This window comes from Actinomycetospora corticicola (genome assembly GCF_013409505.1).
Classification (GTDB): Bacteria; Actinomycetota; Actinomycetes; order Mycobacteriales; family Pseudonocardiaceae; genus Actinomycetospora; species Actinomycetospora corticicola.
The window spans coordinates 6,114,646-6,166,488 of record NZ_JACCBN010000001.1; the positions used below are offsets into that span (position 1 = coordinate 6,114,646).

The 51,843-nt window shown below is 74.9% G+C and carries 49 protein-coding genes and 3 tRNA genes (1 of these 52 only partly in view); 19 read left to right on the plus strand and 33 right to left on the minus strand.

What is annotated here, in order from left to right; translation table 11 throughout:
- From BJ983_RS29800 to BJ983_RS29840, 9 genes are all read right to left on the minus strand, one after another.
- Positions 1-460 carry the 5' portion of a phage integrase central domain-containing protein gene (locus BJ983_RS29800; protein WP_179797132.1) on the minus strand. Its footprint begins 701 nt before the window's first position, so the window shows 460 of its 1,161 coding nt (coding positions 1-460); the start codon lies at positions 458-460; its stop codon lies beyond the left edge, outside the window.
- Positions 461-620: 160 nt separating this feature from the next.
- A tRNA-Lys gene (locus BJ983_RS29805) sits at positions 621-693 on the minus strand.
- A 62-nt stretch (positions 694-755) separates the two neighbouring features.
- Positions 756-828 (minus strand) — tRNA-His (locus BJ983_RS29810).
- A gap of 70 nt (positions 829-898) precedes the next feature.
- The gene (locus BJ983_RS29815; RefSeq protein ID WP_179797133.1) at positions 899-1,285 is read right to left on the minus strand and encodes a cupin domain-containing protein; all 387 of its coding nucleotides are present in this window, start codon (positions 1,283-1,285) and stop codon (positions 899-901) included.
- Positions 1,286-1,439: 154 nt separating this feature from the next.
- Entirely contained in the window at positions 1,440-2,048 is a 609-nt protein-coding gene (gene orn, locus BJ983_RS29820; protein ID WP_179797134.1) for an oligoribonuclease, read from the minus strand.
- A gap of 126 nt (positions 2,049-2,174) precedes the next feature.
- Entirely contained in the window at positions 2,175-3,263 is a 1,089-nt protein-coding gene (locus BJ983_RS29825; RefSeq protein ID WP_179797135.1) for an acyl-CoA dehydrogenase family protein, read from the minus strand.
- A 69-nt stretch (positions 3,264-3,332) separates the two neighbouring features.
- Entirely contained in the window at positions 3,333-4,961 is a 1,629-nt protein-coding gene (locus BJ983_RS29830; RefSeq protein ID WP_179797136.1) for an AMP-binding protein, read from the minus strand.
- Entirely contained in the window at positions 4,958-6,973 is a 2,016-nt protein-coding gene (locus BJ983_RS29835; protein WP_179797137.1) for an SDR family oxidoreductase, read from the minus strand. The genes BJ983_RS29830 and BJ983_RS29835 overlap by 4 nt, the downstream gene beginning before the upstream one ends.
- A gap of 145 nt (positions 6,974-7,118) precedes the next feature.
- Positions 7,119-8,030, minus strand: a complete 912-nt coding sequence (locus tag BJ983_RS29840; RefSeq protein WP_179797138.1) for an AraC-like ligand-binding domain-containing protein — start codon at positions 8,028-8,030, stop codon at positions 7,119-7,121.
- A gap of 83 nt (positions 8,031-8,113) precedes the next feature.
- On the opposite strand from BJ983_RS29840, the gene BJ983_RS29845 reads away from it, so the two are divergent.
- On the plus strand, positions 8,114-9,295 hold the full coding sequence (locus BJ983_RS29845; RefSeq protein ID WP_179797139.1) for an acyl-CoA dehydrogenase family protein: 1,182 nt from the start codon (positions 8,114-8,116) through the stop codon (positions 9,293-9,295).
- Here the strand turns inward: BJ983_RS29845 and BJ983_RS29850 are convergent, their stop codons facing one another.
- Complete coding sequence (locus BJ983_RS29850) at positions 9,296-9,490, minus strand: hypothetical protein (RefSeq protein ID WP_179797140.1); 195 nt, start codon at positions 9,488-9,490, stop codon at positions 9,296-9,298.
- Positions 9,491-9,732: 242 nt separating this feature from the next.
- Here BJ983_RS29850 and ligD point away from each other — a divergent pair, with 242 nt between their 5' ends.
- Entirely contained in the window at positions 9,733-10,749 is a 1,017-nt protein-coding gene (gene ligD, locus BJ983_RS29855) for a non-homologous end-joining DNA ligase (protein ID WP_179797141.1), read from the plus strand.
- A gap of 44 nt (positions 10,750-10,793) precedes the next feature.
- On the opposite strand, the gene BJ983_RS29860 is transcribed toward ligD, so the two are convergent.
- The 4 genes from BJ983_RS29860 to BJ983_RS29875 all read right to left on the minus strand — a co-directional run bounded on the left by BJ983_RS29860 (position 10,794) and on the right by BJ983_RS29875 (position 14,153).
- A complete protein-coding gene (locus tag BJ983_RS29860) occupies positions 10,794-11,666 on the minus strand; it encodes a DUF1206 domain-containing protein (RefSeq protein ID WP_179797142.1) in 873 nt (290 codons plus the stop codon).
- Positions 11,663-12,421: a glycosyltransferase family 9 protein gene (locus BJ983_RS29865; protein WP_343054426.1), complete on the minus strand. Its 759-nt coding sequence runs from the start codon at positions 12,419-12,421 to the stop codon at positions 11,663-11,665. Before BJ983_RS29865 ends, BJ983_RS29860 begins: the two co-directional genes overlap by 4 nt.
- A 392-nt stretch (positions 12,422-12,813) precedes the next feature.
- A complete protein-coding gene (locus BJ983_RS29870; RefSeq protein ID WP_218891733.1) occupies positions 12,814-13,554 on the minus strand; it encodes an RNA polymerase sigma factor SigF in 741 nt (246 codons plus the stop codon).
- A 131-nt stretch (positions 13,555-13,685) separates the two neighbouring features.
- A complete protein-coding gene (locus BJ983_RS29875; protein WP_343054427.1) occupies positions 13,686-14,153 on the minus strand; it encodes an ATP-binding protein in 468 nt (155 codons plus the stop codon).
- Positions 14,154-14,313: 160 nt separating this feature from the next.
- Here BJ983_RS29875 and BJ983_RS29880 point away from each other — a divergent pair, with 160 nt between their 5' ends.
- The 7 genes from BJ983_RS29880 to BJ983_RS29910 all read left to right on the plus strand — a co-directional run bounded on the left by BJ983_RS29880 (position 14,314) and on the right by BJ983_RS29910 (position 21,234).
- Complete coding sequence (locus tag BJ983_RS29880) at positions 14,314-14,832, plus strand: HAD-IIIA family hydrolase (protein ID WP_179797144.1); 519 nt, start codon at positions 14,314-14,316, stop codon at positions 14,830-14,832.
- Positions 14,829-15,875 (plus strand): glycosyltransferase family 9 protein, encoded by a 1,047-nt coding sequence (locus tag BJ983_RS29885; protein WP_179797145.1) that lies wholly within the window; start codon positions 14,829-14,831, stop codon positions 15,873-15,875. The genes BJ983_RS29880 and BJ983_RS29885 overlap by 4 nt, the downstream gene beginning before the upstream one ends.
- Before the next feature lie 51 nt (positions 15,876-15,926).
- Positions 15,927-16,967 carry a glycosyltransferase gene (locus tag BJ983_RS29890; protein ID WP_343054428.1) on the plus strand — a complete coding sequence of 347 codons (1,041 nt, stop codon included), beginning with the start codon at positions 15,927-15,929 and terminating at the stop codon, positions 16,965-16,967.
- A 175-nt stretch (positions 16,968-17,142) separates the two neighbouring features.
- Positions 17,143-18,414 (plus strand): glycosyltransferase, encoded by a 1,272-nt coding sequence (locus BJ983_RS29895; protein ID WP_179798445.1) that lies wholly within the window; start codon positions 17,143-17,145, stop codon positions 18,412-18,414.
- Positions 18,411-19,034 carry a D-sedoheptulose-7-phosphate isomerase gene (locus tag BJ983_RS29900; RefSeq protein ID WP_179797146.1) on the plus strand — a complete coding sequence of 208 codons (624 nt, stop codon included), beginning with the start codon at positions 18,411-18,413 and terminating at the stop codon, positions 19,032-19,034. The genes BJ983_RS29895 and BJ983_RS29900 overlap by 4 nt, the downstream gene beginning before the upstream one ends.
- A complete protein-coding gene (rfaE2, locus tag BJ983_RS29905; RefSeq protein ID WP_179797147.1) occupies positions 19,031-20,551 on the plus strand; it encodes a D-glycero-beta-D-manno-heptose 1-phosphate adenylyltransferase in 1,521 nt (506 codons plus the stop codon). The genes BJ983_RS29900 and rfaE2 (BJ983_RS29905) overlap by 4 nt, the downstream gene beginning before the upstream one ends.
- Positions 20,548-21,234, plus strand: coding sequence for an SDR family oxidoreductase (locus BJ983_RS29910; RefSeq protein WP_179797148.1), 687 nt, complete (start codon positions 20,548-20,550; stop codon positions 21,232-21,234). Before rfaE2 (BJ983_RS29905) ends, BJ983_RS29910 begins: the two co-directional genes overlap by 4 nt.
- Before the next feature lie 35 nt (positions 21,235-21,269).
- Here BJ983_RS29910 and BJ983_RS29915 read toward each other — a convergent pair whose 3' ends face one another.
- Positions 21,270-21,650: an anti-sigma factor antagonist gene (locus BJ983_RS29915; RefSeq protein ID WP_179797149.1), complete on the minus strand. Its 381-nt coding sequence runs from the start codon at positions 21,648-21,650 to the stop codon at positions 21,270-21,272.
- A 182-nt stretch (positions 21,651-21,832) separates the two neighbouring features.
- Between BJ983_RS29915 and rfaE2 (BJ983_RS29920) the strand changes: the two genes are divergently transcribed.
- Complete coding sequence (gene rfaE2 / locus BJ983_RS29920; RefSeq protein WP_343054429.1) at positions 21,833-23,305, plus strand: D-glycero-beta-D-manno-heptose 1-phosphate adenylyltransferase; 1,473 nt, start codon at positions 21,833-21,835, stop codon at positions 23,303-23,305.
- Positions 23,298-24,158 (plus strand): glycosyltransferase, encoded by an 861-nt coding sequence (locus tag BJ983_RS29925; RefSeq protein ID WP_179797150.1) that lies wholly within the window; start codon positions 23,298-23,300, stop codon positions 24,156-24,158. Before rfaE2 (BJ983_RS29920) ends, BJ983_RS29925 begins: the two co-directional genes overlap by 8 nt.
- Before the next feature lie 64 nt (positions 24,159-24,222).
- Here the strand turns inward: BJ983_RS29925 and malQ are convergent, their stop codons facing one another.
- The 3 genes from malQ to BJ983_RS29940 form a co-directional block, all read right to left on the minus strand.
- A complete protein-coding gene (gene malQ / locus BJ983_RS29930) occupies positions 24,223-26,262 on the minus strand; it encodes a 4-alpha-glucanotransferase (RefSeq protein WP_179797151.1) in 2,040 nt (679 codons plus the stop codon).
- Positions 26,263-26,426: 164 nt separating this feature from the next.
- On the minus strand, positions 26,427-26,798 hold the full coding sequence (locus BJ983_RS29935) for a hypothetical protein (protein WP_179797152.1): 372 nt from the start codon (positions 26,796-26,798) through the stop codon (positions 26,427-26,429).
- An 81-nt stretch (positions 26,799-26,879) separates the two neighbouring features.
- Positions 26,880-28,472, minus strand: coding sequence for a RecQ family ATP-dependent DNA helicase (locus BJ983_RS29940; protein ID WP_179797153.1), 1,593 nt, complete (start codon positions 28,470-28,472; stop codon positions 26,880-26,882).
- Positions 28,473-28,634: 162 nt separating this feature from the next.
- Between BJ983_RS29940 and BJ983_RS29945 the strand changes: the two genes are divergently transcribed.
- Positions 28,635-29,684 (plus strand): DNA topoisomerase IB, encoded by a 1,050-nt coding sequence (locus BJ983_RS29945; protein WP_179797154.1) that lies wholly within the window; start codon positions 28,635-28,637, stop codon positions 29,682-29,684.
- A gap of 40 nt (positions 29,685-29,724) precedes the next feature.
- Here the strand turns inward: BJ983_RS29945 and BJ983_RS32625 are convergent, their stop codons facing one another.
- Complete coding sequence (locus tag BJ983_RS32625) at positions 29,725-30,489, minus strand: ATP-binding protein (protein WP_179797155.1); 765 nt, start codon at positions 30,487-30,489, stop codon at positions 29,725-29,727.
- A gap of 118 nt (positions 30,490-30,607) precedes the next feature.
- Here BJ983_RS32625 and BJ983_RS29955 point away from each other — a divergent pair, with 118 nt between their 5' ends.
- Positions 30,608-31,144: a proteasome activator gene (locus tag BJ983_RS29955; RefSeq protein WP_281376310.1), complete on the plus strand. Its 537-nt coding sequence runs from the start codon at positions 30,608-30,610 to the stop codon at positions 31,142-31,144.
- 19 nt (positions 31,145-31,163) lie between these two features.
- Here BJ983_RS29955 and BJ983_RS29960 read toward each other — a convergent pair whose 3' ends face one another.
- Positions 31,164-31,475 carry a WhiB family transcriptional regulator gene (locus BJ983_RS29960; protein WP_179797157.1) on the minus strand — a complete coding sequence of 104 codons (312 nt, stop codon included), beginning with the start codon at positions 31,473-31,475 and terminating at the stop codon, positions 31,164-31,166.
- A 286-nt stretch (positions 31,476-31,761) separates the two neighbouring features.
- Between BJ983_RS29960 and BJ983_RS29965 the strand changes: the two genes are divergently transcribed.
- The 3 genes from BJ983_RS29965 to BJ983_RS29975 all read left to right on the plus strand — a co-directional run bounded on the left by BJ983_RS29965 (position 31,762) and on the right by BJ983_RS29975 (position 33,621).
- A complete protein-coding gene (locus tag BJ983_RS29965) occupies positions 31,762-32,163 on the plus strand; it encodes an STAS domain-containing protein (protein WP_179797158.1) in 402 nt (133 codons plus the stop codon).
- A gap of 187 nt (positions 32,164-32,350) precedes the next feature.
- Positions 32,351-32,818, plus strand: a complete 468-nt coding sequence (locus tag BJ983_RS29970) for an ATP-binding protein (RefSeq protein ID WP_218891740.1) — start codon at positions 32,351-32,353, stop codon at positions 32,816-32,818.
- Positions 32,815-33,621 carry a SigB/SigF/SigG family RNA polymerase sigma factor gene (locus tag BJ983_RS29975; protein ID WP_179797160.1) on the plus strand — a complete coding sequence of 269 codons (807 nt, stop codon included), beginning with the start codon at positions 32,815-32,817 and terminating at the stop codon, positions 33,619-33,621. Before BJ983_RS29970 ends, BJ983_RS29975 begins: the two co-directional genes overlap by 4 nt.
- A 3-nt stretch (positions 33,622-33,624) precedes the next feature.
- Here BJ983_RS29975 and selB read toward each other — a convergent pair whose 3' ends face one another.
- The 7 genes from selB to BJ983_RS30010 all read right to left on the minus strand — a co-directional run bounded on the left by selB (position 33,625) and on the right by BJ983_RS30010 (position 43,579).
- Positions 33,625-35,418, minus strand: coding sequence for a selenocysteine-specific translation elongation factor (gene selB / locus BJ983_RS29980; RefSeq protein ID WP_179797161.1), 1,794 nt, complete (start codon positions 35,416-35,418; stop codon positions 33,625-33,627).
- Positions 35,415-36,758, minus strand: coding sequence for an L-seryl-tRNA(Sec) selenium transferase (gene selA, locus BJ983_RS29985; protein ID WP_179797163.1), 1,344 nt, complete (start codon positions 36,756-36,758; stop codon positions 35,415-35,417). The genes selB and selA overlap by 4 nt, the downstream gene beginning before the upstream one ends.
- Entirely contained in the window at positions 36,755-37,801 is a 1,047-nt protein-coding gene (locus BJ983_RS29990) for a permease (RefSeq protein ID WP_179797165.1), read from the minus strand. The genes selA and BJ983_RS29990 overlap by 4 nt, the downstream gene beginning before the upstream one ends.
- Positions 37,802-37,924: 123 nt before the next feature.
- The gene (gene nrfD, locus BJ983_RS29995; protein ID WP_179797167.1) at positions 37,925-39,019 is read right to left on the minus strand and encodes an NrfD/PsrC family molybdoenzyme membrane anchor subunit; all 1,095 of its coding nucleotides are present in this window, start codon (positions 39,017-39,019) and stop codon (positions 37,925-37,927) included.
- A 31-nt stretch (positions 39,020-39,050) separates the two neighbouring features.
- Entirely contained in the window at positions 39,051-40,151 is a 1,101-nt protein-coding gene (locus BJ983_RS30000; protein WP_179797169.1) for a 4Fe-4S dicluster domain-containing protein, read from the minus strand.
- Positions 40,152-40,185: 34 nt separating this feature from the next.
- A complete protein-coding gene (fdh, locus tag BJ983_RS30005; RefSeq protein ID WP_179797179.1) occupies positions 40,186-43,422 on the minus strand; it encodes a formate dehydrogenase in 3,237 nt (1,078 codons plus the stop codon).
- Positions 43,423-43,483: 61 nt separating this feature from the next.
- A tRNA-Sec gene (locus tag BJ983_RS30010) sits at positions 43,484-43,579 on the minus strand.
- A gap of 143 nt (positions 43,580-43,722) precedes the next feature.
- Between BJ983_RS30010 and BJ983_RS30015 the strand changes: the two genes are divergently transcribed.
- Both BJ983_RS30015 and BJ983_RS30020 read left to right on the plus strand, forming a co-directional pair.
- Positions 43,723-45,231: a GntT/GntP/DsdX family permease gene (locus BJ983_RS30015; protein ID WP_343054431.1), complete on the plus strand. Its 1,509-nt coding sequence runs from the start codon at positions 43,723-43,725 to the stop codon at positions 45,229-45,231.
- A complete protein-coding gene (locus tag BJ983_RS30020) occupies positions 45,224-46,711 on the plus strand; it encodes a gluconokinase (RefSeq protein WP_179797183.1) in 1,488 nt (495 codons plus the stop codon). Before BJ983_RS30015 ends, BJ983_RS30020 begins: the two co-directional genes overlap by 8 nt.
- On the opposite strand, the gene BJ983_RS30025 is transcribed toward BJ983_RS30020, so the two are convergent.
- Positions 46,708-48,138 carry a WS/DGAT/MGAT family O-acyltransferase gene (locus BJ983_RS30025; protein WP_179797185.1) on the minus strand — a complete coding sequence of 477 codons (1,431 nt, stop codon included), beginning with the start codon at positions 48,136-48,138 and terminating at the stop codon, positions 46,708-46,710. The genes BJ983_RS30020 and BJ983_RS30025 overlap by 4 nt on opposite strands.
- A gap of 98 nt (positions 48,139-48,236) precedes the next feature.
- On the minus strand, positions 48,237-48,665 hold the full coding sequence (locus tag BJ983_RS30030) for a nucleoside 2-deoxyribosyltransferase (protein WP_179797187.1): 429 nt from the start codon (positions 48,663-48,665) through the stop codon (positions 48,237-48,239).
- A 73-nt stretch (positions 48,666-48,738) separates the two neighbouring features.
- On the opposite strand from BJ983_RS30030, the gene BJ983_RS30035 reads away from it, so the two are divergent.
- A complete protein-coding gene (locus BJ983_RS30035) occupies positions 48,739-49,605 on the plus strand; it encodes an NAD-dependent epimerase/dehydratase family protein (protein WP_179797189.1) in 867 nt (288 codons plus the stop codon).
- A gap of 4 nt (positions 49,606-49,609) precedes the next feature.
- On the opposite strand, the gene BJ983_RS30040 is transcribed toward BJ983_RS30035, so the two are convergent.
- The 4 genes from BJ983_RS30040 to BJ983_RS30055 form a co-directional block, all read right to left on the minus strand.
- Positions 49,610-50,245, minus strand: a complete 636-nt coding sequence (locus tag BJ983_RS30040; protein WP_179797191.1) for a hypothetical protein — start codon at positions 50,243-50,245, stop codon at positions 49,610-49,612.
- A complete protein-coding gene (locus BJ983_RS30045) occupies positions 50,242-51,342 on the minus strand; it encodes a hypothetical protein (RefSeq protein ID WP_179797193.1) in 1,101 nt (366 codons plus the stop codon). The genes BJ983_RS30040 and BJ983_RS30045 overlap by 4 nt, the downstream gene beginning before the upstream one ends.
- Before the next feature lie 3 nt (positions 51,343-51,345).
- The gene (locus BJ983_RS30050; RefSeq protein ID WP_179797195.1) at positions 51,346-51,630 is read right to left on the minus strand and encodes a hypothetical protein; all 285 of its coding nucleotides are present in this window, start codon (positions 51,628-51,630) and stop codon (positions 51,346-51,348) included.
- On the minus strand, positions 51,627-51,843 hold a 217-nt coding region (locus tag BJ983_RS30055; protein WP_343054432.1), incomplete at its 5' end, for an SAV_915 family protein. The genes BJ983_RS30050 and BJ983_RS30055, both read right to left, overlap by 4 nt.

Genomic DNA, 51,843 nt, shown 5'->3' on the forward strand with positions numbered 1-51,843 from the left:
GCTCGATGCGGTCGAGCTCGCGGACGGGGTTGCTCGCGACGGCTTCGTTGAGCACCGCGACCTGGAGCACGCCGCTGACAATCGACCGGAGCTTGCGGCGCGTGTTGGCGGCATAGCGAGGCTCCAACGCCTCGAGGAAGGCGTCGAGGCGGGCCACCGTGCACTCGCGAAGCCTGAGGGCGCCGAGCGCCGGCAGGATTGTGCTCCCGAGGTGGAAGGCGTAGAGAGCGTGCGTCGAGTCCTCACGGCGCCGCTCGACCTTGGTGAGGTAGAGCGTCGCAGCCTCGGCGAACGTCGAGGCCGGCGTGAGCTCGCCGGTCCGCGCCACCCCGCTGCCGCGCTGGCGGTCCCGAATGGTGGCGTGGAGCGCTGTGGTCGCCGCCGTCTTGGTCGGCCCGTGGGCCTTCAGCTGGCGGGTGACGCCGTCGTGATCACGGAATCGGCACCGCGCGACCCACACCCTGGGGCGGTCCTCGATGACTCTGATCTGCCCTGGCGTGCCGAGAGGGAGAGGAGGTCGAGCCACGCCGTGCCTCCCGAAGGTTGGAGTAAGCGCGCCGTAGACGCGCCGCTACTCCCTGGGAGAAAACCACGGCAGACTGCTGACCTGCAACGAAGGGTGCGCCGTCAGGGACTCGAACCCCGAACCCAGTGATTAAGAGTCACTTGCTCTGCCCATTGAGCTAACGGCGCGTGACCAGAAGACTAGCACTGCTGATCTTCCGGTCCGGCAGCAGGGGTACCGCTGCCGTCCGGGTGAGTGACGGGACTTGAACCCGCGACACCTGGGATCACAACCCAGTGCTCTGCCAACTGAGCTACACCCACCATTGGCTGCCCCCGGCGTCCCGGCGACCGCATCAGACTACAAGCCGCCGTCGAGCCGGTTCCCACCGGGTCAGGCCGTCGGATCGTCGCGGAAGCGGTAGACGACGTCCGCGAAGGCCGTCGTCGGGAAGGAGAACAACACGCGTGCCGGACCGTCGCCGGCGGACAGGCCGTGCTCGATGCCGCCGGGCAGACGGACGTGCGTCCCGGCGTGCACCGTCGTCTCCTCGCCCGCCAGCGCGACGTGCGCGGTGCCGGACACCACGAAGTACAGCTCCGTCGCGGCGTGGCGGTGGCGGCCGAGCCAGTCGCCGAGCTCGAGGTCGATCACACCGGTGGTGATGGCGTGCGGGGCCGGGTCGGTCCCGTCGTCGAGCAGGCACCAGCGCAGGCGGCCGCGGACGGGGTCGTCCCAGGTCTCCCACGACTGGTCGACGGCGGCGGTGAGGAGCGACATCGGGCCTCCCGGGGTAGGAGGGGACCCCAGGACTCGAGGCGGACCTTCACGGGTCGACCGAGGGACGGAGGCCGGAAACCCCGCCGTGGCGCGCTGCTGACGACCAGGGTCAGCCGTGTGCCACCGCTGACACCGGAGCGGGAGCGACCCGTCGTCAGGAACGCTCGGCGTCGACCACGTCGGCGGCGGCGGCGCGGGCCTCGTCCGTCGTCGGGCCCGGGAGGGGCACGAACGCGGTGCGGCGGTAGTACTCGAGCTCGCGGATCGACTCGCGGGCGTCGGCGAGCGCGCGGTGGGCGAGCCCCTTCTCGGGCTGCGCGTAGTAGATGCGCGGGTACCAGCGCCGGCACAGCTCCTTGATCGAGCTGACGTCGATCATGCGGTAGTGCAGGTAGCCGTCGAGGTCCGGCATGTCGCGCGCGATGAAGCCGCGGTCGGTGGCGATCGAGTTGCCGCACAGGGGCGCGGAGCGGGCGTCGGGGACGTGCTCGCGGATGTAGTCGAGGACCAGCTTCTCGGCCTCCTCGAGCGTCACCGACGACGCCCGGACCTCCTCGGTCAGCCCCGACTTCGCGTGCATCTCGACGACGACCTCGGGCATGTTCTCGAGATCGTCGTCGGAGGCGTGGATGACCACGTCGACGCCGTCACCGAGGGGGACGAGGTCCTGGTCGGTCACGAGCGCCGCGATCTCGATCAGCTTGTCCTTGCCGAGATCGAGCCCGGTCATCTCGCAATCGATCCACACCAGCCGTCCGTTCACGCCCGCGACCCTACTGATCTCGGCGGATCCCGGCGCGCGGACGGCGAGCGACGGCGCCCGACGGTGATCGACGATGTGGCGGAACTGCCACTGGATGACAGCAACGACGCTTTCCTGCCACGGGGATCAGTGCGAGAACGCCGCCAACTGCGCCGAGCGGACGTCGTCGGTCTGGGCCTGCACGAGGTGGAACATCGCCTCGCGGGACCACCGCTGCTCGTGCGACGACGAGTACATCGCCGACCCGCCCCGGGCGGCGACCAGCCCCGCCGCGGCGCGGACGGTCAGCTCGGCGATCCGGCCCCGCAGTTCCAGGCGCTCGGAGACGAAGCGGTCCTTGTCGGGGGCGAAGCGCAGCTCGTAGGCCCGCTCGCGCAGCGGCCACGCCGTCGACGCCAGGGCCTGCGCCTCCTCGACGGCGGCCGGGCGGTCGCGCTCGTGCCCGGTGCGCAGCGTCTCGTCGATGACGCGTCGGAGCAGGCCCAGGGTCGCGGGCTTGGTGTCGATGACGGTCCCGGCGTCGCGGCGGCGCCAGTCCTCCACCGGCACGATCGCCGCGACCTCGTCGGCGGCGACCGCCACGTCGTCGAGCCGCAGCCCCACCGTGCGGGTCCCGCCCATGACGGCGAGCGCGTACGGCTCGGTCGCCACCAGGCCCGGCCGCTCGTGCGCCGGCAGCAGAGCGAACACCACCTCGCCGGAGTCGGCGACCGCCGCCACCAGGACGAGGTCGACCAGTCCCCAGCCGGTGCACCACTCGGTCCGACCGGTGAACCGCCACCCCGACCTGCCGTCGGGAACGGCCCGGATGGCCGGCGGCCCCGGCCGCCGCAGGTGGGCCACCGCGATCCCGCCGAGCTCGTCGCCGCGGCAGAGGGCCTCGCGGTACTGCTCGGCCGCCGGGTACGACGAGTCGAGCGAGAGCTTCTGCGGCGTGCGGTGCTGGGTGAGCACGAACCACGTCGCGGCGTCCGCCCCCGCGAGGATCTCCTCGACCTCGGCGAGCGTCCGGTCGTCCCGGCCGAGCCCGCCGAGCTCCGTCGGCGCGGCGACGCCGTAGAGCCCCTGCGCGGCGAGCCAGCGCAACATGCAGCGCTGGACGCCGAGCGCGGGGTCGTCCGAGTCCGCGGCGTTCTCGAGCAACATCTCGGCGGCCCCCCGCGCGAGCGCGAGGGGATCGGACCCGATGGCCAGGTCGGGTGGGTGGACGGTCATGTCCGCAGGTTCTCCTGGGGGGAGGGGGAGTCGAGAACCGTTGTACCAAATCGAATTGTCACGCCGAGGTCACGACGAGGACTGACCGAGCTCCTTCTTGACGACCTTGCCGGTCTGGTTGCGCGGCAGTTCGTCGAGGAATTCCACGTCGCGCGGGGTCGCGAAGCGGGCGAGGTTGTTCTTGACGTGGTCGCGGACGTCGTCGGCCGAGACCTTCGCGCCGTCCTCGAGCACGAGGTAGGCCGCGAGACGCTGGCCGTACTCCTCGTCGTCGACGCCGACGACCGCGGCCTCCTTGACGCCGTCCATGTCGCCGAGCAGGCCCTCGACCTCACCGGCGTGGATGTTCTCGCCGCCGGAGACGATCATGTCGTCGGCGCGGCCGGAGATGAAGAGCAGGCCCTTGTCGTCGTAGTGGCCGAGGTCGCCGGTGCCGAGCATCCCGTCGACGACCTCGGTCTCCCCGCGGCCGCCGGTGTAGCCGGTGAAGAGCATGTCGTTGCCGACGAAGATGCGGCCGGTCTCGCCCGCGGGGAGCTCCTGGTCGTCGTCGCCGAGGATCTTGACGTCGGTGCCGGCCGGGGGCTTGCCCGCCGTCCCCGGCTCCTGGCGCAGCTCCTCGGGCTTCGCGATCGAGGCCCACGAGACCTCGGTCGAGCCGTAGAGCATGTAGAGCTTCTCGCCGAAGGTGTCGAGGAACTCGGTGACCTTGTGCGGCGGCATCGCCGAGCCGGTCGCGGTGACCGTCTTCAGCGCGGAGGTGTCGTAGCGGGCGATCGCGTCGTCGCCGAGCTCCAGGATGCGCTGCAGCATCACGGGCACGGCGAACATCGACGTGCACCGGTGGATGGCGAGCTGGCGCAGCGCGTCCTCGGGGTCGAACTTGCGGCGCAGCACGAGCGTCGAGCCCATGAGCGAGCCGATCTGGAACGCCGCGAAGCCCCACGTGTGGAACAGCGGCGCCGAGACCAGCGCCGGCTCACGGGCGGTCAGCGGGATGCGCGAGAGGATCGCGTTGACCGGCCCGATGCCGCCGGGGGTCGGCCGCTCGGCGCCCTTGGGGGTGCCGGTGGTGCCCGACGTCAGGACGATGGTCTTGCCCGTCGGCGGCTTGGTCGGCAGGTCCTTCGACCCGTCCACCGCGATGAGGCCCTCGAGGGTGTCGTCGCCCCAGCAGGCCGCGCCCTCGTCCTGCCACGCGCCGATGCGCGTGACCGACTCCGGCACCTCGTCGAGGCGGTCGACGAGGTCGGAGTCGACGACGATGCTCGTCAGCTCCTGCTCCTCGGCGACGGCCTTCATCTGGCCGGTGGAGAGTCCGGTGTTCATCAGGACGACGTCGGCGCCGATCTTCGACGCGGCGATGATCGTCTCGATGGGGCCGCGGTGGTTGCGGCAGAGCACGGCGATCTTGCTGCCGGGCCCGACGTTGCGGTCGGCCAGGGCCCGCGCGAGGCGGTCGGTCCGCTCGTGCAGCTCGCCGTAGGTGACGGTGCCGCGGTCGTCGATGATCGCGACCTGCTTCGGGTGCCGCCACGCGCCGATCGTGTAGGCGGTGGTCGGCGTGAAGCCGTAGCGGTAGAGCGCGACCGGGAACTTCACCACCCGGTGCGGCGCGATCGGGGCGACGACCCCGGCTCCGATCAGGAGGCGGACCCCCGTCGCGAGCTCGGTCGGGGTTCCGAACGGCGTCCTCACCAGTGCACTCCAGGGAGAAGTCGGGCAAAGGCCTGTGCCCCGCGCGAGAGCGGACCGGCCTGCAGGGCACGGTCCTCGCCGGGGGTCAACTCATCACTACCCTCACGCGCCGCCCGCGATTCGGGGAACACGCGATAGGCGACGTGCATGACGACGTCCACGATCCGCGGCGTCAGCGACGCCGAGACGGCGCCGAGCGTGCCGAGCGCGGTGCCGACGTGCTTGGGGCGGTGGATGAGCGCGTTCACCACCATGTCCGCCGCCTCCTCGGGCGACAGCGTGGGGAAGGCGTCGTAGATCTTCGTCGGGGCGATCATGTCCGTGCGGACCAGCGGCATGTGGACCGTCGTGAACGTGACGCCGTCGCCGATCACCTCGGTGGCGACGATGCGGGCCCACGCGTCCAGCGCGGCCTTCGACGCGACGTAGGCGGAGAACCGCGGCGGACCGGTCTGCACGCCGATCGAGGAGATGTCCACGACGTGGCCGAAACGCCGCTCGATCATGTGCGGCAGCAGGGCCATCGTCAGGCGGATCGCCCCGAAGTAGTTGATCGCCATCGTGCGCTCGAAGTCGTGGAACCGGTCGAGCTCCAGCTTCACCGAGCGCCGGATCGAGCGGCCGGCGTTGTTCACCAGCATGTCGATGCCGGTGTCCGGGCCCGCGTGGTCGGCGAGCATCGACTTGACCGTCGCGTCGACCGACTCGGCGTCGGTGATGTCGCAGGTGTAGGTGTGCGCCTGGCCGCCCTCGCGCTCGATCTCGAGGCGCACCTCGTCGAGCTCCTCCTGACGCCGGGCCACGAGCAGCGGCACCCCGCCGTTCCGGGCGACGCGGATCGCGGTCTCCCGCCCGATCCCGCTCGACGCGCCGGTGATGACGACGCGTCGGCCGAGCAGGGGCGGTCCGGGGCGCTTGCGCCGGGCGCGGTTCGGGTCGAGGTGCTCGCGCCAGTACCGGACCAGCACGGGTGCGTAGTCGCCGAACTCCGGCGGCGTCATCCCGTCCAGGGCCTGGACGGTCTGCTCGGCGGTGTAGACGCACGGGAACGTCAGGTGCGGCAGGACCTCCGGCGGGATGTCGAACTCCGCCAGCGCGATGTCCCGGGCCGACCCGCCCGCATCGGTGTCCGCCGCCGCGCCGGCCGCCCGCGTCAGGGCCTTCCCGACGGCGGGTGGCAGCACCGGCACGAGCTTCGGTGCGCCCAGGGGGCCGGCCAGCCCGTTGTAGATCTCGGAGAGCGGCTGCGGACGCGGGTTGACCAGGTGGAACGCGCGCCCGTCGAGATCGGGGGTGTGCACCAGCGCGACCATGGCGTCGGCCACGTAGTCCACCGGCACGATGTTCGTGGCGCCCAGCTCCGGCGCGGGCAGGCGCAGGAACCCCGGCAGGCGGCCGAGCGCGCCGATCGCACCCATGAGGTAGTACGGGCCGTCGATCTTGTCGATCTCGCCGGTGCGCGAGTCGCCCACCACGATCGCGGGCCGGTACACCCGCCACGGGATCGTGGACTCCTCGCGGACGATCTTCTCCGCTGCGAACTTCGTCTCGTGGTACGGGTTGCCGAACCGCTGGCCGAGGTCGAAGTCGTCCTCGGTGAACACACCCTCGTGCTCCCCGGCGACCGCGACGCTCGAGACGTGGTGGAAGCAGCGCGCGCCGATCTCGGCGGCCAGCGCCACGACGTTCCGCGTGCCGTCGACGTTCGCCGAGCGGTTGGCCTCCTCGTCGGCGGTGACGTCGTAGATCGCGCCGAGGTGCAGCACCTCGTCGACCTGGCCGGCGAGGTCGTTCACGGCGTCGTCGTCGAGCCCGAGCCGGTCCTTCGTCAGGTCACCCGTGACGGGGACGAGCCTGTCCACGCCGGGGAGGTCCCGGGTGCGGCGGCGTAGCTTCTGCACCGAGCCGCGCCGGACCAGGGCGTGGACCGCCTCGCAGTCCTCGCGCTCCAGCAGCCGGGCGAGGACCGCGCGTCCGAGGAACCCGGTACCGCCGGTAACGAGGTAGCGCATGGCGGAGGATGTTGGCACGAGACACCCGTCGGCGCTACGCCGAGTGCACCGTTCGTCGTCCTTTAGCTACCGGCCGTGCGACCGGTGGTCGGAACGGGGCAACCTCGCCGGTCGGGTCGTGCGCGATCCGTGTGCGCGCGACGGATCACCCGAGCATCGCCCGCCGGTAGGCGGTGGGCGTCCGCCCGGTCCGGGCGCGCACGAGCTGCCCGAAACGGGTGGCGTTGGGGAACCCCCAGCGGCGCGCGACCGCCGAGACCGGGGTGCTCGCGGCGGCCGGGTCGGCGAGGTCGGCCAAGCACCGGTCCAGCCGGCGGGTGCGGATCGTCCCGGCCGGGGTGCGGCCGTCCTCGGCGAGCACGGCGTGCAGCAGGCGCGGGGAGACGAACAGGGCGGCCGCCGCGGAACGGGGCGTGAGGTCGGGGTCGGCGAGGTGGGCGTCCACGTGCTCGTCGAAGGCGGCACGCAGCGCGTCGTGGGGCTCGTCCGCGGTGAGCAGGCCGCGGCGGGCGAGCTCGTCGTCGAACAGGGTGCGGGCCAGCTCCGCGGCCTGCTGCGCCGACGCCGCGAGCGCGGCCGTCCCGCCGGTGGAGGACTGCAGGCCGGTGAGGAGCCCCGCCACGGCCGGCGCGAGGCCGTGCGCGCCGCGCAGGGTGGTCGCCGTGAGCGGCTCGGGGCGGCGGTGGCCGCCCGGACCCGACGTCGGGAAGCGGAAGCAGAGACTGCGGTAGCCCTCGCGGGCGACGATCTCGACCGGCCGGGCCGAGTCGTAGAACACCAGGTCGCCGGGGGAGACCGTCGCGGTGCGGCCGTCCTGCCGGAACTCCGCGTGGCCCTCGAGCTGCAGCGACAGCAGCGTCTCGGACGGGGCGCCGGACGCGATGTGCTCGGCCTCGCGCACCGCGACGTGCGGGTGGGCGACCATCGCGATGAGCGAGGCGGGACCCAGGCGGCGCTGCGTGACGCGCCCGCGGAAGCGCTCGGGGCGGGCGAAGGAGAAGTCGGCGGCGACGAGGGCGTCGGCGACCACGTCGGACCACTCGGTCGCGTCGGCCATGCGCCCACCTCGTGCGCCCGTCGGAGAGGTCCCTGCACTGTAGCGAGAGCGATGAGACCCCGGCCACATCTAGCGTCGGGCGCATGACCGAGCAGCTGACCCGCCCCGGCCTGCACGTCGGCGACGAGTTCGACGGGATCGTCGCCCGCCTGGAGGCCCTCGACCCGCTCCTGCGGGCCGAGGCCGACGCCGTGGAGGCCGCCGGCCGCCTCACCCCGCGCGTGGTGGAGGCCCTCGAGGACGCCCGCGCCTTCGACATCGGCATGCCCGCCGAGCTGGGCGGCCCGGAGTTCACGCCGCGTCAGGTGATCCGGGCGGTCGAGACACTGTCGCGGGCCGACGCCTCGACCGGCTGGGTCGTCATGGCCCTGCAGATGGTCGCGGGCACCACCGTCGCCTACCTGGGCGCGGACACCGTGGCCGACATGCTCGACGGGTCGCACCGGATGCTGGCCGCCGGGCAGGGGACGCGGCCGGGCCGTGCCCGCGTGGCGCCCGGCGGCTACCGGGTGTCCGGCTCCTGGCAGTTCGCCTCCGGCCTGCTGCACTGCAGCCACGTCCACACCGCGGCGATCGTCGAGGAGACCGGCGAGGCGCTCGTGTTCACGCTGCCCCGCGAGCAGGCGACCCTGGTCGAGAACTGGGACGTCATGGGCCTGCGCGGCACCGGCAGCATCGACTACACGCTCGACGACGTGTTCGTCCCCGCCGAGCGCACCTATGTCGCGACCACCACGGAGCCACTGGTCGGCGGCGCGGTCTACCGGTGCGGCCTCGCGAACATGGCCGGCATCTGCCACGCCGGGTGGGCGCTCGGCGTGGGCCGACGGCTGCTCGACGAGATGTCGGCGCTCGCCGTGGCGAAGAGCGGCACGTTCGGGGCGGGCGTCGACACCACCGAGTTCCACGCCGCCTACGCCCGCGCCGAGGCGACGCTGCGGGCGGCGCGCGCGTGGACGTCCGAGGTCTGGGCGGACAACGAGGCCACGCTCGCCAGCGGGTCGGCGCTCTCGACCGACCAGGAGACGCTGACCCGTCTCGCGCTGGCCACGACGACGGAGGCGGCGCTCGAGGTGGGGCAGACGGTCTACCGCTGGGCCGGCACCGCCGCGCTGCGCTCCGGTCCGCTGAACCGGGTGTTCCGCGATCTGCACGGCGGCACCCAGCACGTCACCTCGTCGCCGGCCGTCGTCCAGGGCACCGGCAAGCGGCTCGCCGGGCTCGCCCCGGACGCGCGGTGGGTGTTCCTGAACCTCGTGGGGTAGTCAGCGGTCCCCGTCGGCCATCTTCTCGACGTGGTCCTCGGCCTGCTCGTCCTTCGCGACCGCCTCGATCCGGTCCTTGGTCTGGTTCTCCTCGTCCTTCTCGGGGTCGAGGCCGGTGAGCGCCTGTTCGGTGCCCTCGTACTCGTTCACGTACTGCTGCTCGAGGTTCGCGGCGCGCTGCGAGGGGTCGGTCATGCGCGGAGATTCGGCGTTTCGGGTCGGGCTCAAACAGCGGGGCCTCCGGCGGTGACAGCCGTGTGCCACCGCTGACGTCGGGTGACAGCGGGTCGCCACGGTCGACGGCGGGCCGGTCGGTGGCCGATCCGTGTCACCGGACGCGTCGGAGGAGCCATCGACGCACGGGCCGATGCACCTCTCGTCGGGAATGCACCCGACGGGGATCGCGGGCGCGGGCCCGGACGGGGTAGGCAGACACCGTGGTCGACCTCGCCAACCTCCCGCCGGAGCAGGTCCGGGCGCTGCGGCGTGCCCCGGACGCGGGATTCCGCGCGCCGATGCTCGCGTCCCTGTCGAAGCCGACGGACCCGCCGCCGCCGCGGGCGGGCTGGTCGTTCGAGCGGAAGCTCGACGGGGTGCGGGTGATCGCGACCCGCGAGCGGGGGGAGCGGCCGCGGCTGTGGAGCCGGAACCGGAAGCCGGCCGACGCCAGCTACCCGGAGGTGGTCGAGGCCCTCGACGCGGCGGGGCCGGACCGGTTCGTGCTCGACGGGGAGATCATCGCGGCGGACGGCCGGTTCGGCTCGTTGCAGGCGCGGATGCACCTGTCGGACCCGCGGCGGGCCCGGGCGACCGGGGTGGCGATCGAGTGCCATCTGTTCGACCTGCTGGTGCTCGACGACCTCGACGTGACCCGCCTGCCGTTGGTGACGCGCAAGGCGTTGCTGGGGACGGTGGTGCGGCCGGAGCCGCCGGTGCTCGTGCTCTCCCCGGCCCTCGACGGCGACCCGCTCGAGCTGCGGGACGCCGCGTGCGCCGACGGATGGGAGGGCCTCATCGCCAAGCGCCTGGACGCGCCGTACGTCGAGGGCCGCAGCCACGACTGGCGCAAGCTCAAGTGCGTCCGCGACCAGGAGTTCGTGATCGGCGGGTGGACCGACCCGGCGGGGTCGCGCAGCGTGCTCGGGGCCCTGCTCGTCGGCTATCACGAGGACGGGGTGCTGCGGTACGCCGGGAAGGTCGGGACCGGGTTCGACGACGCCGCCCTCCAGCTGCTCCGCGCCACGCTCGACCCGCTCACGACCGACGTCGACCCGTTCTCCGACGCGCCCCGTGAGCGTGGCCGGCACTGGGTGCGCCCGGAGCTGGTGTGCCAGGTCGGGTTCGGGGAGTGGACCTCCGACGGCCGCCTGCGCCACCCCCGCTACCAGGGCCTGCGCGACGACAAGGACCCGCGCGAGGTGGTGCGGGAGGTGCCTCCGGCCCGTGAGCACTAAGTGGGGCTATAACACCCCTTAGTGCTCACCTGCGCGAAGCGCACCTACGGGTGCCGCGCGTACGCGTCCATGCAGCAGTAGACGAAGTAGGCGGCGAACCCCAGGCCGGCGACGACGAACATCGTGGCGCCGATGGTGTACGTGGCCATCGTCCGCAGGGCCACGTCGACCCCGCCGATGGCGTCCGGGGCGTCGTCGATCGCCGCACCCGTCGTCAGGACCCCGACCACGCCGAAGGTGATCGCACGGGTCAGGTTGCCGATCGAGCCGGTGACCAGCGTGAGCGTCCAGCGGCGGCCGGGCAGCTTGGCGGCGACGAGGTCGCCCATGAACGTGGCGCGGACCCCGGTGTAGGTCATCGAGACGAACATCCCGACCGCCACGAGCCCGATGATCCCCACCGCCCACCGGCCGACGGGGTAGGTGAACACCTCGCGGACCGTGTCCTGGAAGGCGTTGCGGCGGCCCTGGAGGCGGGTCGCGAACTCGGCGGCCAGGTAGGCGACCGACAGGACGCCGAGGGCCTTCGCGGCCGCGCCGAGGCGCTTGCGCCACCGCTCCTCGGGGCTGGCCCAGCAGAAGCCGACGGCGGCCGCGCGCAGCTGCCAGAACGCGAACGCGACGAGGGCGACGGCCGCCGCGGCGAGCAGCCACCGACCGAAGAACCCGCCCCCGGCGGCGACGAGGGCGACCGCACCGCGCGGGTCGGCGTGCCCGTCGTCGCCGTGCCCGGAACGCGGCCCGAGCGCGGCGATCCGGATGGCCAGCACCGCGATCCCGAGGTGGACCAGGCCGTAGGCCACGAGGCCGACCCGTCCGATCGCCTCGATCCACGCGGGTGCGTCGCGCAACTCGTCCGACTCCGATCGACCGAGCAGTGGCCCGTCGTCCACGACGGAAGCGGGCACGATGCTCATGGACCCAGTGGTACCCCTGGATCCGGTCGCCGTCGCTGTGACGTGTCTGTGAGCTGTGGCATGACCACCCGAAGGACGTCCTCGATCCCGACGGCGAGCAGGGCCGGGTCGGGATCGTCGGCGAACCGCTCGCCGCGTCGCACGGTCGGGTCGGTCAGCGTCACGTGCCGCTCCTCGCCCGCGGGCGGGCCCCACTGCGCGGGGCCGACCGGGCCGAACAGGGTCACCGACGGCGTGCCATAGGCCGTCGCGACGTGCGCGATGCCGGTGTCGCCGGCGACCACCACCCGGGCGTGCGCCACGAGGCGGCAGAGCTCGCCGACCGAGGTCCGCCCCGCAAGGTCACGGCCTCCGACGGCGCCGGTCAGGGCCGCCTCGTCCGGCCCGCCGGTCACCACCACCTCGTGGCCCGCGGCCGCCACCGCCTCCGCCACGGCGGCGAACCGCTCCACCGGCCACCGTTTCGCGCCGAAGGCCGCGCCGGGGTGGATCACCACCGCGCCCGTCCCGACGGCGGGTGGGGGCGGCTCGGGCAGGCGCAGGTCATCTGCGGCGGCGGCCGCCTCGTCGGCGGTGACCAGCCCGCAGGCGGCGAGCAGGTCGCACCAGCGGCGGCGTTCGGGGCGCGTCGGGTCGTCGGTCCACGGCGGGCCGTCCCAGCCCGGGGCGGCGTGCCCGATCCGGACGGCGGGCCGGTCCCCGGCCAGCGCGTCGAGCCGCGCGTGGCTCTGCGGGCCGGCGCCGTGGAGGTTCACGAGCGTGAGTGACGATGGCGCGCTGCTCCCACTGGACGGGTGCAGCGGGACATCGTCGGTCGGGCATTCCGCGTCGGGCCCGCCCGTCGATGGCCGATCCGTGTCACTGGACGCGTCAACGGGGCCACTCACGCGCGCGGCCGGCGCCGACCCGCCGCCCGTCGATGGCCGATCCGTGTCACCGGACGCGTCAACGGAGCCACTCGCGCGGGCGGCCGGCGCCGACCCGCCGTCGGGAAGAGCAGGAAGGACCGGGAAGCCGGGCACGTCCCGCACCCACGCCGGCCCGTGGAGCACGAACCGGTGCCCGGGCAGGGCCCGGCGCAGCAGTCGTAGGGCGGGCACGGCAACCAGGAGGTCACCGAGCCCGAGGTCCCGCAGGACGTGAACCGTCAGCGGGCGTTCTCCCCGAGCCCCTCGCGCAGCTGCATGAGGGTGCGCGCCAGCAGGCGGGACACGTGCATCTGGGAGATCCCGACCTCGGTCGCGATCTGCGACTGGGTCATGTTCTTGAAGAACCGCAGCATGATGATCGTGCGCTCACGCTGGGGGAGCGCGGCCAGCAGCGGGGCGAGCGACTGCTGGTACTCGACCTTCTCCAGCGCCCGGTCGGCCTCGCCGAGGAGGTCGGAGACGGTGCCCGAGTCGGGGTCGTCGACGAGCATCTCGTCCAGCGAACCCGACCGGTAGGCGTTGGACGCCTCGAGCGCCTCGAGCACGTCCTCCTTCGGCAGGCTCAGGTGCTCGGCGAGCTCCGCCGCCGTCGGCGCCCGGCCGAGCGACTGGGACATCTGGCCCATCGCCGCCGAGAGCGTGACGTTGAGGTCCTTGAGCCGGCGCGGAACGCGCATCGACCAGGCCTGGTCGCGGAAGTGCCGCCGCACCTCGCCGGTGATCGTGGGCACCGCGTAGGAGAGGAAGTCGGTGCCGCGCTCCGGGTCGTACCGGTCGACGGCGTTGATGAGCCCGAGCGTGGCGACCTGCTCGAGGTCCTCCTCGGGCTCCCCGCGGCGGGAGAAGCGGCGGGCGATGTGCTGGGCCACGGGCAGGTGGCCGCGCACCAGTTCGTCGCGCAGCCGCAGCCGGGCGGGCGAGCCCTTCTCCAGCGCGGCGTGCTCGGCGAGCTTCGGCATCAGGTGGTCGTACTCGCCGCGGGAACCCTTGCGTCGCTCCGGGCGCTCGGACGGCCCGGTCGCGGTGTCGGTCGCGGTGTCGGTCGCCGCGGCGGTGTCGGCCGCCGGGGCCGTCCCGGTCTCGCTCGCCGTCACGAAAGCACGGTCCCGAGGCTGGGGACGGAGAGACGCAGCGTGAGGCGGAACGGATCGGAGTCCCGGTCGCCGGTCGCGGAGAGCATCCGGACATCGTCGGCCAGCGTGGTGAGGACCCGCCAGCCGAAGGAGTCGGTGGGCAGCCGCTCCGGGCCGAACGTCGAGACCGAGGCGGTCACCGTGATGCGCTCCTCGTGGAGGATGAACGTGCAGGTCAACTTCGTGTCCGGCCGGGCCAGGGAGACCAGGCTGGAACAGGCCTCGTCGACGGCCATCCGGAGGTCCGCCACAGCATCGAGCGTGAACTCGGCGCGCGCCGCCAGATCGGCCGCAACCGTGCGCAGCGTCACCACCGCCCGCGGCGTGGCGGGTACGCGCACCTCGACGTCCTCGGGGGGCTCGCTCCCGTCGAGCGGGTACGGATCGGGCCGCGCCACGAGCACCTCCTCGTCCCTGACCGGCACGTCGGTCCCCGGTGCTCCGCGGGGGTCCGGCGGAGCTCACGGCCCCGCGGCGTGGGCCACACACCCCGCCATCTCGGTCGCGGGTCGTGTACCCGGGGCCTCCTCCCACAAACCGGGCGACGCCCTGCACGGTCGTGTCCGGCGTGGTCTGCTCCCGGACGTGGCAGAGGTCCGAGCCGTCCTGTTCGACCGCGACGGCACCCTCGTGCACGACGTGCCCTACAACGGCGATCCGGCGCTCGTCGCCCCCGTCGACACCGCCCGCCCCGCCCTCGACCGGCTGCGCGCCGCGGGGCTCGGGACCGGCGTGGTCAGCAACCAGTCGGGCATCGCCCGGGGCGTGCTCACCCCCGCGCAGGTCGACGCGGTGAACGCCCGCGTGGAGGAGCTGCTCGGGCCGATCGGCGTCTGGGCCTGGTGCCCGCACGGTCCCGACGACGGGTGCGCCTGCCGCAAGCCCGCGCCCGGGCTCGTCCTCGACGCCGCCCACCGGCTCGGGGTCGCGCCCGAGGAGTGCGCGGTGATCGGCGACATCGCCGCGGACGTCGGGGCGGCGGCCGCGGCCGGCGCCCGGTCGGTGCTGGTCCCGACCCCCGTCACCCGGCGCGAGGAGGTCGAGGCCGCCCCGCTCGTGGCCCGCGACCTGCTGCACGCTCTCGACCTGCTCGGGTGCCCGTGAGGGTCCTCGTCGTGCGGCTCGACTCCGACGGCGACGTCCTGCTCACCGGTCCTGCGATCCGGGCCGTCGCCGCGAGGGCCGACTCCGTCGTGGCCGTCGTCGGGCCCAAGGGACGGCAGGCGGCGGAGCTGCTCCCCGGCGTCGACGAGGTGGTGGTCTGGCACTGCGGCTGGGTCGACGGCGACGCCCCGCCGGTGACGCCGGAGTCGGTCGCGGAGACGGTCGCGCGGCTGGCCGCCCTGCAGGCCGACGAGGCGGTCGTCTTCACGTCGTTCCACCAGTCGCCGCTGCCCACCGCGCTCGTGCTGCGGATGGCCGGCGTGCCGCGGATCGCCGCCGCCTCGGTCGACTACCCGGGCGGCCTGCTCGACGTCCGCCTGCGCCCGGGCGACCCCGCGCTCGACCCGACCACCGACCTCGATGACGACCTCCCCGAGCCCGAACGGGCCCTCGCCATCGCGGCGCGCGCCGGCTTCCCCGTTCCGGACGACGGATCGATGCGGGTCCGCGAGCCGGGCGTGTCCCCGGTGACGGGGCGCTACGTCGTGCTGCACCCGGGCGCGTCCGTGCCCGCCCGCGCGTGGCCGGCCTCCCGGTGCGCCGAGGCCGTGACGGCGTTGACGGCGGCCGGGTGGCGGGTGGTGGTCACCGGCTCGCCGGGGGAGTCCGCACTCACGGCCGAGGTCGCGGGGACCGACGGGACCGACCTCGGCGGGGCGACCACGTTCACCCAACTGGCTGCCGTCCTGCGCGACGCCGCGGCCGTCGTCGTCGGGAACACCGGGCCCGCCCACCTGGCCGCCGCGGTCGGGACGCCGGTGGTGTCGCTGTTCGCCCCCGTGGTCCCGGCGCGCCGGTGGGCGCCCTACGGCGTGTCGCACGTCCTGCTGGGCGACCAGGACGCCTCGTGCCGGGGCACCCGGGCCCGGATCTGCCCCGTCCCGGGGCACCCCTGCCTGGCCTCGGTGGGCGCCGATGACGTGGTGCGAGCGGTGAACTCGCTGGTCAGGGGTAGTTGCCCTGCCAGCGGTCACGGGGAGTAGTAGTTTCCGGCTCGGCGTTTACCACGTCGAAGCCGAAGGGATTCCTCGCCAGTGACCTCCACCCCGACCACGCCGCCGTCGCTGACGGTCCTGCACTGGCACGTGCACGGCTCGTGGTCCACCGCCTTCGTCCAGGGACGGCACCGCTACCTGGTGCCGACCCTGCCCGAGCGCGGACCCTGGGGTGGAGGCCGTCCGGCCGCGTGGACCTGGCCCGATGCCGCCGTCGAGTGCTCCCCGGCCGAGCTGGCCGCCCGCGCCGACGAGATCGACGTGGTCGTGCTGCAGCGTCCCGAGGAGATCGACCTGGTCGCGCGGTGGACCGGTCGGACGCCGGGTGTCGATCTCCCGGCGGTGTGGCTGGAGCACAACACGCCGCGCGGCGACGCCCCGGCCACCCGGCACATCGTCGCGGAGCGTGACGACATCCCGGTGGTCCACGTGACGCACTTCAACGCGCTCATGTGGGACTGCGGGCGGGCCCCGACCCGGGTCGTCGAGCACGGGGTCATCGATCCCGGCCACCACTACACCGGCGAGCTCGACCGGGCCGCCGTGGTGGTCAACGAGCCGGTGCGCCGGCACCGGGTGACCGGCACGGACCTCCTCGCGGGGTTCGCCGACACCGTCGGCCTGGACGTCTTCGGCATCAACTCCGAGCGGCTGCCCGAGGCGGTGCACCACCCGGACATCGCGGTGATCGGGGACCTGCCCCAGCACCGGATGCACGCCGAGCTGGCCCGCCGCCGCGTCTACCTCCACCCCATCCGGTGGACCTCCCTCGGCCTCGCCCTCATCGAGGCCATGATGCTGGGGCTGCCCGTCGTCGGGCTGGCCACCGCCGAAGCCGCCGTGTCCGTCCCGTCCGACGCCGGTGTCGTGGCGACCGACCTCTCCGTCCTGCACGACGCCCTGCGCGCCTACCGCGCCGACCCCGATCTCGCCCGCGCCCACGGCACGCGGGCCCGCGAGATCGCGACCACACGGTTCTCCGTGGACCGGTTCCTCGCCGACTGGGACGACGTGCTCCGTGACGCCGTCGCCCTGGCGCACCCCACCCGTAGCGGACTCGACGCCGCGGTCCCGCTGTAACCCGACGGTCGGGCCGACGCCGGTCCGACCCCGACCCGGCACCACCTCCACGCGGTCACCGACCTGAGCCCACGGTCGCGGACCGACCTCCCTCGATCGTCGTGCGCGCCTGCGCCCACCCCGCCCGGGACCGGGCGGTGTCGTGCCGTCCCCGCGCACCCAGGAGGACTTCGCCATGCGGATCGCCATGGTCTCCGAGCACGCGAGCCCGCTCGCCGTGCGCCCCGACGGACCCGGGACCGGCCACGGCCGGCTCGGCAGCGTCGACGCCGGCGGACAGAACGTCCACGTGCACGCCCTCGCCGAGGCGCTGGCGCGCGTCGGCCACGAGGTCGTCGTGCACACCAGACGCACCGACCCCCACACCCCGGACCAGGTGCGCCTGCCGTCCGGGGTGGTGGTCGACCACGTGTCGGCCGGTCCCGCGGTCGAGCTGCGCAAGGACGACCTGCTCGAGCACATGGACGCCTTCGCCGCGGTCCTCCGACGACGGTGGAGCCGGTGGCGGCCCGACGTCGCGCACGCGCACTTCTGGATGTCCGGTCTGGCCGCCCTCGACGCCGGCCGCGCCCTCGGGGTGCCGGTGCTGCAGACCTTCCACGCCCTCGGGTCGGTGAAGCGCCGCCACCAGGGCGCCGCCGACACCAGCCCGCCGTCGCGGGTCGCGCTCGAGTCCGACCTCGGCGCCCAGGTCGACCGCGTGATCGCCACGTGCGCCGACGAGGTCCGGGAGCTCGCCGCCCTGGGGATCCCGGTCACGAACGTCGACGTCGTCCCCTGCGGGGTCGACGTCCGGCGCTTCGATCCCGACGACACGGCCCGGCGCCCCGGGCCGCCGCGGGTGCTCACGGTGTCCCGCCTCGTGCCCCGCAAGGGCGTGGACACCGCGATCCGGGCGCTGGCCCGGGTCGGCGGGGACGCCGAGCTCGTCGTCGCCGGCGGCCCCGAGGGCGCGGAGCTCGCCGGTGACCCCGAGGTCGTGCGGCTGCAGACGCTCGCCGCCGCCGAGGGGGTCGCCGACCGGGTCCGCTTCGTCGGCAGGGTCGGCCCCGCCGACGTGCCCGCGCTGATGCGGGACGCCGACGTCGTCGTCCAGCTGCCCACCTACGAGCCGTTCGGGCTCGTGCCGCTCGAGGCGATGGCCAGCGGCCGGCCCGTGGTGGCGGCCCAGGTCGGAGGCCTCGCGGACACGGTCGTCGACGGCGTCACCGGCCTGCACGTGCCGCCCGGGGACCCGGACGCCGCCGCGCGGGCGATCACCTCGCTGCTCGCCGACCCCGCCGCGCGGGCCCGTCTCGGGCGTGCCGGCCGGTCGCGGGTGCTGGAGCACTACGCCTGGGACCGCGTGGCCGCCGCCACCGTCGCCGTGTACCGCGACGTGCTCGACGCCCTCGCGCCGGGAGTCGCCGAGCCCGCCGTCGCCGACCTGACGGGAGTGCGCTCGTGAGCACCGTCCCCGCGATCCCACCCACCCGCACCACCGCCACGCCCGACCCGGAGCTCGTCGTCGGGAAGCACCTCGACGGCCTCGCCGCGACGCTGACCGCGGTCCGGTCCCACGCCCCCGTCTTCGCGGCGTGGGGCGCCGAGCTGGCCGCGCGGCTGTCCGCGGGCCGCCGGCTGCTCGCCGCCGGCAACGGGGGCAGCGCCGCCGAGGCGCAGCACCTCACCGCCGAGCTCGTCGGGCGCTACCGCGGCGAGCGCGAGCCCCTGTCGGCGCTCGCGCTGCACGCGGACACCTCGACGATCACCGCGCTCGGGAACGACTACGGGTTCGTGGAGATCTACGCCCGCCAGGTCCGGGCCCACGGCCGCCCTGGCGACGTGCTGATCCTGCTGTCCACCAGCGGCCGCAGCGAGAACCTGCTCGCGGCCGCCGAGGTGGCGCGCGCGCTCGGCGTCACCGTCTGGTCGATCACGGGACCCGCCCCCAACCCGCTCGCGCAGGCCAGCGACGAGGCCATCTGCCTGCCCGGCGTCACGCCGTCGGTGCAGGAGGCGCACCTCGTCGCCGTGCACCTGCTCTGCGAGATGGTCGACTCGACGCTGGGGAGGTCGGTCGCATGAGCCTCCCGCCCCTGGTCGTGCTCGGCGACGCGCTGCTCGACGTGGACGTCGACGGTGCCGCCACCCGTCTCTGCCCGGACGCCCCCGTGCCGGTCCTCGACGCCGACGCCGAACGTCCCCGCCCGGGTGGCGCCGCGCTCGCCGCGCTGCTCGCGGCCCTCGCCTCGCACCGGCCGGTCCGGCTCGTCGCCCCGCTGGGGGACGACGAGGGGTCGGCCCGGCTCCGCGAGCTGCTCGCGGGCACGGTGGAGGTGATCGGGCTCCCGACGACGGGCGAGGTGCCCCGCAAGACCCGCATGCTCGCCGGGGACCGGCCGCTGCTCCGACTCGACACCGGGGGCCTCGGGACGGGTCCCTGGGACCTCGACCCGGTCGCCGACGCCCTCGCCGACGCCGGGGCGGTGCTGGTCGCCGACTACGGGCGCGGCGTCACCGCCGACCCGGCCCTGCGGGAGCTGCTCACCGCGACCGCCCGTCGCCTGCCGCTCGTGTGGGACCCGCACCCGAAGGGCTCCGACCCCGTCCCGGGGGCGACGCTGGTCTCCCCGAACCTCGCCGAGGCGACCGGCCGTGCGCCGAGCCGTCACGGGTCGGGCGCCGCGGGGGCCGCCGAGACCGATGGAGGACGTCTCGACTGGCTCGGCCAGGCATCCCGCGCGGCTGCGGCCCTGCGCGAGGACTGGGCGGTCGAGGCCGTCGTCGTGACCGCCGGGGCGCACGGCGCCCTGCTGCGGTGCGCGGCCGGCAACGCCGTCGTCCCCGCGACCGCCGTCGCCGGCGGCGACCCCTGCGGTGCCGGCGACCGGTTCGCCGCCGCGGCCGCCCTGGCGCTGGCCGGCGGGGCCGCCCCCGACGAGGCCGTGTCCGCCGCCGTCACGGCCGCGGGCGCCTTCGTCGGCGGCGGGGGAGCGGGCGCCGTCCGGCTCACGGACGGCACGTGGACCCACCCCGCCTTCTCGCACGAGGGGAACCCCGGTGCCACGAGAGCGCTCGGATCCTCCCCTCACGACTCCCACCGTGACGAGTTCCCGCTCGTCCCCGGCGACGCCGAGGCGGCCGTCGCCCTGGCCGACGCGACCCGTCGTCGGGGTGGCCGGGTGATCGCCACCGGCGGCTGCTTCGACCTCCTGCACGCCGGTCACGCGCGCACCCTCGCCGCGGCCCGGGCGCTCGGTGACGTGCTGATCGTCTGCCTGAACTCGGACGCGTCGGTGAGCCGGCTCAAGGGCCCGGCGCGCCCGATCGTCGGCCAGTCCGACCGCGCCGAACTGCTCGCGGCCCTGGCCTGCGTCGACGCCGTCGCGGTGTTCGACGAGGACGACCCGCAGGCCCTCATCGCCCGCCTGCGACCCGACGTCTGGGTCAAGGGCGGCGACTACGCGGCGGACGACCTCCCCGAGGCACCGCTGGTCCGTTCCTGGGGCGGCGAGGTCGTGGCCGTCCCGTACCACGCCGGACGCTCGTCGACCCGACTCGTGTCCGCAGCTGCACTCTCGATCGAAGGAGCATCCCGATGACCGACCCCGGCACCGTCCTGATCACCGGCGGCTCGTCCGGTCTCGGCGCCGCCGTGGCCGAGGCCGTCGCGAACGCCGGCGGCACCCCCGTCGTCCTCGACCTCAAGGCCCCTGACGCCGGGCACGCCTTCGTCGAGGTCGACCTCGCCGATCCGGTCGCCGCGCAGTCCGCCGTCGCCCGCGCGATCGACGAGCACGGCGCGCTCGACGGCGTCGTCACCGCCGCCGGCATCGACCGCTGCGGACGCATCGTCGACGTCGAGTGGGCGGAGTGGGAGCGCGTCGTCGCGGTCAACCTGCTCGGCACCGCCGCCGTCGTCCGCGCCGCCCTCCCGAGCCTGGAGGAGCGTCACGGCACCGTCGTCACGGTCTCCTCGACCCTCGGGGTCAAGGCCGTCTCCGACGCGAGCGCCTACTGCGCCTCGAAGTTCGGCGTCGTCGGGTTCACCCGCGCGATCGCCGCGGAGTGGGCGGGCAAGGTCGGCGTGACGCTGCTCGTGCCCGGCGGGATGTGGACGCACTTCTTCGACGACCGCCCCGAGCAGTACAAGCCCGGCCCGGACGCCCAGCTCAACGACCCGGCGCAGACGGCGGAGGCGGTGCTGTTCGCGCTGACCCGGCCCCCGGGCAGCGAGGTGCGCGAGCTGCTGGTCGCGGCGTCCGGGGAGTCGTCCTACCCGTGATCCGTCCCGAGTCCCACCCCGACGCCGCCCGGGCGTCAGCCGTCGATGGCGGCCCGGGCGCTCGCCACGTCGTCGTGCAGCGTGAGCACCCGGTCCAGGCCGGTGATCCGCAGCGGGCGACGCACCGTGCGGGCCTGCGCGACGAGCAGCAGGGGGACGCCGCGGCCCCGCAGGTCCTCGGTGACCTCGAGCAGCAGCGTCATGCCGGCCGAGGCGAGCAGGGCGACCTCCTCGAGGTCGAGCACCACCGCCCGCGCCCCGGCCGCGGCCTCGTCGACGCCCGCGCGCACGGCGCTCGTCGCGGCGGCGTCCACGTCGCCGACGACCGCGACCACGGCGACACCGTCGCTCGCGTCGCGCAGGGCCACCTCGACGGTGCCCGGGTCCGGCGCCGGACGGTCCGCCCCGTCGTGCACTCGACCTCCTGGGGCACGGACGATCGGCGCCCGGCCGGGGACGGCCGGGTGGCGCACGGAACTCGTCGGTGGGGACCGGGGGCAGGCTGCTCGACCCCGCGGTTGCGGTGGCCGAACTTTAGCGAGGACCCCGGGTACCGGCCACGCACCCGGTCCGTCACCCCGTCCGGAGGGAGGGGCCGGTGTCAGTGACGCCACTCGACCGCGCTCCGCTGGCCGCCGACCTGCCCCGTCGGCTCGCCGAGGCGGCGCCCCGCGTCGTCGTCGTGGGCGACGCCGTCCTCGACTGCTGGATGACCGGGCCCAGCCACCGGCTCTCCCGCGAGGCTCCCGTCCCCGTCGTCGAGATCGACCGGACCCGCTGTGCCGCGGGCGGCGCCGCCAACACCGCGGTCAACCTCGCGGCGCTCGGCGCGCGCGTCGCGCTCGTGTCGGTGGTGGGGGACGACGACGACGGGCGCACGCTGCAGCGGCTGCTCCGCGAGGCCGGGGTGGACACCACGGGCGTGGTCGTCGCACCGGGTCGGCCCACCGCGGCCAAGCGGCGCATCGTCGCCGACGACGCGATGGTCGCCCGCTACGACACCGTGCCGCCCGCCGACCCGGTCGCCGGGTTCGTGCCCGCCCTCGACGCGGCGCTGGCCCACCGCCCGGACGCGACCGTGGTGTGCGACTACGCCGCGGGCGCGCTCGACGACGACGCGGTGGCCGCGGTCGCCGCCCGCCGGGACCGGCTCGGGGTGCTCGTCGTCGACGCCCACGCCGTCGCGCGCTGGGAGCCGGCCGCCCCCGACGTCGTGACCCCGAACGCCGGGGAGGTGGCCCTCCTGCTCGGCCGCCCCCTGCGCGGCCCCGACCGGGCCGCGGCCGCCGAGGCCGCGGCCGGCGAGCTGCGACGGCGCTCCGGCGCGGCCGCCGTCGTGGCCACCCTCGACCGCGACGGCGCCGTGCTGCTGTCCCCGGACCAGCCCGCGCACCGCACCTGGGCGCGCCCCGCGCCGGAGAGCCGGGCCTGCGGGGCCGGCGACTCCTTCACCGCGGGCCTCACCCTCGCCCTCGCCGCGGGCACCCCCGCGCCGACGGCCGTCGAACTCGCCCAGGCCGCGGCCGACGTCGTGGTGGGCCGGGTGCGCACCGCGGTCTGCTCCACGGCCGACCTCGTCGCGCGCGTCGGCGCGTCCGGCGGCTCGCTGTCGACCTTCGAGGAGATCGCGGCGCTCGTCGACGGGCACCGCGCCGAGGGACGACGGATCGTGTTCACCAACGGCTGCTTCGACGTGGTCCACCGCGGTCACGTCGCCTACCTCAACCAGGCCAAGCGGCTCGGCGACGTGCTCGTCGTCGCGCTCAACGCCGACGAGGGCGTGACCCGGCTGAAGGGCCCGGAGCGCCCGGTGAACCCGCTCGCCGACCGCGCGGCGGTGATCGGGGCGCTCTCCTGCGTCGACCACGTCGTCGGGTTCGCCGAGGACACCCCGGTCGCGCTGCTCGAGGCGCTGCGCCCCGACGTCTACGCCAAGGGCGGGGACTACACGCCGGACATGCTCCCCGAGACCCCGACGGTGCAGGCCTACGGCGGGCAGGTCGCGATCCTCGACTACCTGCCCGACCGGTCGACCTCGCTCATCGTGGAACGGATCAAGGCCCGTGGCTGACTCGACGGTCGAGCTCCGCTCCGCTTCGTCTCCGGTCCTGGACGTCCTCATCCCGACGAAGGACCGCCCGGTCGAGTTCGCCGCGACGCTGGCGGGACTCGCCGCCCAGGCCGGCCCGTCGTTCCGGGTGGTCGTCTCCGACCAGTCCGACGACGAGGCGTCGTTCGACACCGCGGCCGCGTCCACCCTCGTGCGGGCGCTCCGCCTGCGCGGCGTCGAGGTGGAGCTGCTCCGCCACCTCCCGCGTCGCGGGATCGCCGAGCAGCGGGCGTTCCTGCTGTCCCGGTCGACGGCGCCGGCGGTGCTGTTCCTCGACGACGACGTCTGGCTCGAGCCGGGGGTGCTCGCGCGGCTGCACACCGCGCTGCGGTCGTTGGGCTGCGGGATGGTCGCCGCGGCCATGCAGGGGCTCTCCCACCTCGACGACGACCGGCCGCACGAGCGGGTCACCTACGAACGGTGGGAGCCCGGCCCCGAGCGGATCGAGAAGGAGTCGGCCGCGTGGCAGCGCTGGCGGCTCGGCAACGCCGCGAACGGGATGCACCTCGCGTTCGCCGAGGGACTGGACGCGCCCGGCGCGGCCGTGCCCGACCCGTCGTCGTGGTCGGCCTACCGCATCGCCTGGGCGGCGGGCTGCGTGCTGTTCGACCGCGCGGCCCTGCTCGACGCCGGGGGGTTCGACTTCTGGCGCGAGGTGCCCGAGAACGCCCACGGCGAGGACGTGCTCGTGCAGCAGCGCGTGATGGCCCGCTCGGGCGCCGCGGGCATCCTGCCGAGCGGTGCGTACCACCAGGAGTCGGCCACCACCCTGCCCGACCGGGGCTCGTCGGCGGTGGATCTGCTCCCGCTCTGAGTGGCGGGAGAGCGTCGTTGCTGTCACCAGGTGACAGCGACGACGCTGTCCTGCCACGGAGGGCCTACCGCCCCCGCAACGCCTCGACCGTCGTCTGCACCCGCGGGTCGCGCAGCAGCTCGTCGAGCGCGAGCGGCAGCGGGATCCGCCAGTTCGGGTAGGCGTCGGTGGTGCCGGGCAGGTTCGGCTGGCGGACCTCGTCGAGGACGTCGGTGAACGACGCCAGCACGATCCGCGACCGAGCCCCCGCGAGCAGCCGGTGCATCGCCGCGACGACCGCCGCCTCCGACCGGTCCTCGCCCAGCACCCCCTGCGACACCAGCAGCGCGAGCAGCTCCTCGCGTTCCCGGGCGGCCTGCTCCCGGGCCGCGTCGACGTCGGTCAGCAGGCCCGCCTCGTCGCGGATGCGCACGTGCTCGTCGCGCAGGAACCCCACGGCGGTCGGGAGATCGTGGGTGGAGATCGTCCCGAGCGTCATCTCCTCCCACTGCGACGGCGGGAGCAGGTCACCGTCGGCGTCGCGCTGGAACCACAGCACCGCACAGCCGAGCATGCCGTTCTCGGCCAGCCCCTCGGTGACCTCGGGCTCCACCGTCCCCAGGTCCTCCCCGACGACGACGGCCCCGGCCCGGGAGGCCTCGATCGCGAGGACCGCGAGCATCGCCTCGGCGTCGTAGTGGACGTAGGTGCCCTCGGTGGCGGGGCGGCCCGGCGGGATCCACCAGAGCCGCCAGAGCCCGGCGACGTGGTCGATCCGCACCCCGTCGGCGTGCCGCAGGACGGCGCCGAGCATGTCCCGCAGCGGGCCGTAGCCGGCGGCGGCCAGCCGGTCGGGACGCCACGGGGGCAGCGACCAGTCCTGGCCGCGCTGGTTGAAGTCGTCCGGCGGCGCGCCCACGTGCACGCCGGGTGCGAGGAAGGACTGCAGCGCCCAGGCGTCGGCGCCGTCGGGCGCGCAGCCCACGGCGAGGTCGGCGACGAGCCCGACCGGCATCCCGAACGTCGCCGCGTGCGCCTCGGCGAGCTGGTGGTCGAGCAGGTACTGGCACCAGCCGTGGAAGGAGACGCGGTCGACGAGCTCCTCGCGGGCCGCCTCGATCCCAGGCCCGTCGGGGGAGCGGACGTCCTCGGGCCAGGTCCGCCACTCCGGCCCGTGCTTCTCGGCCAGGGCGTACCAGGTGGCCACGTCGCGCAGGGCCGGCGACAGCGCCGCGACCACGGCGCGGTGCTCGGCGGCGAGGGCGGTGTCGGGGTCGTCCGTGTCGCCGACCGCCGCCCCCGGCACGGGCGGCACCGCGTGCTCGAGGCCCGGCGTCGCCCCGACCGACCCGGCGAAGGGCCGCAGCAGGGCGAGCGCGGCCCGCTTCGCGGCCCAGACGGCGTCGTAGTCGATGAGGTCGGTCGGCCGGTGCTCGCTCAGGGCGTCGGCGTCGGGCGCGAGCCGGTCCACCGCGTGGCGCACGTGCGCGGGCGCGGCGCGGTAGGCGGGGGTCGCGCTGACCCGCAGCGACACCGGGTGCAGGTAGCGGCGCGACGACGGCGAGTACGGCGACGACTCGACGGTCGGCTCCAGCCGCAGGGCGTGCAGCGGGTTGCACAGCACGGCCCCCGCACCCTGGCCCGTCGCGGCGGTCAGCAGGTCCCGCAGGTCGACCAGGTCCCCGCAGCCCCACGAACCGGGCGAGTGCAGGGAGTAGAGCTGCACCATCCAGCCCCACGTCCGCGGCACCTCGGCCAGGCGCGCCGGCGGCACGAGCACCGCCGCCTCCTCGTGCCCGCTGACCACCCGGTGGTAGCCGACGGGCAGGTCCTGCAGGGTCGACACCCGGCTCGTGGTCCCGTCCTCGAGGGTCAGTTCCCCCGGCTCGGGGAGCTCCACGGGCGCGGTCCCGACGACGAGCGTGGGCGGCAGGGAGCCCTGCCGCCGGTTCGCGAGCGCGTCGCGGACCGCCTCGTCGGTCGACGCGTCGACGTCGAGCGCGGCGAGGACGTCGATGACCACGGAGGCGTCGACGTCGACGTCGCGGTCGCCCGCGTCGCGGTAGCGGGTGGCGACGCCGTACGCGGCGGCGAGGTCGGCGAGGTCAGGACTGACGCCGGGCACCGGGCTCCTCTCGGGGTGGCTCGTCGACGACGAGGTTCCCAGTCCTACCCACTGGCGTGCGTGAGGACCCGCCGGATCAGCGCCGCGACCCGTGACAGCGAGGCGTCGTTGCTGTCATCCCGTGACAGCAACGACGCTTCCCTGCCGAGAGGTGGGGGAGGGGCTCAGCTCGTCCGGGGGAACGGGACGCGCGGGGTGAGCGGACGACGGTTCGCGACCAGACGGTCGGCGACGTCGGAGGCGGAGGTCCGCGGCCGACGCACGGTGGCGAGGGCCTCGATCTGGGTGCCGGTCAGCGCGACCGTCCCGTCGAGTGCGGTCCCGACCTCGGTCGCGGTCCAGCCGCGCTCGAGGAGGAGGTGGACCAGGGCGAGGGCGGAGCCACGGTCACGCCGGGCGCGGGCCACGAGGGAGCCGAGGTCGTCGGGGAGGACGCGGGGGAGCACCGCGGTGTCGGGGAAGTCGGGCACGACGGCGGCCAGGCCGGCGTCGGAGGATCCGGCGTCGGGCCGGGTGGAGATGGGGTCGAGGAGCACGGGCACCTTCCGTTCGAGGACAGGGTTCACGTCAGCACTACCAGAATCGGCACCCGGTGTGACACGCAAACGCCGACGCGGTCACACGGAGGTCAACAGGCCCCGCTCGCGGACGACCGGGATCGACAACGTGCGGTAGCCGACCTCGTCGAAGAGCACGACCACGGTGTCGTCGGCGACGGTCTGCACGACGCCGCGGCCCCACTGGTCGTGGGCGACGGCCTCGCCGGGTGCCGGCTCTCCGTGGGACGCGCCGGAGCGCGCCCCGGGGTCCCCGACGTCGCCCGCGTCACAGCGGTCGCAGTTCCCGCAGGCCCCGTCCCGGGGTTCCCCGAGCACCTCGAGCAGGGTCCGCCGCCGGCAGCCCGTCCCTTCGGCGAAGCGCCGCACCAGCTCGACCTTCGACCGCTGCCGGTCCCGGCTCCGGGTCACCAGCTCGGCGGCCGCCCGGGCGAGGTCGATCGCGGGCCCGTCGTTGGTCCCGGCGAGGAGGCGCCGACCGGGGGCCTGGGTGACGCAGCCGCCCGCGATCAGCGCGGGCAGGGCTCGCGACAGCGCCGCCTTCGACAGTCCGGCGGCGTCGGCCAGCTCGACCTGCGCCACCCCGTCGTCGTGCAGGCGGATCGCCTCGATCACGGTGGCGAGCGCCGCCGCCCGGGCGTCGCGGCCCGACGCGAAGAGCTTCGGCCGCGCCAGGTCCTGCGGGCGGTGGAACAGCACGGCCCGGGCGGTGCCGCCGTCGCGGGCGGCCCGGCCGATCTCCTGGTGGTAGGCGTCGATCGAGGTGGGCACGTCCCCGTGGACGATCCAGCGGACACCGGGCTTGTCGATCCCCATGCCGAAGGCGCTGGTGGCGACGACGACGCGGAGGTCGTCGGCCATGAACGCGTCCTGCACGGCCTGCCGCTCCCGCTTGCGGAGCCCCCCGTGGCACGCCCCGGCGGTCACCCCGGCCTCCTTCAGCCGGTCCGCGAGCAGGGTGGTGTGCCCCCGGGTGGTCACGTAGACGATCCCGGGCCCCTCCAGCCCGACGACGGCGTCGGTCACCTGCCGCCACTTCGCCTCCTCGGAGTGGACGAGGTGCACGGCGAGGTGGGTGTCCGGCCGGTCGACGTCGCGGACGACCACGCACGCGTCGGGCACCCCGAGCAGGTCGAGGATCTCCTCGCGGGCGGGCACCGAGGCGGTCGCGGTGAGGGCGAGAATCCGGGGCGACCCGAGCGCCCGCGCCACCGGGGCGAGCGCGAGGTAGTCCGGCCGGAAGTCCGGGCCCCAGTCGCACACGCAGTGCGCCTCGTCCACGGCGAGGAGCGTGGGCGGCGCCGTCACGAGCTCCCGCAGCACCTCCGGGTTCGCGAGCTGCTCGGGGGAGGTGACGAGCACGCTCAGCTCGCCCGCCACGAAGGACGCCAGCGCGCCCCGTCCGTTCTCCGAGTTCAGGGCGCCGGCGCGCACACCCGAGGCGTTCAGGTGCGCCACCTGGTCGCGGTGCAGCGCGAGCGTCGGGGACACGACGACGGTGCGGCCGCCGAGCAGATCGCCGGCGATCGCGTACACCGCGGTCTTGCCCGCCGCCGGGGGCAGCACGGCGAGGGTGTCGCTGGTCAGCGCGGCGAGCACCGCGTCGCGCTGGCCGTCGCCGAGGCGCGCACCGGGGCCGAGGAAGCGGTCCACGGCCTCATCGAGATGGTCGGCCGCCGGCGGCAGCGGACCGCAGGGTCCGTCGTTCGTCGCGTCAACACCGCGGTGGGTCGCTGTCACGGGGCCGGGGTGGGCCGACGCCGGTCGCCGGAAACGCCCGGTTGGAGTGGCTGTACCGGTGGGTACTGCGGGCCGGTGACGTTGACCAGGGTCGACCCCCACGGGCCCGGACTCGGACGCCGCCGCCGCGGGAAGGGCTTCAGCTACTTCGACCTCACCACGGGCGACGCGGTGACCGACGGGTCGACGGTGGACCGCATCACGGCCCTCGTGATCCCGCCCGCGTGGCGTGACGTGTGGATCTCGCCGCGCGACGACGGGCACATCCAGGCCGTCGGGACCGACGCCGCCGGACGCCGCCAGTACCGCTACCACGCGGAGTGGACCGAGCAGCAGTCCCGCGAGAAGTTCGAGCGGGTCGCGCGGCTCGGCGCGCAGATGCCCGAGGTCCGTGCGCAGCTCCAGGAACTTCTCGGGAGCGAGGGGCTCGGCCGCGAGCGGGTCCTCGCCGGCGCGGTGTGGCTGCTCGACCTCGGGGTCTTCCGCGTCGGCGGGGAGGAGTACGCGGAGGGCGACAAGTACTCCGAGGCGTCGTTCGGGCTGGCCACCCTGCGCCGCGAGCACGCCAGCGCCCGCAAGGACGGGTCGGTGCAGTTCCGCTACGTCGCGAAGGCGGGGGTGCCGCGCACCCTCACGATCGCCGACCCGGCCACCCACCGCCTGGTCACCTCGCTCAAGCGTCGCCGCGGGGGCGGGGACGACCTCCTGGCGTGGTCGGCGACCCGGCAGCGCAAGCGGGTGTGGCACGACGTGACCGCCGACGACGTCAACGACGCCGTGCACGAGCTGGTCGGCGACGAGTTCACCGCGAAGGACCTCCGCACGTGGAACGCGGGCGTGGTCGCCGCCGTGGCCCTCGCGACCCAGGTGGGGCCGGACGGCACGCCGCCGACCGCCGAACGCAAGCGCAAGGCCGCCGTCACGCACACCATGAAGACCGTCGCCGCCCAGCTCGGCAACACCCCCGCCGTCTGCAAGCGGTCCTACGTCGACCCGGTGCTCGTCGGACATTTCGAGGCCGGTCGCACGGTGCTCGACGCGATCCGCGACGCCGACCCGTCCGACCTCGCCATGCGCGAGCAGGTGGAGGCGGCGGTGCTGGAGCTGGTCACGGCCCGCGACTGAGACCTGCCGGCGTGCGAGCCGCCCGCGATCCGGCCGACGCTCAGACGCCGACCGAGTCCGGGTCGAGCTCCGACCAGATCGTCGTGCCGTCGGGGTGGCGCTGCAGGCCCCACTCGCGCGACACGGCGGCGACCATCGCGAGGCCCCGGCCGCGGGGCGACGAGGTCGGCGGCGCGACCCACGTGTCCGCCGCGGGGATCCGGTGGCCGACGCCGTAGTCGCGGACGGTCATCCGCAGCGTCGGGCCCCGGCCCTCCATCTCGACCACCGACGCGCTCGTGGCGTGCTCGACGGAGTTGGTGACCAGCTCGGTCACCACGATCTCGGCCGCCTCGCGCACGGAGTCGGAGACGCCCCACCGCGTGCAGGTCTCCCGCACCCTGGTGCGCGCGCGGCCGGGGGCGTGCGCGTCGACGGTGAAGCGCCACCACACCCGCAGCAGCGGCGGGCGGTCGGTCAGGTGGACCAGGGCCTCCGCCACGTCGGGGAAGACGGGGATCCGCCGGGCGACGCCGGAGCCGGTGAGCAGCGCGGCGAGCGCCGGGTCGGGCGCCACGATCGCCAGGCAGGCCGCGGGCCAGCCGGCCGTGCGGTCGAGCGCCTCGGTGAGGGCGTGCACCACGGAGGCGTGCCGGGGCCGCAGGTCCGCGGCCTCGAGGACCACCCCGCGGTGGGCCCGGAGGAGGTCGGCGAGGGTGTGCACGAACGACTCGCGGTCGGCGCGGTCGAGGTCCCCCCGGACCGTCACCACGACCGCGTCGCCCGACGACGGGGCGGCGCGGGTCTCCCACGCGAGTTGCTGCACGATTCACCTCGCGGCCGTGATACCCCCGGACGGGCCGGGGCAAGCGCGGGTGCCGGGCCCGGTCGTCCGGCCCCGGGTCGGAGCGCGGCGCCCGCCGGGACGGGCCATGATGGAGCTCATGAGCACCGACGCCGGCGAGGGCGCCGAGGGCGCCGAGGACCGCTCCGACCAGTCCGCCCTGGCCGCCGCGGCGGCCAGCGGGGCGGGGGACGGCGCGGGGACCGCGGAGCTGGTCGAGTCGCCGGGCGCGGTGATGCGCGTCGCCGGCATGGTCGGCAAGCTCATCGAGGAGGTGCGCTCGGCACCGCTCGACGAGGCGGGCCGGGCCCGGCTGGCGGACATCCACGCCCGCTCGATCACGGAGCTCGGGAAGGGCCTGGCCCCGGAGCTGCGCGACGAACTCGCCCGCATCTCGCTACCGCTCGGCACCGACGAGGTCCCGTCGCAGGCCGAGCTGCGGATCGCGCAGGCCCAGCTGCTGGGCTGGCTCGAGGGGCTGTTCCACGGGATCCAGAGCGCCGTGCTGGCTCAGCAGATGGCGGCCCGGGGACAGCTCGAGCAGATGCGCGAGGGTCGGTCGGTGCGTGCGGGGGCCGCCCTGCCCGGGGGCACCGCCCCCGCCGAGGGCGGTCAGTTCGGCGGGCAGTACCTGTGACCGCCCGCCGCGGACGGACTCAGCCTTCGAGGACGACCTCGCCGGCGGTGCCGGGCCGGGGGCGGCGCAGCGCGGAGCGCCGCTCGTCCTCGGTCAGGCCGCCCCAGACGCCGTAGGGCTCGCGGGTCGCCAGGGCGTGGCGACGGCAGGGGTCGAGGACCGGGCAGGCCATGCAGACCCGCTTGGCCTGGCTGGCGCGCTGCTCGCGGCGCGGGCCGCGCTCGCCGTCGGGGTGGAAGAAGAAGCTCGAGTCCATGCCCCGGCACGAGCCGTGCAGCTGCCAGTCCCACTCGTCGATGATCGGGCCGGGCAGCAGACGCACATCAGCCACGGGAACCTCCAGGCCTTCTGAACAGGCGTCGGCGGCCAGGGGTGACCGGCACGACGGGATCGTCGGCGGTATAACCGGCCACCGTCGATCACAAACCAGTTCGCCTCACCCGGTCGGACGCAACCGGCCCACCGGTGTGTCCTACCCCCGGTGGGCACCCTGCGACCGGCCGACGACCGTGCGTCGCGAGTAGTGTCCGGCCCGGTGGGTATCGTGCGGCCACCTGAGGAGTCCGTGATCTGCCGGCACGGCACGGGTCACCACGCAAGTTTCGAGGAGTCGGTGCATGACTGACAGCGCAGGGAACGGGGGGCGGGAGGCCGTGGCCACCGAGGAGGAGTTCTCCACCGAGGAGCCGATGGGCGTCGACGTCCAGCGCTCGGGCGAGACGTCGGTCATCCGCCTGACCGGCGAGATCGACATGCTCACCACGCCGGCACTGCGGGCCAAGGTGACCGAGGAACTGGCCGCCGGGCTGTCGGTGCTCGTGCTCGACATGCTCGCCGTCGAGTTCCTGGGGTCCAGCGGCCTGGCGCTGCTGGTCGAGGCGCTCGACGAGTCGCGCAACCGCGGCGTCGCGCTCCGGCTGGTGGCCGACAGCCGCCCCGTGAGCCGTCCGCTGCAGGCCACCGGGCTGACCGACCTGTTCGAGATCCACACGACCGTCGAGGACGCCCTCGCGGCCTGACCGCGCGGCGCGTCGCCCGACGCGCCCGTGTCCGGACCCGCGCCGACGACCGGCGCGGCGAGAACCGGTGGTGACCGGCGGCGTGTGCGCCGATACGGTGACGCGGCGGGGCGGGCCCCGTCGCATTTCCCGGACGTCGCGAGAGCGACGTCCCCCGACCGCGAAACGGAGACCAGCAGTCGTGCAGATGCCCGATCCGCAGCAGCGCGTTCCCGAGGTCCCCGCCGCGGGCGTGGCGACCGAGGTGGACGGCCTGCCGAGCACGACGAGCCTCGCGGAGGTCCCGAGCCCGGTCGAGGTGCGTGTCCACGCCGACCCGGCGCTGATCCCGTCGGTCCGCGCCGTCGCGGCGGACCTCGCGGCCCGGGCCGACTTCGACCTCGACGCCGTGTCCGACCTGCGCATGGCGGTCGACGAGGCCTGCTCGGCCCTGGTCCCGCTGGCCAGCGTCGGCGGTCAGCTGCGGTGCGGCTTCACGGTCATCGACGGCCGGGTCGCCGTGGTGGCGCGGGTGCCGGTCGATCGCCCGACCTCGCTGCGTCAGGACACCTTCGGCTGGCGCGTGCTCGACACGCTGACCGACGTCGCCGAGGTGCTCGACGGCGACCCGGCGTGGATCGGCATCCGGCTGCTGAAGGACCGGACCACGACGTGAGCGTCCCCGCCGGGCAGGAGAAGCGGGACCAGGAGAAGCGCGACGACTCCTACGCCCATCTCGCACCCCTGCTCGCCGAGCACGCCGCCCTCCCCGTCGGGGACAGGCGTCGCGAGGCACTCCGCGCCCGCCTCGTCCAGGGCTACCTCCCGCTCGCCAAGCACATCGCGCGGCGCTTCGCGCAGCGCGGCGAGCCCCAGGAGGACCTCGAGCAGGTCGCGACGGTCGGGCTGATCCACGCCGTCGACCGGTTCTCCCCCGAACGTGGCTCGGACTTCCTGTCCTACGCGGTCCCCACCATCACCGGCGAGGTCCGCCGCTACTTCCGCGACAAGGCGTGGTCCACCCGCGTCCCGCGGCGCCTCAAGGACCTGCGGCTGGCGATCGGCTCCGCGATGCCCGCCCTCTCCCAGGAGCTGGGCCGCGCCCCGACGGCGGGGGAGCTCGCCGAGCGGCTCTCCAAGCCCCGCGAGGAGATCCTCGAGGCGCTGGAGGCGGCCAACGCCTACCGGTCGAGCTCGCTCGACGACATGCTCGTCGACGACCCGTCGTCTGGTCGCCTCGCCGACGTGCTCGGCACCGACGACGACGAACTCACCCAGGTCGAGCACCGGGAGACGGTGCAGCCCGCGCTGCGTCGCCTGCCCGAGCGCGAGCGCACCATCGTGATGCTGCGCTTCTTCGGCGGGATGACCCAGACGCAGATCGCCGAGCGTGTCGGCGTCTCGCAGATGCACGTCTCCCGTCTGCTCACCCGCACGCTCGCGGCGCTGCGCCAGGACCTGTCCGAGGGCGGGAGCTGAGCCTCACCGCACGGTGTGGCCGTCGCCCTCCGGCCGGGTCCGTCCGGTCCGGGCGAGCATCTCCAGCAGGGGCACGGCCACCCGCCGGGTCGTGCCCAGCGCCTGGCGCGCCGCCGACACGGTGAACGGCTGCTCCAGCGTCGCGAGTACCTCGACCGCGCGGTCGGGGGCGTCCGGACGCAGGTAGATCCCGTCGGCGACGCGCACCAGCTCGCCCGCCTTCACCACCGCGCCCAGCTGCCGGGCGCCGAGGCCGAGCTCGCCGAGCCGGTGGGCCTCGGGGGCGAGGAACGGGGCGTCGGCGAGGTCCGCGAGCACCGCCGACACGGCCTCACGCACCGCCGTGGGCAGCCCGCCGTCGCCGGGACGCAGGATGCGGCCGCCCTCCTCGACGAGGCCCGGGCACCGTGCGAGCACCAGCGCGACCAGCCGCGGGTCGGGCAGCTCCAGCCCGCGCTGCGCCGCCTTCGTCGACAGCCCGGGCTCGAGCGGGTCGGCCGCGGCGTGGGCGGACACGAGCTCGACGAGCGTCGTCGCCAGCGCGGCGAGGTGGTCGGGGTCGATGTACCACCCGGCGGTGGAGGGCGTTCCCGACGGCGGGTCGGCGAGGCCGAGGCCCGCGAGGTCGGCGGCGCGGAGCACCCGTCGTCGGGAGAGCTCGACCGCGGTGTCGGGGGTCCCGTCGCTCGTCGCGAGCTCGCCGGCGCGTGCCCGGGCCGCACCGCGACGCCGGAGCTCCGGGGGGCGCACGTCGAGCACGGTCAGGCCGCCGAGCACGGCGTGGGCGCCCGGATCGCGCAGCAGGGCGCGGTCGCCGGGGCGCAGGGGGAGCGGCTCGCGCAGCGTCAGCCGCACGGTGCGGGAGCCCTCCGCGGCGTCGGGCGCGTCGTCGCGGGACAGCGGCCGCACCCGCGCGGCCACCGCGGCCGACCCGACGTGGACCATCACCTGCGCGGGGAGCTTCCCGACCCCGTCGGTGCCGCGCGGCGGGTGCACCCGGACGTCGATCACCCCGGCGGCGAGCCAGCGCGCCGGCGTGAGCAGCGCGTCGCCCCGGGAGACCTCCTCGAGCGGCACCCCGCGCAGGTTGACGGCCACGCGGGCCAGCGCCGACGCCGACTCCACGGGTGCGCCCAGCGACTGCAGGCCGCGTACCGACACCGCCCGGCCGCCCAGTTCCAGCTCGTCGCCGACGGCGATCCGGCCCGCCCCGAGCGTCCCGGTCACCACCGTCCCCGCGCCGCGGATGGTGAAGGCACGGTCCACCCAGAGCCGCACGTCGGCGTCCGGGTCGGGATCGGGCAGCCGTGCCGCGAGGGCGGACAGCTCGGCCCGCAGGTCGTCGAGGCCGGCGCCGGTCGTCCCGGACACGCACACCGCGGGCAGCCGTCCGAGGGACGACTCCGCGAGGTGCTCGAGCGCCTCGTCCCGCGCGAGCTCGGGCTCCATGAGGTCCGAGCGTGTCACCACGAGCACCCCGTCGTGCACGCCGAGCGCGTGCAGCGCGTCGAGGTGCTCCCCGGACTGCGGCATCCACCCGGCGTCCGCGGCGACGACGAACATCGTCGCGGGCACCGGCCCGACCCCGGCCAGCATCTGCGTCACGAACCGCTCGTGGCCCGGGACGTCGACGAACGCGATCGTGTGCCCGTCGACCGTGGTCCAGCCGAAGCCCAGGTCGATCGTCATCCCGCGGCGCCGTTCCTCGGCCCACCGGTCGGGTTCCATCCCGGTCAGCGCGCGGATCAGCGTCGACTTGCCGTGGTCCACGTGCCCGGCGGTCGCCAGCACCTTCACGACGTCGAGCCCTCGTGGCAGGGAAGCGTCGTCGCTGTCGTCGGGTGAGAGGAACGACGCTCTCCTGCCACGGCGAGGACCGCCGCGACCAGGCGCGCGTCGTCCTCGGCGGGTACCGCGCGCAGGTCGAGCAGGCACCGGCCCTGCTCCACCCGCCCGACGACGGGGTCGTCCCCGGCCCGCAGCGCCTCCGCGTAGTCCGCCGGGAGGGCCACCGCGGCGCTGGGGAGGTCCACCCCCGGCGCCCCGCCGCCGCCGACCTGCGCGGCGCAGTCGACGGCCTCCCCGCCCACGGCCGCGGCCACCGCGGCGGCCCGGTCGCGGAGCACGGCCACGTCCGCCTCGAGCATCGCCCGCACCGGCGGCACCGGCCCGCGCAGGGTCGCCTCGAGGGCGGCGAGCGTCAGCTTGTCCACCCGCAGGGCGCGGGCGAGCGGGTGCCGGCGGAGCCGGTGGACGAGGGCGGCGTCGCCGAGGAGCAGCCCCGCCTGCGGGCCCCCGAGCAGCTTGTCCCCGCTCGCCGTCACCAGCGGGACGCCGGCGCGCAGCTCGGTCGCGGCGTCCGGCTCGTGCGGCAGGAGCGGGTGCGGCGCGAGGAGACCCGACCCGATGTCGGCCACCACGGGCACGCCCAGCCCGGTCAGCTCCCCGGCCGGCACGCTCGACGTGAAGCCCTGCACCACGAAGTTCGACGGGTGCACCTTGAGGATCATCCCGGTGTCCGGGCCGACCGCCGCCGCGTAGTCGTCGACCCGCACGCGGTTCGTGGTGCCGACCTCCCGCAGCCGTGCCCCCGTCGACTCCAGCAGCTCCGGGAGCCGGAACCCGTCGCCGATCTCGACCATCTCGCCCCGCGCGATGACGATCTCCCGCCCGGCCGCCAACGCCGTGGCCGCCAGGATCAGCGCCGCCGCGCCGTTGTTCGTCACGTGCACGCCGCCCGCGTCGGGCACGGCGTCGGCCAGCGCCGCCATGGCGCCGGCGCCCCGCCTGCCGCGCCCGCCGGTGGCGAGGTCCAGCTCGACGTCCGTGGTGCCCGCCGCCGTGACCAGCGCGTCCCGCGCGGCGCCCGACAGGGGCGCCCGCCCGAGGTTGGTGTGCAGCACGACGCCGGTCGCGTTCAGCACCGGACGCAGGCTCGCCGCACTGCGGGGGAGCGCTGCGACCACCGCGTCGACCACGTCGTCCGGGCCGATCTCCCCGGCCCGCGCCCGCTGCTGCGCCCCGAGCACGACGTCCTTCACCCGCGCCCTCCCGACGACGGCGACGGCGGCCGCCACCCGCGGCTCGGCGAGGACGGCGTCGGTGCGCGGGATGCGCCGCCGGGGATCAGGGGTCACGCCGTCCAGGATCCACCCACCGCCACGACCACCGAGCACACCACCCCGATCAGCACCGTCCCCACCGTCACCGTGGCCAGCACCCGCACCGGGAACACCCGCCGCACCATGAGCAGCGACGGCAGGCTGACCGCCGGCAGGGTGATGAGGAGCGCGGCCGCGATCACGGGTGACACCCCCGCAGCCAGGAGCGCGGCCACCGCGGCGATCTCCGCGCCCGTCGGGATCGGCAGGAGCGTCCCGGCCACCGCGAGCAGCACGACGATCGCCACCACCACGGCCCCGTGCATGCCGGCGAGCCCCGCCCCGAGCGGGAACAGCACCCCGCGCAGCGCGCCGAGCGCCACCACCAGCACCAGGTACTCCGGCAGCAGGCGCAGCGACAGCCCGCCCAGCGCGGCGAGGAACCGGACCGGCAGCGGACGCCCGTCGTCGAGGGAGTCCGTGGCGACCGCGAGCCCGGTCGGGTCGGGGGCGTCGCCCGCCCGCCGGGCGGCGAGGGCCCCCACCCCGACGACGCCGATCCCGGCGGCCAGCCGCAGCAGCGTCCACTGCCACGGCAGTACGAACGCGCAGAACACGAGGACGACGGGGTTGAGGGCGGGGCTCGCCAACCAGAACGCGAGGGCGGCCCGCACGTCGGCCGCACGCTGCCGCAGCCCGACCGCCACCGGCGCCGAGCAGCAGCTGCACATCATCCCCGGCACCGCGAGGGCACTCCCGACGACGGCGCCGCGCCGCCCGACCGTCCGGGCCGTCCAGTCCGCCGGCAGCACCGTCCGGATCGCCGCGGCGAGCAGGAGCCCGGTGACGAGCGCCGGCCAGATCGCGAGGAAGTACGGGCCCGCGAACTCCAGGCCCGCCCGCAACGACACCCCGGACGCGGGCAGGATCGAGTTCCCGAGCGACCCGGAGCCCGCCACCGACGGGACCTTCACCCAGTACGGCTGCCACTTCGCCCAGATCAGCAGCACGACCGCGAGCAGCACCACGCCGGTGACCGGGATCCAGGTGCGGCGGGGAGCCGTCGTCGTGGTGGTCACGACGGCCGAGTCTGCGCGCCCCGCGTGTCGGGCGCACGTCGGCCCGGTGTCCTCCCCGGAACGCACGAACGGGCCGCTCGCCACGATCTCCCGTGACGATCGGCCCGTTCGATTCCCCTGGAGTCAGTTCCCCGCGGCGGGGACGTAGTGCCGGTCGGGCGGGGTGGTGCCGGCCTGCACGGCCTCTTCCCGACGACGGATGCGCTCGCGCTGCGGCACGACGATGTGCGCCGGGTCGTTGGCCGAGGCGATCCCGGCGTCGAACACGCCGAAGCGGGTGAGCGCCGACCCGGCCATCAGGGCGAGCCCGGACAGCGCAGCGGCCCACCGCTTGCGCCGCCCCACGACGGCCCCGGCGGCGCCGACCACGAGGCACGCCTTCGACGCCGTCATCAGCGTCTTCGCGCGGCCCTTGTCGTAGACGTCGGCGAGCATCCCGAGGTCCCGCGTCATCTTCTCCTCGGTGACGAGCTCCACCACGGCGCCCGCGATCGCGAGGCGCTGGGCGGGCTCGTTGTCCTCGACCCGCGAGAACACCAGGCCGAAGCCACCGCCGGCGGCCGCGGCACTGCCCGCGAACAGCACCGGCAGGTGGCGGTGCGCCTCGTGCCAGGTGGGGACGGCGGTGTTCGAGATCAGTACCGCCGTGTAGGTGGCCAGCGCCGGTCCGACGACGGCCGCCCCGACCCCGGCCGCGTCGCCGGCGACCTGCAGGGTCTTCGCGCCCCGCCGTCCGCGGAGGTACGGGGCGAGCGCCTCGGCGCCCGCCGCCGCCGTCGCGAACGCGGCGAAGGGGGAGAGGATCCAGGAGCCGACCGACAGCGGCGAGGTCGGCTTGAACACCCGCAGCATGTGCAGGAAGCGCGACGGCCGGTGCAGGTCGTGGATGAGGAAGACGGTGCCGCCCATGGCGCCGCCGACGGCCGCGTACCGCCCCGCCCGCCGCAGCGACGGCCGGCCCGTGGGGCCCGCCATCGCCGCGAGCACCGCCGACGAGCCCGCGAGCCCGCCGAGGAACAGGTACAGCGGGACGTCCGGGTTCTTCCACACCGGCGCCTTGATGATCGGGCGCCCGTAGTAGCTGCGGAACTCGGCCTCCGGCACCTGCAGCTGCTCGCCCTTGCGGCCGCCGCGGGGACTGTCGCGTCGCGGCTTCACCGCGTCGTGGTCGATCCGGGCCCGCTCCGGCATCCCCGTGGGGTTCAGATCCTCGGTCATGGTCGAGCTCCGCTCCGCTGCGTCTCCGAAGTCACCGCCGGCCGCCCTTCCAGAACGCGGCCAGGGCCGCCGCCCCGAGGCCGACCGCGGTCAGCGCCGCGTTCCGCCACATCTCGGGCAGGTCGCGGGTGGTGACGATCGGGTCCGGCGGCAGCCCGTAGACCTCGGGCTCGTCGAGCAGCAGGAAGAAGGCCCCGTCGCCGCCGACGCCGTCGTTCTCGTCGCGACCGTAGAGCCGGGCCTCGTTCACCCCGCGGCCGTGCAGCTCGGCGAGTCGGGCGTCCGCGGCGGCCTGCAGCTCGTCGAGGTCGCCGAACTGGATCGACTGCGTCGGGCACGCCTTGGCGCACGCCGGCTCCAGTCCGCTCCCGAGCCGGTCGTAGCAGAGCGTGCACTTGTGGGCGCCGCCGTCGGAACCGCGGACGTCGATGACGCCGTAGGGGCACGACGGGACGCAGTACCCGCAGCCGTTGCAGATGTCGTCCTGCACCACCACGGTGCCGAACTCGGTGCGGAACAGTGCCCCGGTGGGGCAGTTGTCCAGGCAGCCCGCGTGGGTGCAGTGCTTGCAGACGTCGGAGGCCATGAGCCACCGGACGTCGCGCTCGTCGTCGGGGGTCTGCTGGCCGTGCGCCCCGGCGTCGGGGAGCAGGGTCAGCAGGTCGACGGTGCCCGTCCCGGTGCCACCCGGGCCGGGCGGCGCGGTCGCCGCGTCCCGGGGTGCCTTCGGCAGCGCGCCGCCGCCCAGGGCCGGCAGCCCGCTCGGGATGTGTCCCGTCGTGGGCTCCGCCGGGACGGCGCCGCCGTGGGCGGTGGTCGCGGACCCGTGCGGGCGGACGTCCTCGATGAACGCCACGTGGCGCCACGTGGAGGCCCCCAGGTCACCGGTGTTGTCGTACGACATCCCGGTGAGGCGGTACAGGTCCGACGCGTCGGTCCCGTCGTCGGGGACGAGGTTCCACTCCTTGCACGCCACCTCGCAGGCCTTGCAGCCGATGCAGACCGAGGTGTCGGTGAAGAACCCGACCCGCTTGGGGTGCGAGGGGTCGAACCCGGCGTCCGCGGCCGGGTCGGGCAGCTCGCCGTACAGCGAGTTGGCCGTCCCGGAGAACGCGTCGAAGACGTTGGTCATGAGGTCGAGCTCCGCTCCGCTGCGTCTCCCATGGTCACTCGATCCCTCCCGGCTCGACGCCCGCACGGCGGCGGTAGTCGGCGACGTACTCGAGGAGCTCGGGGCCGCGTGGTCGACGTCCGGGCTGGATGTCGCAGGTCGCGACCTTGGACTCCTGGATGTGGACGTTCGGGTCCATCACGACCCCCAGCAGGTCGTTCGCCGGGTCGCCGGTCGAGATTCCGTTCGAGCCCCAGTGGTAGGGAAGCCCGATCTGGTGCACCTGACGGTCCCCGATCCGCAGCGGTTTCATGCGCTCGGTCACCATCACCCGCGCCTCGATCGCCGTCCGCGCCGAGACCAGGGTCGCCCACCCCATGTGCTCGAGGCCCCGCTCGGCGGCCAGCGCCGGGGAGATCTCGCAGAAGAACTCCGGCTGGAGCTCCGAGAGGTAGGGCAGCGTGCGGCTCATGCCGCCCGCGGTGTGGTGCTCGGTCAGGCGGTAGGTGATGAAGACGTAGGGGAAGACCTCGCTCTGCGACGGGTTGATCCGGTTCCACGCCCGGTCGATCCGTTCGAGCGCCGGGTTGTCCTGCTGGTCGTGCAGCAGGTTGGCGACCGGTGACTCGACGGGCTCGTAGTGCGTCGGCATCGGCCCGTCCGCCATGCCCGCCGGCGCGTAGAGCCAGGCCTTGCCGTCGGCCTGCATGATGAAGGCGTCGGTGCCCGACAGGGCGTCCTGACGGGTCGCCCCCTCCTCCGGCTTGAACGACGGCGGCTTGGTGGCCTCGAAGTCCGGGACGTCGTGCCCGGTCCAGCGCTGGGACTCCTCGTCCCACCACACGTAGGCCTTGCGCTCGCTCCACGGCCGTCCCTCGGGGTCGGCCGAGGCGCGGTTGTAGAGCGTGCGGCGGTTCGCGGGCCAGGCCCAGCCCCACTCGGCGGCGACCCAGTCCTGCTCCGAGCCGGGCTTGCGCCGGTCGGCCTGGTTGACGCCGTCGGCGTAGACGCCGGTGTAGATCCAGCAGCCCGCCGTCGTCGAGCCGTCCGCCTTGAGCTCGGTGTAGCTCGACAGCGGCTTCCCGTCGGCGTCGGCGCCGTTGATCTCGGCCAGCACCGACTCGGGGTCCGGCTCGCTGTGGATGCCGAACGTCGGGTAGTCCCACGTCAGGTCGAGCAGCGGGCGGTCGCGCTCGTCGGTCGAGCCGGCGAGCTTCTCCCGGATCCGCTTCCCGAGGTGGAAGTAGAAGTGCAGCTCGGAGCGCGCGTCGGCCGGCGGGTGCACCGCCTCGCGGCGCCACTGCAGCAGCCGCTGGGTGTTGGTGAACGTGCCGGACTTCTCGGTGTGGTTCGCGCAGGGCAGGAAGAAGACCTCGGTCCCGATCTCCTCGGTGCGCAGCTCACCGGTCTCGATCTCCGGCCCGTCCTTCCAGAACGTGGCCGACTCGATCATCTGCATGTCCCGGACGACCAGCCACTCGAGGTTGGCGAGGCCGAGGCGCTGCATCTTGCCGTTCGCGTGCCCGATGGCGGGGTTCTCGCCGACGAGGAAGTAGCCGAACGTCTTCCGGTCGATCTGGTCCCGGACGATCCCGTAGGTGCCGTGGTCGCCGGTCAGCTTCGGCAGGTAGTCGAACGCGAAGTCGTTCTCCGCGGTCGCCGCGTCGCCCCACCAGGCCTTGAGCAGGGACACCAGGTAGGTGTCCATGTTGCCCCAGAACCCGGTCTTCGCCGCGTCGGCGTCGAGGAAGCTCTGCAGATCCTCGTGCAGGTGCGCGTTGGGCATCGGGATGTAGCCCGGCAGCAGGTCGTAGAGCGTCGGGATGTCGGTCGACCCCTGGATGGAGGCGTGCCCGCGCAGCGCGAGGATGCCGCCGCCGGGCCGCCCCATGTTGCCCAGCAGTGTCTGCAGGATCGCCGCGCCGCGGATGTACTGCGCGCCGACGCTGTGGTGCGTCCAGCCCACCGAGTACACCCAGGCCGTCGTCCGCTCGCGCCCCGAGTTCGCTGTGATCGCCCTCGCGACGGCGAGGAACTGGTCGACGCTCATGCCGCAGACCCGCGAGACCGCCTCCGGGGTGTAGCGGGCGTAGTGCCGGCGCATGACCTGGTAGACGCACCGCGGGTGCTGGAGGCTCTCGTCGCGTTCCGGCGTCCCGGTCGCGTGGGCCGCGTCGCCCGCCCCGCCCGCGGTGTCCGAGGACATCGCGGCGTGGTGCTCGCGGAGCTGGGACTCCCAGTGGTCGCGCTGACCGGCGGCCGGCGCGCTGTAGCCCTCGCCCTCGAGCGACCAGCTCACCGGGTCGTAACGCCCGGTCTCCGGGTTGTAGCCGGAGAAGACGCCGGCCATGTCCTCGGTGTCGGCGAACTCCTCACCGACCAGGTCGGCGGCGTTCGTGTACGCGGACACGTACTCCCGGAAGTCGAGCCCGTTCTCCAGCACGTAGCTGATGAGCCCGCCCAGGAACGCGATGTCGGCGCCCGCGCGGAACGGCACGTGCAGGTCGGCGACCGCCGACGTGCGGGTGAACCGCGGGTCGACGTGGATGATCGTGGCGCCGCGGCGCTTCGCCTCCATCACCCACTGGAAGCCCACGGGGTGGGCCTCCGCCATGTTCGATCCCTCGATGACGATGCAGTCCGAGTGGATTAGGTCCTGCTGGAAGTTCGAGGCCCCTCCGCGGCCGAAGCTGGTCCCCAGACCGGGGACGGTGGCGCTGTGTCAAATGCGCGCCTGGTTCTCCACCTGGATCGCGCCGAGCGCCATGAACAGCTTCTTGATGAGGTAGTTCTCCTCGTTGTCCAGCGTCGCGCCGCCCAGGCTCGAGAAGCCCAGCGTGCGCCGCAGGACGCGGCCCTCGTCGTCGGTGTCCTGCCACCCGCGACGTCGGGCGTCGATCACCCGGTCGGCGATCATGTCGACCGCGGTGTCGAGGTCGAGGTCCTCCCACTCGGTGCCGTACGGCCGCCGGTAGCGGACCGTCGTCACCCGCGACGGGCTGGTGACCAGCGAGGTCGACGCGGAGCCCTTGGGGCACAGCCGACCGCGGGACACCGGCGAGTCCGGGTCTCCCTCGATCTGCGTGACCCGACCGTCGCGCACGTAGACGTTCTGCCCGCACCCCACGGCGCAGTACGGGCAGACCGACTTCACCACCTCGTCGGCGGTGTCGGTCCGCGGCTCGAGGACCTTCGTGCGCGGACTCTGCACGGCGGCGCCGCGGGCCAGCGGGTCAGGACCGGTCGCCTGGCGGAACATCGGCCATTCGCCGAGCCAGGTACGGACGCCCATGAGGTGGACCTCCCGTGCTGTGGTGGACCCGGGCTCCGACGCTGGGACCTGGGGGAACGTGTGGCGGAGGCGGACGGGAATCGAACCCGCCTGGCCGAGATACCCGGCCACGTCGGTGTTGAAGACCGCGGGGCCCACCAGGAACCCTGACGCCTCCGCGGGCGAGCCTATGGTCCGTCCCACCACTCCGCAGGGCCGGGCCGCCCCCCCGTGGCAGCGGAGCGTCGTTGCTGGCGTCCCGTGACAGGAAAGCCGCTCCGTCGGGTTCACGGGCGTCCCACATCGGGAAGGTCCGCGCCCGTGTGGACCGCTACCGACACGCGCCTGGTGATCACCGCGGCGACCGCCGTCGCGCTCGTGATCGTGCTGATCACCTCCCGGCTGCGACTGCACGCCTTCCCCGCCCTCATGGTCGGCTCGCTCGTGCTCGGGCTGGTCGCCGGACTGGGGCCGTCGAAGACGGTCGACGGGTTCACCGACGGCGTCGGCGGCACGCTCGGGGACGTCGGCGTGGTGCTCGGCCTCGGCACGATGCTCGGCAAGCTGCTCGCCGACTCCGGCGGTGCGGACCTGCTCGCCGACGCCCTGCTGCGCCGGTCGGGGCACCGGATGCTGCCGTGGGCGGTCGCGCTGCTCGCGATGGTGCTCGGGATCCCGCTCTTCTTCGAGATCGGCGTGGTGCTCGTGCTGCCGATCGTCTTCACCGTCGCGATGCGTCTCGACCGGGAGCGCGGGCACGAGGGCGGCCGGGACGAGCAGGGCCGCTCGACGATCCTGCGCGTCGGCATCCCTGCCCTCGCCGGGCTGTCCGCCCTGCACGCCTTCATCCCGCCGCACCCGGGCCCGCTCGTCGCGATCGACGCGCTGGGCGCCGACCTGGGGCAGACCCTGCTGATCGGCATCGTCGTCGCGATCCCGACGGTGGCCGTGGCCGGTCCGCTCTTCGCCCACTACGCCGCGCGCTGGGCGCACGCCGAGCCGCCGGCGTCGCTGGTGCGCACCGCCGCCTCCCCGGAGCGTCAGCAGAGTGCCACCGCTGACGCCGGGCGCCAGCAGAGTGCCACCGCTGACGCCGGGCGCCAGCAGAGTGCCACCGCTGACGCCGGGTCCGAGCCGGGCGCCGACCCCGCCGATCGGCACCCGCCGCCCGGCCTCACCGCCACCCTCGTGACGATCCTGCTGCCCGTCGTCCTCATGCTCGTGCGGACCGTCGCCGACGTCGCCACCCCCGACGGGTCCCCGGTGCGCTCGGTCGCGGAGTTCGTCGGCGAGCCGATCGTCGCGCTGCTGCTCGCCCTGCTCCTCGCCACGTGGACCTTCGGCCTCCGCCGCGGCCTGTCCGGCTCCGAGGTGAGTTCGCTCGCCGCCGCCGGTCTCGTGCCCGCCGCGTCGATCCTCGTCATCATCGGCGCCGGCGGGGGCTTCAAGCAGGTCCTCGTCGACTCCGGCGTCGGCGACTCGCTCGCGAAGGCGGCCACGGGCGTCGGCGTCCCGGTCCTGCTGCTGGCCTGGTTCGTCGCCGTGCTCATCCGGCTCGCCACCGGGTCGGCGACCGTCGCGACGGTCACCGCCGCGGGCATCGTCGCGCCCGTCCTCGCCGCCGAGCCGTCCGCGTCGCCGGTGCTCGTCGCGCTCGCGATCGGGGCCGGCTCGGTGTTCTTCTCGCACGTCAACGACGCGGGCTTCTGGCTCGTCCGCGAGTATTTCGGCATGTCGGTCCGCGACACGTTCCGCACCTGGTCGGTCATGGAGACACTGGTGTCGGTCGTCGGCCTGCTCGCGGTGCTGGCGGCGAGCCTCGTTGTCTGAGGCGGAGACCGTCCTCGCCGTCGACGTCGGCACCACCTCCACCAAGGCGGTCCTCTTCACGACGACGGGGGTGGTGCTGGGGGAGGGCGACCGCGGCTACCCGCTGGGCGAGCCGGAGCCCGGCGCCGCCGTGCAGGACCCGGAGACCATCTGGGAGGCGGTCGGTGACGCGGTGCGCGACGCGGCCGGCGGCACCCGCCCGGCCGTGGTCGCCCTCTCCGCGGCGATGCACGGGCTGCTCGGGGTCGACGACGGCGGGGATCCGGTCGGGCCGCTGCTCACCTGGGCCGACTCCCGGGCCGCCGGGGTGGCCGGCGAGATCCGCCGACGCGGCGACGCGCTCGCCCTGCACCGCCGGACCGGGACCCCCGTCCACTCGATGAGCCCGCTGGTCAAGCTCGCCTGGCTGCGTCGCGAGCGGCCCAGCCTGCACGCCGCGCCCGCACGCTTCGGCGGGGTGAAGGAGTTCGTCGTCGGCCGCGCGACCGGTGAGCGGGCGGCCGACGCGTCCTGCGCCTCCGGCACCGGGCTGATGGACCTGGAGCGGCGGTGCTGGGACGACGAGGCCCTGGACCTCGCGGGGCTCACGCCCGACCGGCTCGACCGGATCGTCGACACGACCGCCGTCGTCGGGAGCCTGACCGCGGCCGCGGCGCGGGAGTGGGACCTGCCGTCGGGAACACCGGTGGTGGCCGGGGCCGGGGACGGACCGCTGGCCAACCTCGGGCTCGGCGCCATCCGCCCCGGCGTGCTGGCCTGCTCGATCGGCACGAGCGGTGCCCTGCGGCTGGCGGTGGACCGTCCCGGGATCGACCCGCGCGGCCGCCTGTTCTGCTACGAGCTCACCCCGCAGCGCTGGACGGTCGGCGGCGCCGTGACCAACGGGGGCGTGGTGCTCGACTGGGCGTCCGAGACGTTCGGCGCGGACCCCGACGAGCTGCTCGACGAGGCCGCCGCCGTCCCGGCCGGCGCCGACGGACTGCTGGCCATCCCGCACCTGCTCGCCGAGCGCGCCCCGCGCTGGGACGGCGGTCTCGGGGGGACGTTCCTCAACCTGCAGCGCTCCCACGGCCGCGGGCACCTGACCCGTGCCCTGCTCGAGGGGGTCTGCCTGCAGCTGCGCCTGGTGCTCGACTCGGTGCGCGACGCGGGGATGGCGGTCGAGGAGGTCCGGGCGACCGGGGGCTTCGCCCGCAGCCCGTTCTGGCGTCAGCTGCTCGCGGACGTGCTCGGGGTGCCGGTCGGGTTCACCGACGGGCACCAGGGCTCCGCGTACGGCGCGGCCCTGCTCGGCCTGCAGGGCGTCGGCCTGCTCGACGACGGGCCGGACGCCCTGGCGGACGTCGCGGACCGCGTCACGATCACCGAGACCCTGGAGCCGGGGCCGTCGGCCGACGCCTACACCCGTCGTCGGGACCTCGTGGAGCAGGTGCACGACCAGCTCGCCGACGTGGTCGGCGAGCTGCGTGCGTCCTCCTAGCCGTCCGCGGCGTCGGCGACGTCCTCGAGCTCGACGAGCGACTCCTCGAGGTAGGTCAACAGCTTCTGCAGGCGCGGGACCGCACGGCGGTCGCCGGTGAGGCCGAACTCCATGTTGTCGGCGTAGGAGAACACCGTCATGTTGAGCGCCTGGCCGTCGAGCGGGATCGACACGGGGTAGAGGCCGGAGAGCTTCGCGCCCACCCAGTACAGCGGGTCCTTCGGGCCGGGCACGTTCGAGATGATCAGGTTGAACCCGGGGTTGATCACCGACGACAGGCCCGGCACGGTCCCGAGGGGGAGCGGCGCGGCCACGGCCAGGGACAGGGCGGCGACGGCCATCGGGTCGCGCTGGTCGAGGTTGCCCTTGGCCGCCTTCGTCGAGGCCTTGATGCGCTCGAGCCGGACGCCGGGGTCGGGCTCGTCGGTCGCGAGGGTCACGAGGATCGCGCCGAGCTGGTTGCCCGAGCCGGTGGTGCCCAGCGACACCGGGAGGGCGGCGACGAGAGAGCGGTCGGGCAGCTCGTCGAGCTCGAGCATGTAGCGGCGCAGCGCGCCGGAGCACATGGCGAGCACGATGTCGTTGACCGTCGACCCGGTCCGCTCGCGCACCCGCTGGATGCGCTTGATCGGCCAGGACTCGGCGGCGAAGCGCCGGGCCCCGGTGATCGGCACGTTGAGCATGCTGTGCGGCGCCTCGAAGGGCAGCGCGGTGTCGCGGTGGGCGAGCCCCTCGTAGAAGGCGTTCGCGAGGACGGGCGCCACGCCGAGGGCGGAGTTCGTGGTGCGGACGGTGTCGGCGACCGCCGAGGCCACCGTCCGCGCGCTCTCGGTGACCGCCGAACCGACGCGCTCGAGGACGCCGGTCTCGCGCGTCGCCACCTCGGTGGACGGCTTCTTCTTCCGCGACCGCGGGTCGACCTGCCAGAACGGCGGCGTGTCGAGGTCCTCGGGGTCGGTGGAGAGCGTCTTCTGCAGGTGCCGCGCGCCCGTGACGCCGTCCATCATCGCGTGGTGGAACTTGAAGTAGGCGGCGAAGCGGTCGCCCTCCACACCCTCGATGAGGTGGAACTCCCACAGCGGCCGGTGCCGGTCGAGCAGGGTCCCGTGCAGGCGCGACACGAGCTCGAGGAGCTCACGGATGCGGCCCGGCCGCGGGAGCGCGGACAGCCGCACGTGGTACTCGAGGTCGAGGTCCTCGTCGGGCTCCCATGCCCACTGGCCGAGGGTGCCGACCGTGCGCACCGCGCGGCGCGCGAACAGGGGCGCCACCGTGCGGTCGGAGACCAGTCGGCGGTGCAGGTCGCTGAGGAAGTCCGGCCCGGCGTCCTCGGGCCGGTCGAACAGCAGCAGGGACCCCACGTGGGTCGGGTGCTCCCGGGACTCGGCCAGCAGGAACATCGAGTCCCGGAACGACATGACACCCATGCGAAACCATCCTCACGCCGCGGCCCCTGTGCAGCGAAGGACGTCCCGCACGCGCCGGGGATGACGTCGACCTCACCGCGATCTTGGTGATGCCCGTCTCAGGTGTCCGTGAAACGGGCCAGGGCCGCATCGAGCTCGTCGAGCGAGCCCACCTCGACCCCGCCGCTGTGCCGCACCACGGCCCCGATCATGAGGTTGTAGCGCAGGCCCTCCTCGCCGCCCTGGCGCAGGTCGTTGCGGTAGGCGATCACCGGCCTGCCGTGCGCCGCGGCCCACGCCACCTCGATCACCGTCCCGTTGTCCGGCGGCTCCTGGTCCAGACAGGCGATCACGAGGTCCGACCGGTCCGCGATCGACGCGAGGTGCACGTCCCCGAGCGCGAGCCAGGGGTCGTCCCCGCTCGGCAGCTCGACGGCCCACGGGTCGATCACGTCGACGTGCCGCGTGATCACGGGCAGCAGCCGCTCGGTGTAGAAGAGCCTCGTGGACTCGGCGAACCCGTAGGGGCTGGCGACGTAGGCGATCACGCCCCCACGCTGGCAGGAAAGCGTCGTTGCTGTCGTCCGGTGGCAGGAAGACCACATCGTCGGAGGAGACCTCGTGCGCGTGGTGATCACCGGGGCCGGTGGGTTCGTCGGCCGTCACGTCGCGCACGCCTTCCGGACGGCGGGTCATGCGGTCTCCGCGCTCACCCGCGCGGCTCTCGACGTGACCGACCCCGTGGCCGTCGGGCGGGCGGTCGCCGGGGCCGACGCCGTCTGCCACCTCGCCGCCCGGGTGCGGGTCCGCGAGTCGCGGGAGGACCCGGCCGGCTACTGGCGGACCAACCTCGACGGGACGCGCGCGGTGCTGGCGGCGTGCCCGGCGACCGCGCGGGTCGTGCTGGCCTCGACGGCCGCGGTGTACGCGACGTCCGACGCGCCCGTCGCCGCGGACGCCCCGCTCGACCCGACCAGCCCCTACGCCGCGAGCAAGCTCGCCGCGGACCTCCTCGCGCGCGACCTCGCCGGGGCGGGAGGACCCGGCGTCGTGAGCCTCCGCGCCTTCAACGTGGCCGGGCCCGGTGACACCGACCCGTCCCGCGTGCTCCCGGCGCTCCTGTCCGGGCGCCCGTTCACGGTGAACGGCGACGGCTCGGCCGTGCGCGACTACCTGCACGTGGCCGACCTGGCCGACGCCTTCGTGGCGGCGGTCGACGCGGCCGAGCCGGGGACGTGGCGCGCGTACCCGGTCGGCTCCGGGCGGGGGACCTCGGTGGCGGAGCTCGTGGACGTGGTCGGGCACGTGACCGGGCGGGTCGTCCCGGTCCGGCACGGGCCCGCCGTCGCCGAGCCGGCCCGGTTGGTCGCCGACCACGCCCGTATCACCGCGGACACGGGGTGGCGGCCGTGGCGCTCCGAGCCGGAGCGGATCGTCACCGACGCGTGGGAGGACCTGCGGCGCCGCGCCGACCCGTCGTCGGGATGACGACCTACGGGGGGCGCGGCCGGAGGTAGCCGGCGCCGGTGCCCCGCACCCGGGCCCCGTCGGCGACGCTGTGGCGGATGCCGTTGTAGACGAGGTCCCAGAGCTCGGGGTTGGCGTGGAGCGCGCCCGTCGGGGCCGTGGTCCGGTGCTCGTCGCGGTCGACGAGCGTGACCCAGTGCTGGCCCTGGCCGACGCCGACGACGATCTCGGTGAGCGTGTAGAGGTCGACGTGGATGCGTCCGTTCTGCAGGTAGTCGGCGCCGGCGGCGAGGTAGGTCCGGCGGATGCCGCGGACACCGAGGACGGCGAGCACCCCGAAGACCGCCCAGAGCCACCAGAAGCCGAGGACCCGGACGTCGACGAGCGCGCCGACGCCGAGCAGCCCGGCCAGCAGGCCGACGAAGACCAGGCTGTCGTAGTCGGTGCCGCGCTGGACCTCGAGGACCGGGCCGTACCCGGGCGGCGGGGGACGGACGCCGTCCGGCGGGGTGTCGTCGACGGCGAGGTGCAGGGTGCCGTGCACGGTCGACGCGGTGATCGTCCAGCGGGGTGCCGCCGGCGGGCGGGGGAGCCCGGTGGCGGGGTCGGGGCGTGCGGGCAGCGGGCCCTCGCCGAGCCCCCAGGCGTCGGCGCGGCTCACGTGACCCGGTCCTCGACGGTGTCCCAGTGGTCGCCGATGGCCCAGGAGACGGCGAAGCCGGCCCCGATCGCGACCAGGGTGGCCGGCCCACCGGCGACGGCGAGCCCGGTGAGGGCCAGGACGCCGGCGGTGGTGGCGATCGAGGCGGCGGTCTGGGTGACGTTCTTGGCGGTCGCGGAGCCCACCGAGCGGCCTGCCGCGACGTCGACGCCGATCCCCAGCGCCGTGGTGCCGAGGCTCAGGTACGGGACGTTGCGCAGGACCGGCGCGGCCCGGCCCAGCAGGCCGGACGCCCCGTCGGGCAGGGGCGCGCTGCGGGCGCCCTCGAGCACCCGCCCGACGACGGGCCGGTCCTGCAGACCGAGCAGGAGGCGGCCGTTCGAGCCGGCCGCGGCGTCGGCCCGGGCGGCGAGGCGGCGGGCTTCCTCGTAGCGCGCGCGGGGATTCACCGAGCTCGCCCCGGGGGCGGCCGGCCCGACGTGGAGCGCCCGCTGCCACTGCCGGGCCTGCTCCTCGTGGTGCGCCCCGACGCGCTTCCAGCCGTCGGCCACGCCGTGCAGGGTGGAGGCCGTGGCGAGTGGCACGAGGGCCCCGCGGTAGGCCCACGTGAACTGCGGGGAGTTCAGCAGGTCCGTCGACGGGGCGAGACCGGCCCGGAGCCGCTCCTGGGCCTCGAGGTAGCGGGCCCGGGCGTCGGTGGCGAGGGTGCCCGCCGCGGCGAAGGCGCGGCGATGCCGGTCCGTGCCGGAGGTGGGCTCACCGATGAGCTCGCCGTCCACCGGGAGACCGGCGTCGGCGGCGATCGCCCGGGCCCGCGCCATGGCGGCCTCGGCGGCGTCGACGTCACCGGCGTACTCGCTCAGCAGACGCGCGGCGTCCCGGGCGTCCCCGGCGACCCGGTCGCCGACGTCGCACAGCCGCCCGGTCCGGTCGCGGAACGCGTCGCCGGCGGCGCCCTCCCACCCGTCGGCGGACCGCCGGCGGGCGGCGTCGACCCCGGCCGCGGTGTCCTCGGCGTTCCGCCCGACGACGTCGAGCCACTGCGCCGTGGCCCGGCAGGACCCGGCGTCGGCGTCGATGGTCGTGTCGATGGGCACGGGTCAGGACCCGGCACCGAACGCGGACCGGGCGTGCGCGTCGCTGCTGCGGTAGGCGCCGGCGGCCGCGCGGGCCGATCCGGCCTCGACCACGGTGCCCTCGAGCAGCTCGGTCACCGACCGCGAGAGCGCGGCGACGAAGGCGACGACGTCACCGGTCACCGCCCCGGCCCGGGGGACGTCGCCGCCGCCCGCCGCCGTGGCGGCCAGGCGGGCGGTCGCGTCGTCGAGGGCGGCCGCGATCCCCTCGAGCTGCGCCACGTCGACGTCGAACCCGGGGGTGCTCACCGGTCGCCACCCCGGTGGCGCAGCTCCGCGGGGAGCTCCAGGCCTTCGACGACACCGTCCGCGCCGGTCGCGGCCAGGAGCGCCGGAAGCCGACCGGTCGGCACCGCCATCCACGGTTGTGCGCCCCCGCACCGGGCCACCAGCTCCTCGACCGAGGCGTACACCGGCAGCGCGAGCCGGTCGTCGACCAGCCGTCGCAGCTCGCACACGGCC

Bases quoted from the DNA above. Each gene is read 5' to 3' on its own strand.
- BJ983_RS29815 (WP_179797133.1), bottom strand. From the start codon at position 1,285: ATGTCGCTCCTCACCGCCGCCGTCGACCAGTCGTGGGAGACCTGGGAC.
- BJ983_RS29825 (WP_179797135.1), bottom strand. From the start codon at position 3,263: ATGACCGTCCACCCACCCGACCTGGCCATCGGGTCCGATCCCCTCGCG.
- BJ983_RS29835 (WP_179797137.1), bottom strand. From the start codon at position 6,973: ATGCGCTACCTCGTTACCGGCGGTACCGGGTTCCTCGGACGCGCGGTC.
- BJ983_RS29840 (WP_179797138.1), bottom strand. From the start codon at position 8,030: ATGGCCGACGCGACCGAGTGGTCCGACGTGGTCGCCGACGCCCTCGTC.
- BJ983_RS29845 (WP_179797139.1), top strand. From the start codon at position 8,114: ATGACCGAGCAGCTGACCCGCCCCGGCCTGCACGTCGGCGACGAGTTC.
- BJ983_RS29850 (WP_179797140.1), bottom strand. From the start codon at position 9,490: ATGACCGACCCCTCGCAGCGCGCCGCGAACCTCGAGCAGCAGTACGTG.
- BJ983_RS29860 (WP_179797142.1), bottom strand. From the start codon at position 11,666: ATGAGCATCGTGCCCGCTTCCGTCGTGGACGACGGGCCACTGCTCGGT.
- BJ983_RS29870 (WP_218891733.1), bottom strand. From the start codon at position 13,554: ATGCCGAAGCTCGCCGAGCACGCCGCGCTGGAGAAGGGCTCGCCCGCC.
- BJ983_RS29895 (WP_179798445.1), top strand. From the start codon at position 17,143: ATGCGGATCGCCATGGTCTCCGAGCACGCGAGCCCGCTCGCCGTGCGC.
- rfaE2 (WP_179797147.1), top strand. From the start codon at position 19,031: ATGAGCCTCCCGCCCCTGGTCGTGCTCGGCGACGCGCTGCTCGACGTG.
- BJ983_RS29910 (WP_179797148.1), top strand. From the start codon at position 20,548: ATGACCGACCCCGGCACCGTCCTGATCACCGGCGGCTCGTCCGGTCTC.
- BJ983_RS29955 (WP_281376310.1), top strand. From the start codon at position 30,608: ATGAGCACCGACGCCGGCGAGGGCGCCGAGGGCGCCGAGGACCGCTCC.
- BJ983_RS29965 (WP_179797158.1), top strand. From the start codon at position 31,762: ATGACTGACAGCGCAGGGAACGGGGGGCGGGAGGCCGTGGCCACCGAG.
- BJ983_RS29970 (WP_218891740.1), top strand. From the start codon at position 32,351: ATGCCCGATCCGCAGCAGCGCGTTCCCGAGGTCCCCGCCGCGGGCGTG.
- nrfD (WP_179797167.1), bottom strand. From the start codon at position 39,019: ATGACCGAGGATCTGAACCCCACGGGGATGCCGGAGCGGGCCCGGATC.
- BJ983_RS30000 (WP_179797169.1), bottom strand. From the start codon at position 40,151: ATGACCAACGTCTTCGACGCGTTCTCCGGGACGGCCAACTCGCTGTAC.
- BJ983_RS30025 (WP_179797185.1), bottom strand. From the start codon at position 48,138: ATGGGTGTCATGTCGTTCCGGGACTCGATGTTCCTGCTGGCCGAGTCC.